Consider the following 54,462-nt stretch of genomic DNA (forward strand, 5'->3'; position numbering starts at 1 on the left):
CGCGCCTGGAGTTCGTGCACGGTGACATCCGCGACGCGGTGCTCGTCGACAAGCTGACGTCCGAGGCCGACCAGGTGGTGCACTTCGCCGCCGAGTCCCACGTGGACCGCTCGATCCACGCCGCGTCCGACTTCGTCCTGACCAATGTCGTCGGCACCCAGAACCTGCTGGACGCGGCCCTGCGCCACGGCGTCGAACCGTTCGTGCACGTCTCGACCGACGAGGTCTACGGCTCCGTGGAGTCCGGCTCGGCGAACGAGGACCACCCGCTGCGGCCGAGTTCGCCGTACTCCGCGTCGAAGGCGTCGGGCGACCTGCTGGCCCTGTCGTACCACCGCACGCACGGCCTCGACGTGCGCGTGACCCGGTGTTCCAACAACTACGGACCGCACCAGTTCCCCGAAAAACTCGTGCCGCTCTTCGTCACCCACCTTCTGGACGGCCGCCGGGTCCCGCTCTACGGGGACGGCCGTCACGTGCGCGACTGGCTGCACGTCGACGACCACTGCCAGGGCGTCGACCTCGTCAGGACCGGGGGCCGGGCGGGCGAGGTCTACAACCTCGGCGGGGGCACGGAACTGAGCAACCGCGACCTCACCGCCCTGCTCCTCGACGCCTGCGGCGCGGGCCCGGAGCGGGTCGTGCACGTCGAGGACCGCAAGGGGCACGACCTGCGCTACTCGGTCGACTGGAGCAAGGCCCGCGAGGAGCTGGGCTACCGGCCCCGGCGCGACTTCGCGGCCGGACTGGCCGAGACCGTCGCCTGGTACCGGGACAACCGGTCCTGGTGGGAGCCGCTCAAGCGGCGCACCGACACGGGCTGACAGTCGCGCCCGGACTGTCGCGCCCGGACCGTCAGCCGTGCGTCTTGGCGAGCAGGTCGAGGATCTCCCGCGTCGTACCGGTCTCGCCCAGCCGCGGGAAGATCCGCTCGACGCTGCCCAGGTGCGCCTCGGCGCTCATGTCGCTCATGGCGTCGGTGGCCAGCGTGACGTGGTAACCGTGCTCGTGGGCGGCGCGGGCGGTGGACTCCACGCCGATGCTGGTGGCGATGCCGGTCAGGACGATCTGCGTGACACCGCGGCGACGCAGCTGGACGTCGAGGCCGGTGCCGTGGAAGGCGCCCCAGTTCCGCTTGGTGACGGTGAGATCCCCGGGGTGCCCGGACAGCTCGTCGACGACGACGTCCCAGCCTTCCGGCCGCGGGCCGGCGGCGCCTCCGGCCTCGGTGCGCCCGGGCACGGCGTCCGCGCCGTCGGCGGCGAAGGAGACCCGGACCAGCACCACGGGCAGGTCGCGGGCCCGGAAGGCCTCGGCCAGTTCGACGCTGCGGGCGACGACCTCAGCGCCGCTGTAGGGCTCGGTGGGCGCGGCCACGATGCCGGCCTGGAGGTCGATCACGACGAGGGCGGTGCGGGGGTCGAGGGCGGTGACGGCCATGGGGGTGGTGCCTCTCAGATGGGTCTCGTACGGAATCACCACGGTAAATTCGACAGGTAAAACTGTCCAGCTGAGACTGCACAGTTTTACCTGTCGATTAAGCTGGAACGCGTGCGACTGCTGATCACGTCCGACACCCATCTGCCCAAGCGGGCGAAGGAACTGCCGGCGCCGCTGCTGGCGGAGCTCCCGCGTGCGGACGTCGTCCTGCACGCGGGGGACTGGGTCGACACGGCCACCCTCGACCTGCTGGAAAGCCGCAGCCGCAGACTCCTCGGGGTGTACGGCAACAACGACGGCCCCGCACTGCGCGCCAGGCTGCCGGAGGTGGCGTACGCGGACCTGGGCGGCCTGCGCTTCGGTGTCGTCCACGAGACCGGCGCCGCCCAGGGCCGCGAGGCACGCTGCGCCGCCCGCTTCCCGGACCTCGACGTCCTCGTCTTCGGGCACAGTCACATTCCCTGGGACACCACGGCCGCCACCGGTCTGCGGCTGCTCAACCCGGGCTCGCCCACGGACCGCCGCCGCCAGCCCCACTGCACCTACCTGACCGCCACGGTCGCCGACGGCCGGCTCGGGGACGTCGAGCTGCACCGGCTGCCACCGCGATGACCGGTACGCCGGCGCATCCGCACCCGCCCCCGGCACCCGTGACGAGGCTCCGGGCTACTCGTCCCAGGCCTGGACGATGGTCTGCTCGACGATCTCGCCGTCCCGCAGCGACAGCATCGACTCGGCGAGCACCCGCACGCCGTCCGGATAGGTGCACTCCTCGCTGAACGCCACCTGGTCGCCCTGGACGACGCAGCGGGCCATCCGGTGGGTCATGTCACGGCTGTAGACGTCGTCGAGCATCTCGGCGATCTCGTCCCGGCCGCGCAGGAGCTTGGGGCGGCTCGGCGGGTCGTACCGGTCGACGACACGGACCTCGGCGTCCCGCGCGTACAGCGACAGCAGCGGTGCCGCCGTCTCTCCTTCGATGCCCCGGCGCAGTGCTTCGGTGTCGAAACCGGGGCCTGCCGTGGTACTCATGACGACCTCCTCCGGACGTCGAAGGCCGCGGCCCGAACCGGAAACGGGCCGTTACGGCCCTCCTCCTTCGAGCTTCCTCCCTTCCGGCCCCCGGGGCAACGCCCGGCCCGGACTGGTCCACACGGGTGACCGGCGTCGCCCGCCCGTGTCCGGCCCCGGCCGGTCGGAGTTGCGCAGCACATGATCTCAACACGACGTATCGTCGCCGTCGTCGGGCTCGCCGCCGGTGTCACCGGTCTCGCCGTCCCGATGGCGAGCGCGGCCGGCGGGGGCCCGCTGGGCACGGAGAAACTCAGCGTGACGAACACCCTCGACTCACTCGCGGTCGGTGACATGCCCGCCGACGACCGCGCCCGCATGCCGCTCCCCTCGCAGCAGCTCCACCGACTGAGCGACCTGCAACAGCTCCAGCAGGTCACCGGCCTGGCGGCGCCCCTCTTCGGCGCCGTCCCGGCCCTGGGCTGACGCCCGCGGCGGCCCGCACCGGCACCCGCCGGCCGCCGGTCGCAGGGCCCCGGGTGACCGCCGCCTCCGCGTACCGCGGACCGCCAGTCACCCGGGTCCCGGTGCGTGCCCACGGACCACCGGCGTGCGGACGGCCTGCCGCCCCCCCCCCGCGAACCGCCCCGTCACCTGCCGCTTCACGATCACTTGCGCGTAGGGTCTGGGGGAACGCTGGACGGCCGAGGAAGGGGTCAGGACCATGGCGCAGGAAGTACGCGGCGTGATCGCACCGGGCAAGGACGAACCGGTGCGGATCGAGACGATCGTCGTGCCGGACCCCGGCCCGGGCGAGGCCGTGGTCAAGATCCAGGCCTGCGGGGTGTGTCACACCGACCTGCACTACAAGCAGGGCGGCATCAGTGACGACTATCCCTTCCTGCTCGGGCACGAGGCCGCGGGCGTCGTGGAATCGGTCGGCGCCGGTGTCACCGACGTCGCCCCCGGCGACTTCGTGATCCTCAACTGGCGTGCCGTGTGCGGCTCGTGCCGGGCCTGTCTGCGCGGCCGCCCCTGGTACTGCTTCGACACCCACAACGCCGAGCAGAAGATGACCCTGGCCTCGACCGGCCAGGAACTCTCCCCGGCCCTCGGCATCGGCGCCTTCGCCGAGAAGACCCTGGTCGCCGCCGGACAGTGCACCAAGGTCGACCCGGCCGTCCCGGCCGAGGTGGCCGGACTGCTGGGCTGCGGCGTGATGGCCGGCATCGGCGCCGCCCTCAACACCGGCAACGTCACCCGCGGCGACACCGTCGCCGTCATCGGCTGCGGCGGCGTCGGAGACGCGGCGATCGCCGGGGCGCACCTGGCGGGCGCGTCGAAGGTCATCGCCGTGGACATCGACGCGCGCAAGCTGGAGACCGCCCGGGGCATGGGCGCCACCCACACCGTCAACTCCCGCGAGACCGACCCCGTCGAGGCGATCCGCGAACTGACCGGCGGTTTCGGCGCCGACGTCGTCATCGAGGCCGTCGGCCGCCCCGAGACCTACCGGCAGGCCTTCTACGCCCGCGACCTGGCCGGCACCGTCGTCCTCGTCGGCGTGCCGACCCCCGAGATGAAGCTGGAGCTGCCGCTCCTGGACGTGTTCGGCCGCGGCGGCTCGCTCAAGTCGTCCTGGTACGGCGACTGCCTGCCCTCCCGGGACTTCCCGATGCTCATCGACCTCCACCTGCAAGGACGCCTGGACCTCGGCAAGTTCGTCACCGAGACCATCCGCCTCGACGAGGTCGAGCAGGCCTTCGACCGGATGCACGCCGGCGACGTGCTGCGTTCGGTGGTGGTGCTCTGATGGCCCCCCGCATCGAACGCCTGGTCACCTCGGGACAGTTCAGCCTCGACGGCGGCACCTGGGACGTCGACAACAACGTCTGGCTCGTCGGCGACGACCACGAGGTCGTCGTCATCGACGCCGCCCACGACGCCGACGCGATCGCCGAGGCGGTGGGCGACCGCCGGCTCACCGCCATCGTGTGCACCCACGCCCACAACGACCACGTCAACGCGGCGCCCGCACTCGCCGAGCGCACCGGCGCCACCATCTGGCTGCACCGCGACGACCTGCCCCTGTGGCAGCAGACCCACCCCGACCGGAACCCCGACGCGTGGCTGACCGACGGCCTCGTCATCGAGGCGGCCGGCGCCGACCTCACCGTCCTGCACACCCCGGGCCACGCACCCGGCGCCGTGTGCCTGCACGACCCCGGTCTCGGCACCGTCTTCACCGGCGACACCCTCTTCCAGGGCGGACCCGGCGCCACCGGCCGCTCCTACTCCCACTTCCCGACCATCATCGACTCGATCCGCGACAAGCTGCTCGTCCTCCCGCCCGAGACGCAGGTGCGCACCGGCCACGGCGATCCCACGACCATCGGCGCCGAGGCCCCGCACCTGGAGGAGTGGATCAGCCGCGGCCACTGACCCGCACGGGACGCACACCGCCGAGAGCGACCCGGACACGCTGTGAAAGGTGACAGAAGATGTCCGGCTTCCCGGGCACCCTCGAACACGACATCGCCCGCGCGGGACCGATCCCGTGCGGGCGCCGAGGAGAGAACGGGAGCCGGGCATGGCAGGGTCACCGAAGGGTCCGCTGACGGGCAGGGTCGCACTGGTCGCAGGGGCGACCCGCGGCGCGGGACGGGGTATCGCCGTCGAACTGGGCGCGGCCGGCGCCACCGTCTACGTCACCGGCCGCAGCACCCGTGCGCGGCGCTCGGAGTACGACCGCCCCGAGACCGTCGAGGACACCGCCGATCTGGTCACCGAGGCCGGCGGCCGCGGCATCGCCGTGCCCACCGACCACCTCGACCCGGCGCAGGTCGCCACCCTCGTCGACCGCATCGCCCGGGAACAGGCCCGCCTCGACGTCCTGGTCAACGACATCTGGGGCGGCGAGCACCTCTTCGAGTGGGACAGCCCGGTGTGGGAGCACGACCTCGACAAGGGCCTGAGGCTGCTGCGGCTCGCCGTCGAGACCCACGCCGTCACCAGCCATCACGCCCTGCCGCTGCTGCTGCGCCGCCCGGGCGGACTGGTCGTCGAGGTCACCGACGGCACCGACGCTTACAACCGCGACCACTACCGCAACAGCTTCTTCTACGACCTGGCCAAGACCTCCGTCCTGCGCATGGCCTTCTCCCTCGGTCACGAACTGGGACCGCGCGGCGCCACGGCGCTCGCGCTGACCCCCGGCTGGATGCGCTCGGAGATGATGCTCGACCACTTCGGCGTACGCGAGGAGAACTGGCGCGACGCCCTCGACCGCGTCCCGCACTTCGCCATCTCCGAGACACCCCGCTACGTGGGCCGCGCGGTCACCGCCCTGGCCGCCGACCCGGCCGTGACACGGTTCAACGGGCAGTCCCTCTCCAGCGGCGCCCTCGCCCAGGAGTACGGCTTCACCGACCTCGACGGCAGCCGCCCGGACGCCTGGCGCTATCTCGTCGAGGTCCAGGACCCCGACAAGCCGGCCGACGTCACGGGGTACCGCTGACGGGGGGCAGCGGCCAGCGGGCGCCGTGCCCCGGCGGGAGCGCCAGGTCCTCGCGCACCGCCGCGTAGTAGCCCTCGCGCGCGGAGCGCTGTTCCTCCAGCAGGGCCCGCCAGGCCACCGGGTCGCGGGTCTCCTCGCGCAGGAAGCGCTCCATGTCCATCACCGCCACCACCCAGACCCGCGCCCGGTCCACCACGTCCTTGCTGCCCAGCAGGAGCAGTGCCTCCCCGGCCGGATCCCGGGCGACGAGGGCCTCGGCCTGGGACGGCGCCGCCTCCAGCGGAGTCAGCGGGTGCGGGTGCGGGTCGTTGCCGAAGTGCGCGGCGACGCGGTACGCCAGGGTGACGGAGGATTTCAGGGTCCGCGCGTAGTCGGCGTACACCGCGAGCCTGCGCTCCTCCCAGCGGGCCGCCGTCTCACGGTCGGACCGGGCACGGTCGCTGCGGACCACGGCGAGGTAGGAACCGAGGGCACCGATCACGACACCTATGAGCGCGGGGAGTTGCTGCAGGAACACGGACATGGCCGCACGCTACCCCCGCGATCACCGCGGCAGTACGGTCGCTCCCATGACGGACACCAGGCGTTTCACCGACCGCACGGCACTCGTGACGGGCGCCGCCCGGGGCATCGGCGCGGCCGTCGCACACCGGCTCGCCACGGAGGGGGCCCGGGTGCTGCTGACCGACGTGGACCTCGACGCGGCACGAGGGGCTGCGGCACGGATGGCGGACCCGGCCGAAGGAGGCCTCGCCGTCGAGGCGTTCGCCTGCGACGTGCGGGACCGCGCGTCCGTGGAAGCGGCCGTGGCCCACGCCGTGGACACCTTCGGCGGTCTGGACGTCCTGGTCAACAACGCCTACGCCTGCGCGCCCGACGCCCCGCTCTTCGAGGACGAACCCGACGAGGTCTGGGCCCGCGACCTCGACGTCACCCTCACCGGCGCCTACCGCTGCTGCCGGGCGGCGCTGCCGCACCTCGCCGCCTCGGGACGCGGCGCGATCGTGAGCATCGGCTCGGTCAACGGCGTCCAGGACTTCGGCAACCACGCCTACAGCGCGGCCAAGGCCGGGCTCGCCTCGCTGACCCGTACGCTCGCCGGACACGCGGCGCCGCGCGGTGTGCGGGTCAACCTCGTGACGCCGGGCACGGTGCGCACCACGGCCTGGGAGGGGCGGGACGAGGACCTGGCGGCGGTCCGGGGGCTGTACCCGCTGGGGCGGGTCGGCGAGCCCGAGGACATCGCGGCGGCCGTCGCCTTCCTCGCCTCGCACGACGCCTCCTGGGTGACCGGTACCACCCTGGTGGTCGACGGGGGTCTGACCGCGGTCAACACCGGCTTCCGGCAGGCCATGAGGAAGCCGGACGGCACGGACTGACGGACTTGAGCGTCCGGTGGCCTTTGTCACTGTTTCGTCGCGGCGGCCGACCGTGCGCAACCATTGCGGCCGGACGGCGGTCTAGCAGGCGGGGATCGCACGAAGGCGACCTTCCGCCCAGCGCACCGCCTCGACGCGAAAGGCATGACCGGCCATGGGGGACACACGCAGACGGGGAGCCGTCGCACTCGCCGTCACCGCACTGGTGGCACCGCTCACACTCGCGCTCACGGCCGCACCGGCCCAGGCCGCGAGCAGCTGCACCGCGAAAGCGGGCCCGTACCAGAAGAAGGTGGAGAAGTTCCTCGGCCGCACGGCCGACGGAAAGCAGTCCACCGCCGACTGCAAGGCCATCCGGGCCTTCCAGACCAAGCACGGCATCCAGCCCAACGCCGGCTACGCGGGCCCCGTCACCTGGGGGGTGATGGATCTCATGACGAAGCAGAAGGCGGTCGGGAAGAACCCGAACAAATCCGGCAAGTGCCCGACGAACAAGGGCCGCATCGCCTGCGTGAACCTCAGCCTCCAGCTGAGCTGGATCCAGGACGGCAAGAAGCTGGTGTACGGGCCGGTCCCGGTGCGCACCGGACGCAACGGCTACGAGACCCGCACCGGTCTGAAGAAGGTCTACTGGCGCCACGTCGACCACGTCTCGACGATCTACCACGTGGCGATGCCCTACAGCCAGTTCTTCGACGGCGGCCAGGCCTTCCACTCCGTCGGCGTCAGCATGTGGAACCCGCCCGGCTCGCACGGCTGCGTCAACATGACGAAGACCGACGCCAAGAAGTACTGGTCGCTGCTGAAGAACGGCGACGACGTCTACGTGTACGGGCGCAAGCCGGGCACCTGACGGACACGGGCGCCCGGCTCACGCCGCGGCGCCCCTACCGCCCGCCCGCGCGTGGCCGTCGGGGGGCGGAGCGCTTGTGAAGGGCCGGCCGTGTGCGGCACGACACATCGGACGGGAACGAACTCGCCCGCAGGTCTTGACAGATGACGAGATCGACGTGATCAGCGACACGGTCCGGTATGTCCGTTTGGCTCGCGATTACTCACATCGTCTTCACGCCGGGGCCCGTATGCTTCACAGCATGTCCACCACTGTTGAACCCTCCTCCGAGCGATCGGCTGCCGAGGTCAACGAGGAGATCCGGGCCCTGTGGCGCCGGTCGGGCGGGACACTGAGCGTCGAGCAGCGTGCGCAGTACCAGCGGCTCGTCATGGAGTGGGCCCACGCGGCCCCGGAGCCCGTGAACGCCGCCTGACCGCGGTCACGCTCCTCGTCCCCGGCCCGCCGCCGCACACCAGGGACCCGGCCTCGTCCCGGCTCCGGTCATCCCCATGTCGCCGAGTAGTGCCGCCGGTAGGCCTTGCGGTCCCGTTCCGTCCGGATCCACCGCGTGGCCACCAGCGCCATCAGGCTGCCCGCCACCACCAGCAGCCCGGGGCCGGCGTTCCTGCGGTCCGTGAGCCGGGCGAGCAGGGACGGACCGGCGACGCCTCCCGTCACCGCTGCCGAGGCACCCGGCGCCGACGCACTCGGCGCCGAGGTCGCCGAGGTGCCCGCGGCGCCTCCCGGCCCGCCGGAGACGACGAGCCGGACCCCGAGCGACTCCATGGCCTCCGGCAGCGGCTGGAAGAACGTCGTACCGCCCTTGGCGCAGTCGCCGCTGCCGCCCGACGTCACGCCCAGCGCGACACCCTCGGAGAACATCGGCCCACCGCTGTCCCCGGGTTCGGCGCACACGTCGGTCTGGATGAGGCCGGTGACCGTGCCCTCCGGGTAGTTGACCGTCGCGTCCAGCGCCGTCACCCGGCCGTCGCGCAGCCCACTGGTGCTTCCGCTGCGGAACACCCGCTGCCCGATCGCCGGTGTACCCACCCCCGTGACGGCCACCCCCTTGCCGCCGCCGACCGCCACCACGCCCGCGCCCTCGCCGGCCTTGCCGTTCGCGTACCGCACCAGGGAGAAGTCGTCCCCGGGGAAGCTCCCCGCGACCGTCGTGCCGACCTGCCGTCCGCTTCCGCCGGCACCGAACCAGACGGAACCCGTCGGCCCGCAGTGTCCCGCGGTCAGGATGAAGTCGCTGGTGCCGTCGGTCACGTTGAAACCGGCCGAGCAGCGGCCCGCCGTGGAGAGGATCGGCTCCGCACCGTTCAGACGGGTGGTGAAGGTGCCCTCGGTGCGCTCCATGCGGACGAACCCGCCGATGTCCTGCGCGACGTCCGTCAGCCGCGACCAGTCGGCGCCGGAGACCGTGCGGTCACCGCGCACCACCACCTCGTTCGCCCGGTAGTCCAGCGCCCATGCCGTACCGGACACCCGGGGCGCCGCACGCAGCGTCGAGGCCGCCGACCTCAACTCCGTCATGCTGCGCGGGACCATCTCCGCCGTGGCGCCCGCCCGCCGCACCGCCTGCGCCGCGGACTCGTCCGTGACCGCCACGACCGGCCGCCCGTCGGCGCCGATCCAGTGACCCGCCGTACGGTCGGTGCCCAGCCGCGCCACCAGGCCCGCACCGGCGCCGGACGCGCTCTGCGCGAGCGTGTGCGGCGCGGGGGAGGCGCCCGGGGGTTCGCTCGCCACCGCCCGGGTGACCATCGTGCCCCCGACCAGCAGCCCACCGACGGCCGCCAGCCGTGCCACTCGCCGGACGATGCGTCGTCGTGCGTGCCTCATGCGTGCGCTCCCGAACCCGGCCGCGCGGCGTCGCCGCCGCGGGGGGCTCCGGACGTCGAGCGCCCTCCTCCCATACGGCGGCGGGCCGCGCGGTGTTCACCCCGTCCGCGAGGGCGTCCTATCTTGGGCCCATGACCAGCATCCCGCGGGACCAGTCCGGAGAACCGAACCCCCTGCACGTGCTCACCCTGGACGAGCTTCGCCGCCGTACGAGCATGAAATGGCACACCTACCCCGCGGACGTACTGCCGCTGTGGGTTGCCGAGATGGACGTCCCGCTCGCCGGAGCCGTCGTGCGCGCCGTCACCGGCGCCATGGAGCGCGGCGACACCGGCTACCCCGTCGGGACCGCCTACGCCGAGGCCCTCGCCGCCTTCGCCGGCAAGCGGTGGGGCTGGGACGACCTGGCCGTGGAACGCACGGCGATCGTGCCCGACGTGATGCTGGGCGTCGTCGAGATGCTCAAGCTGGTCACCGCACCCGGGGACCCGGTGATCGTCAACCCGCCGGTGTACCCGCCGTTCCACCAGTTCGTCGCACACATGGACCGGCGCGTGGTGGAGGCGCCGCTCGGCCCGGACCTGCGGATCGATCCCGGTGTGCTGGAAGAGACGTTCCGGCGTGCCGTCGCGGGCGGCGGCCGGGCGGCCTACCTGCTGTGCAGCCCGCACAACCCGACCGGCACCGTGCACTCCGCCGGCGAACTGGCGGACGTCGCCGCCCTCGCCGAGCGCCACGGCGTCCGGGTCGTCGCCGACGAGATCCACGCGCCCGTCGTCACCGCCCCCGACGCGCGGTTCGTGCCGTACCTGAGCGTGCCCGGCGCCGAGCGCGGCCTCGCGCTGATGTCGGCGTCCAAGGGCTGGAACCTGGCCGGCCTCAAGGCGGCCCTCGCGCTGGCGGGGCCGGGCGCCGCCGCCGACCTGGCGCGGATGCCCGAGGAGGTCGGGCACGGACCGAGCCACGTCGGCGTCCTCGCCCACACCGCCGCGCTGCGCGACGGCACCGCCTGGCTGGACGCGGTGCTCGCCGGGCTTGACGAGAACCGGCGCCTGCTCACCGCCCTGCTCGCCGAGCACCTGCCCGGCGTCGTCCACCGCGCGGGGCAGGCGACCTACCTCGCCTGGCTCGACTGCCGTCCCCTCGGCCTCGGTGACGACCCGGCGGAGGTCTTCCTGGGCCGCGGACGGGTGGCGCTCAGCTCCGGGATCCCGTTCGGCAGCGGTGGCGCGGGGCACGTACGGCTCAACCTGGCGACCTCGCCCGAGGTGCTCACCGAGGCGGTGCGGAGGATGGCGGCGGCCCTGGAGTGACCGCGGACCTCCACGGGACCGGTCCGCCGCGAGCCGGTGCGCCGTGCGAGCCGGTGCGCGCCGCGAGCCCGCCCGGGGGCCGGGTCTAGACTCCCGGAGCATGGACGACGACGCGTCACTGGACCGGCTCGGCGCCGGCAAGTACCTGCTGGTCACGACCTACCGCAAGAACGGAACCCCGGTCGCCACCCCCGTGTGGGTCGTCCGGGACGAGGACGCGCTCGGCGTGTGGACGGTGGCCGACTCCTGGAAGGTCAAACGCGTCCGCAACCGCGCCGACGTCCTGGTGGGCCCCTGCGACGTGCGCGGCAGGCCGACCGGCGGCCAGGTCCCGGGGACGGCGGAGATCTGCGACGCCGCCACCACGGCCCGCTACCGGAAGCTGCTGATCCGCAAGTACGGCGTCATCGGCCTGCTCACCCTCTTCGGCAGCAGGCTGCGCCGGGGGCTCGACGGCACCGTGGGCATCCGCATCACCCTGGCACCCGGGCCGGCGGCGGGAAGCTGACCGGCCCTCAGGTCCAGGCCCGGTACGGCTCGTCGACCAACTGGAAGACGGGCTCGCCCCGCACCGGGTCCTTCGCCGTGGACAGCCGCACCCGGTCGCCGCTGTGGATGCCGATCAGCGGGCCCATGACCCGGCCGCGCACCACGAAACCCTCGGCCATCTCGATGAGGGAGACATTGCGCGCCGCGGGGGTGTTGCGGTGCACCACCGTGGCGTGCCGCACCGTCCCCGTGCCCTCGCTGCGTTCGGTCCGCAGTTCGCTGCCGCGACAGACCGGGCACAGCACCCGGTGGTACATGGCGGTTCCGCACCAGGTGCAGCGCTGGTAGAAGACGGCCTCGGTGTCCGCGGCCCGGTCCTGCGGCTTGGAGTCGAGCAGGCCCGTCGCGGCGCCGGCCGCCTGCTGAGCGACGTTTCCTGAGTGGTACACGCTGGTCAACTCCCTGCACTCGGGCCGGAATTCCGCGTGCACGGTCCCCGGGCACGCGGGTGCGCGGCTCACCGTGCCACCGTGCACGCACGACAGCGTATGGCACTCAGTGTCACTCGTAAAGGCACTCGGTACCCCTTGTCCGAGGCGAGGGTCGAGCGGGGCGGAGCGGAGCCGGCCGTCAGTCGCCCGCGAACGCCGTCTCGACCTCGCGCAGCACCTGCCACAGGGGCGTCCCGCGGCGCGCCGCGACGACCACCACGTCCTCCGGCGACTCGCCGCGGGGCGGTACGGGCACGCCGCCGAACGCGGACTGCGCGTAGGCCAGCGCGTGGTCCACCGCCGCGCCCGCGTCGTCGCGCCCCTCGGAACGCAGCCAGGACCGCAGGGCGTTGTTGTGTGCCGCGACCACCGCGGCCGCGATCACGTCGGCGCGCAGGATGCCGTCCGGACGTCCGCCCAGCCGCCCGCGCAGGTACGCGGCGAGGGCGCGCTCGTAGCGCCACACCACCGACAACTCGTAGGCGCGCAGCCCGGGGACCTTCTTGGTGAGGTGGTAGCGCTGCACGGAGAACGCCGGGTTCTCGGCGTACATGCGCAGGACGAGACGGGCCGCGTCGCAGACCCGCCGCACCGGGTCGGCGTCCTCGGGGGAGCGGGCCAGGAACGCCGTCATGTCGGCCAGGCACCGCTCGTGGTCGGGGAAGACCACGTCCTCCTTGGACGGGAAGTACCGGAAGAAGGACCGCCGTCCGACGCCCGCGAGGGCGACGATGTCGTCCACCGTGGTCTGTTCGTACCCCCGCTCGAGGAACAGCCGGAACGCCGCCGCGACCAGCGCGTCCCGCATCGGCGGCCTGGCCTCCGCCGTGTCCGTCCCGTCCCCGCGGCGGGGCGCCGCACTGCTGGTGCTCATGGAAGGGGAACGTAGCAGCCCATCGAGGTGCGTGGCACTCAGTGCAGTGTTTGGAGGGAACTGAGTGCACTCAGTACGGCGCCGTACCGGTCGCATACGATCACTTCCGGTCAGCCCCGGAGGAGCCCCGCATGCCGTTCGCCCGCCCCCCGCATCCTGTACGTCACCGACCTGGCCTATCAGGCCCGCGGGCGGCGGTACTGCGACGAGGACATCTTCCTCGCCTCCCGGCTGCGCGACGAGTTCGACCTGGCCCTGTGCCATCCCCGGGACGCCGCCGCGCTGCTGGACGCCTTCGATGCCGTGGTCGTCCGCAACAGCGGTCCGGTGCAGCAGTACAAGGCCGCCTACGACGCCTTCCGCGAGCGCGCCGCCGAGCGCGGGACGCGGGTCTACAACCAGCTCACGGGCCGGGCGGACATGCTCGGCAAGCAGTACCTCCTCGATCTGACCGCCGCGGAATTCCCGGTCATCCCCACCGTCGACCGCGCCGAGGACCTCCACCTGCTGCCCGCCGCCGACGAGTACGTGGTCAAGCCCAGGCTCGGCGCGGACTCGGCGGGCCTGCGGACCGTCCCGGCGGCGCGCGTGCCGGAGGCGGTGGGCGGCGCCCGGGACCTGCTCGTCCAGCCGCGCGTCGACTTCGCCTACGAGGTCTCCTTCTACTTCGTCGACCACGACTACCAGTACGCCCTGCACGCGCCGCATCCCGACCGCCGCTGGCAGCTGGAGCCGTACGACGCCACCGTGGCCGACCTCGGCTTCGCACGGCGGTTCATCGAGTGGAACCGCGTCGACCACGGCATCCAGCGCGTCGACGCCTGCCGCGCGCCCGACGGGGAACTGCTGCTGGTCGAACTGGAGGACCTCAACCCGTACCTGTCCCTGGACGCCCTGGACGAGCCGGCCCGCGACGCCTTCGTCGCCGCCCTGCGCACGGCCCTGCGCCGCCTGCTCGCGTCCTGACCCGCCGCCGGCACCTGCCGGGCGGTGCTCAGCGGCCGCCGGTGCGGACGGCGGTGGTCGCCAGGGTCGTGTAGTGCATCGTGAAGCGGCCGCCCAGGGCGTCGACGGCGTCGCCGACCACGTCCAGGATCCGGGCCAGCTGGTCGGGACGCAGGCGGGTGAGGCCTCCGGTGGTGGGGAGCAGGTTCAGCCACTGGTCGCGGGTGTAGGACCGCTGCCAGTCGAAACGCCACTGCTCCGGTTCGTCGAACCGCCCCGTCCCGCGGACCGTGTCGGCGATCCGTTCGTACCCCGCCCGGTACGTCTCCGGCGGACGGCGGGCCGGCTGTCCGGCGAACGGGGAGTCGGGTGCCACCCGCCGGTAGACCTCGGCGAAGGGCTCGGCGACCTCGGCGGGCGGCTCGAACACGTGACCGAAGATGGCCAGGCGCCCGTTCGGGCGCAGCAGCCGCGCCGCCTTCGCGGAGCCGGCCGCCGGGTCCACCCAGTGCCACGACTGGGCTGCGATCACGGTGTCGAACGTACGGCCGGCCGGCTCCCAGGCCTCGAAGGTCGCCATCTCGACCCGAAGGCCGCGGCTCTCGGCGAGGCCGGCCATCCGCGTGTCCGGCTCGACGCCGAGCACGGAGCAGCCTGCGGCCTGGAACTGCCGGGCCGCGATGCCGGTCCCGCACCCGACGTCGAGCACGTCGGGTCCGGGGCTCCCGGCGACGATCCGCGTCACCAGGTCGTCGGGGTAGGCGGGGCGGGCCCGGTCGTAGCGCTGCGCGTCCGTACCGAACGATTCGGCCGTCCGCCGGGCCCGGTACGACGGGGTCGTCTCCGGCCGGCTCTGTGGCTCCTGCGGTAAAGTGGGCATGCGTTCACTTTAGTGGGCAAGCGCCCACTGGGCAACGGATACCCTGACGCCGGACGGACGAGAGGAGCGATGAGTGCCGACCGGGATGCACCTGCGCGACGCGCGGCAGCAGCTGTTCGAAGCCGCCGAGCGCGTGCTGCTGCGCGCCGGCCCGAACGCGCTGACCAGCCGGGCCGTCACCGACGAGGCGGGCTGCGCCAAGGGCGTGCTGCACCGGCACTTCGCCGACTTCGACGCCTTCCTCGCTGAGCTGGTGCTCGACCGGGCCGCACGGCTGGAGAGTCAGGCGGCCGCCCTGCGCGAGTCCGCGGGCACCGGCACGGTCGCCGGCAACCTCAGCAGCGCGCTGACCGCCCTGTTCGGACCCGTCCCGGTGGCGATCGTCCCGCTCGTCACCTTCCGGGAGGAGCTGCGCGCCCGGCTGCGTGCGGCGAGACCCGGGGGTGGCATCGCGATCCTGGCCGACGTCGCGACCGCGGTCTCCGGGTACCTGGCCGACGAGCGCGACCGGGGCCGCGTCGCGGCCGACGCGGACCTGGACTCGCTCACCCTCTCCCTGGTCGGCGGCGGGCACCTCCTGTTCGCGGACCGCGACCCGGACCCGCCGGCCGAGGCCACCGTCCACAGACTCGTGACCACGGTGCTCGCCGGTGCCGTGCCACGAAGGCCGGGCCCGGAGCGGACGGACGGCAGCGGGACCTGACGGGCGGAGGCGGGGGACGGCGGAGGCGGAGCCCGGCGGGCGAGGGAGGGGGCCAGGCGGGCGACGGCCGGGGCGGGCCGGGCGGGACCTAGCATGGCCGCCATGGACGTGTTCCTGGACCGGCTCGATCCTGACATGTGCGTCGTCACGGCAGCCGCGGGCGGAGAACGGGCCGGCTGCCTGGTCGGCTTCTCCTCGCAGTGCTCCATCCGCCCCGTGCGGTACGTCGTCTGGATCTCCGACGTCAACCACACCCTCCGCGTCGCGCGCTCCGCCGAGGTGCTGGCGGTCCACCTGCTCGCGCGCGACCGACGGGAGACGGCCGAGCTGTTCGGCGGTCGCAGCGGCGACGACGTCGACAAGTTCCGGCGGGTGCGCTGGCGCGAGGCGTACGGCGGGGCCGCCGTGCTGGAGGACGCCGAGGCGTGGTTCGTCGGGCGGGTCGTGGAGCGGACCGAGGGGGGCGACCACGTCGGGTTCGTCCTCGAACCGGTCGAGTGGGGCGGGCGCGGGAAGGGGGCCGGCGATCCGGTGCTGCGCCTCTCCGGCGCCCGCACCATCCGGCCGGGACATCCGGTGGACTGACGAGCGCCGGACCGCTCAGCGACCGGCGGCGGCCTGCTCGGCCAGTGCCTCGGTGACCGCCCGCACGCTGCGTGCGATGTGCTGCAACTGGAGGACCTCCGCCGCGTACAGCTTGATGGTGTGCTCGATGGCCGCCTCGTGCAGGCCGAGCCGCGGCAGGTCCGCCCGGGCGGTCTGCAGCGCGGTGCGGGCCACCCGGATCTCGTGCTGCACCTGGATGTGAGCGTGCCGGGCGAGCAGCACCGGGTGCCGGATCAGGGCCGGGTACCCGGCGTAGCGCGCCGGGACCAGCTCGCGCAGCCACCTGGTGGCCGAGCGTTCCCAGTCGTAGCTGCCGGGAGTCTTGACCTGGCAGGGCCAGTCCGGGCTGATGCGCGTGGTCGTCAGGGGCATGATCATCGCTTCCGGAGGTGCGGCGTCGCGGGGTGGGCGACGGGTGGGGGGCGGTCCCGGTCCAGGGGACGACCGGGACCGCCGCGGGCGCTCGCGCAGGCGATGCCCGACCGGAACACCCGGCACACCGGAGCGGGTAGGAGTTCGGCGTCCGGGTGTTCGCGGCAGGTGCGGACGCGCTCCGGGGCGGCCGGGTCGCGATCCGTGAGCAGTATTTATATATGCCATCCGGTTTGCAAGACGTATGAAAACATTCATGCCTGCTTCCGACGTCAGGCGGCGCGGGGCGGGCGCGTCCGCTCAGTCCCGCAGGAAGAACTGGTGCTGCTCGGCGACCTGCTCGTACCCCTCCAGCCGGGCCTGCGTCCGCTCCGGATCGGCGTCCGTCATCGCCTGGAGCAGCGCCGCGCACATCACGCCGGGCGCCGCATAGGAGTCGAAGACCAGCCGGGAGCCCGTGCCGGTGGCGAACGTGACGTCGGCCTCGTCCACCACGGGGCCCAGTGCCAGGTCGGTGATGAGCGCGACCTTCAGCCCGGCGTCGCGTGCCACCCGCACCGCGCCCAGCGTCTCGTGGGCGTGCCGGGGCATCGAGAAGGCCAGCACCCAGGTCCCGCCCGCCTCCCTGGACTGGAGCAGGGCGTCGTAGGCGACGGTGCCGCCCCTGGTCACCAGCCGTACGTCCGGGTGGACGCGACGGGCCGCGTAGGCGAAGTACTCGGCGAGCGAGACGGAGATGCGCAGCCCGAGGACGGTCAGCGGTGCCGAGGCGGCCAGCTTGCGGCCCACGTCGATCACCCGGTCCGCGTCGGCGAAGTCGCGCCGCAGGTTCTCCAGGTTCTCGATCTCGGCGTCCACGGCCGCCTGGAGTTCGTTGCCCCCGTACTCCTCGGCCGCCGAACCGCCCCGGCCGCCCAGTGCGATCGCCTGGAGTTGCTCCCGCAACGCCGGATAGCCGCTGAACCCGACGGCCGAGGCGAACCGCGTCACCGACGGCTGGCTCACGCCCACCCGGTCGGCCAGGTCGGTGATCGACAGGAACGCCGCCTCGGTGAGGTGCTCGATGAGGTACTGGGCGATGCGTCGCTGCCCCGGGGAGAGACGGGGCCGGTCGAACAGCGTCCTGAGCCGTGAGGTGGGGGAGACCTCCGACTGCGGGGCCGCCCGTCCCGAGGTGATCGCCGACGCCTGGGCACGTGCCTGCTGCGGCGACGGCACGGGTGCGCCTCCGGTGTCTCCCATGTCTCCCACGGAGGTCAACATAGCTCACCCCCTGCGACGGCCGGGCCGGCCGCGGCGCGCGGCAACGGCACCGCCCCGGACGGGGATAGCACCGCGCCGCACGGGAACCCGCAGCCACGGAAGGACCCGCAGACACGGACGAGGAGCACCACGTCATGACCGTCCCGGAAGAGAACCGGCCGAAGACCGACACCACCGACGACGTCCTCGACCAGCGCGCGAGCCGGCGCCAGGAGGACGAGCCCCGCCCGCCGGGCGGCACCGGCCGGACCATGCGCGAGGCGCTGGAGGAGGCGCACGTGCGCCCCGACGACTTCGACGAGGAGTGACCGCGTCACCAGGACGGTGAGGGCGCCGCTCCCGGCCCGCCCGGGGGCGGGCCCGTCAGCGCGTCCGCCGGAACCACCAGGTCCGCCCGGTGCCGGGTCGCCGCGACCAGGTCGGCGTTGCGCTGGTCGGGTCCGAGCGCCCACGCGGCCGCGGCCGGGGCGGACTTGCCGAAGCGCGCGTGCCGCGCCACGAGCCGCCGGACGCGCTCCGCCTCGTCCAGGCAGCAGAACCACACCTCGTCGAGCCAGGGGCGCACCCGCGTCCAGGCCCCGCTCTCCAGCAGCAGGTAGTTGCCCTCGGTGACGATCAGCCGGGCGGTGGGCGGCACCGGCACGGCGCCGGCGATCGGCTGCTCCAGTTCCCGCTCGAAGCCCGGCGCGTACACGGTCTCGCCGTCCGCCTCCCGGTGCAGCCGCTCCAGCAGCGCGGCGTACCCGGCCGCGTCGAAGGTGTCCGGCGCGCCCTTGCGGTCCCGGCGGCCGAGCCGGTCCAGCTCGGCGTCGGCCAGATGGAAGCCGTCCATCGGCACGTGCGCCACCCACGGCTCTCCCGCGCCGTTCAGCTCCCGCACCAGCGCCTCGGCGAGCGTCGACTTCCCCGCGCCGGGACTGCCCGCGATACCCAGGATCGCCCGCCGCCCCTGCTTGGGGAGGCGGCGGGCACGGGAGAGCAGGTCGTCGAAGGTCAGCGGCACATCCCACAGTGTGTCACCTGATCGGACCCGCCCCGGCGGGGAACTGTGGGGGTATGACGACGCAGCTCGGACTCCCCGACGACATCCAGGCCTGTCTCTTCGACCTCGACGGGGTCGTCACCAGGACGGCGGTGGTGCACGCCGCCGCCTGGAAGGCGACCTTCGACGCCTTCCTGCGCGAGCGGGACGGCGCGGACTTCCGCCCCTTCACCGACTCCGACTACGACGAGTACGTCGACGGCCGCCCCCGCGCCGACGGCGTCCGCTCCTTCCTCGCCTCCCGCGGCATCGAGCTGCCCGAGGGCACCCCCGACGACCCGGCGGACGCGCGGACCGTCAACGGCGTCGGCAACCGCAAGAACGAACTCCTCCTGGAGAAGATCCGCACCGACGGCGTCGAACCCTACGAGGGCACGCTGCGCTACATCGACGCCGTCCGCGCCGCGGGCCTCGCCACCGCGATCGTCTCCTCCAGCGCCAACACCCGGGACGTCCTGCGCTCCATCGACGCCGAGCGGCTGTTCGACGTACGGATCGACGGCGTGGTGGCCCGGGAGCGGAAACTGCCGGGCAAACCCCACCCCGACACCTTCCTGGCCGCCGCCCGCGACCTCGGCGTCGAGGCGTCCCGGGCCGCCGTCTTCGAGGACGCGCTGGCCGGTATGGACGCGGGCCGCTCCGGACACTTCGGCTTCGTCGTCGGCGTCGACCGGGTCGGCCAGACCGACGCGCTGTACGCCCACGGCGCCGACCGCGTCGTCAAGGACCTCGCCGAGCTGGGAGGCCGCGCGTGATCACCAACCGGACGTACACCGTGGAGCCCTGGCGGGTGCGCGAGACCGCCCTCAACCTCGACCTCCTCGCGCAGAGCGAGTCCGTCTTCGCCCTGTCCAACGGGCACGTCGGCTGGCGCGGCAACCTCGACGAGGGCGAACCGCACGGCCTGCCCGGCAGCTACCTCAACGGCGTCTACGAACTGCACCCGCTGCCCTACGCCGAAGCGGGCTACGGCTACCCGGAGTCGGGCCAGACCGCCATCAACGTCACCAACGGCAAGCTGCTGCGGCTGCTGGTCGACGACGAGCCCTTCGACCTGCGCTACGGGCGGCTCGGCAAGCACGAACGCACCCTGGACCTCAGGCGCGGCGTGCTGGAGCGGTCCTGCGAGTGGACCTCGCCGGCCGGCACGACCATCCGGGTGCGCTCCACCCGCCTGGTCTCCCTCACCCAACGCGCCATCGCCGCCGTGGAGTACGAGGTCGAGCCCGTCGACAGCCGGACCAGGGTGGTCATCCAGTCGGAACTGGTCGCCAACGAGAGCCTGCCCAGCCCGGACGGCGACCCGAGGACGGCCAAGGCCCTCCAGTCCCCGCTGGAACCGGAGGAGGACCTGGCCGCCGGATCGCGGCTGCGCCTGGTCCACTGCACCCGGCGCAGCGGCCTCAGGGTTGCCGTGGCCGCCGACCACGTCGTCGACGCCCCCGGGGAGATCACCACCAGCAGCGAGAGCAACACCGACGTCTCCCGCCTGACCATCACCTCCGTCCTGGACCCGGGACAGCGGCTGCGGGTGCAGAAGACCGTCGCACACGGCTGGTCGGGTGCCCGGTCACGGCCCGCGATGAGCGACCAGGTCGAGGCCGCGCTGGCCGCCGCCGCGCACGGCGGCTGGGAAGGCCTGGTGGCCGAACAGCGGAAGTACCTCGACGACTTCTGGGCCCGCGCGGACGTCGAGGTGCACGGCGACGAGGAGATCCAGCAGGCCGTCCGCTTCGCCCTGTTCCACGTGCTCCAGGCCGGGGCCCGCGCCGAGCAGCGCGCGATTCCGGCCAAGGGACTGACCGGCTCCGGATACGACGGCCACGCGTTCTGGGACACCGAGATGTTCGTGCTGCCCCTGCTGACCTACACCGCCCCCAAGGCCGTCGCCGAGGCGCTGCGCTGGCGGCAGGCCACCCTGCCCGCCGCCCGGGACCGCGCCGCCCAGCTCGGGCTGCGCGGCGCCGCCTTCCCGTGGCGGACCATCGACGGCTCGGAGGGCTCCGCGTACTGGCCGGCCGGCACCGCGGCCTTCCACGTGGCCGCCGACATCGCGCACGCCGCGGTGCGCTACACGGCGGCCACCGGCGACACCGACTTCGAGCGCGAGACCGCCCTGGAACTCCTGGTGGAGACGGCCCGGTTGTGGCGCTCGCTCGGCCACCACGACCACCACGGCGTCTTCCACATCGACGGCGTCACCGGACCGGACGAGTACAGCGCCGTCGTCGACGACAACACGTACACCAACCTCATGGCGCGCTCCAATCTCCTCGCCGCGGCCGACGTGTGCGAACGCCATCCCGAGGAGGCGGCACGGCTCGGCGTGGACGAGGAGGAGAGCGCCGCCTGGCGGGACGCCGCCGAGGCGGTGCACATCCCGTACAACGACGAGATCGGCGTGCACGAACAGCACGCGGGCTTCACCCGCCACCAGCGCTGGGACTTCGCGAACACGGGCGCCGACCAGTACCCGCTGATGCTGCACTTCCCCTACTTCGACATCTACCGCAAGCAGGTGATCAAGCAGTCCGACCTCGTCCTGGCCATGTACACCTGCGGCAGCTGGTTCGAAGAGCACTGCGACGACGACCAGATGGCCGCGAACTTCGCCTACTACGAGCCGCTGACCGTCCGGGACTCCTCCCTGTCCGCGTGCTGCCAGGCCGTCGTCGCCGCCCGGACGGGGCACCTGCGCCTGGCCTACGACTACGCGACCGAAGCCGCCCTGATGGACCTGGCGGACCTGGAGCACAACACCCGCGACGGACTGCACATCGCCTCGCTGGCCGGCACGTGGATGGCGCTGGTCGCCGGCTTCGGCGGCACCCGGCGGGAGGGCGACAGCCTGCACTTCACCCCCCGCCTGCCGGAGAAGTTCAGCCGCCTCGCCTTCCGGCTCCAGTTCCGCGGCCGGTGCCTGCAGGTGGAGATCGGTCCCGACCGGGCGTCGTACTCGCTGCTGGGCGGACCGCCCCTGACGATCCATCACCACGGCACCGAGGTGCACGTGAACGGGGACGGGCCCGTCACCCTCGGTATCACCGCGCCGAAGTGGCGGCCCACGCCCGAACAGCCCCCGCACCGCCGCCCGGGCTTCACCGACCGGTCGGGACCCGGCGACGAGTGAGACCGGGACCCGCCGACGAGCGGGACCGCGCGACTGGCCGAGTTCCGTCCTGCGTCCCGGAGACCCGCGGGTTAGTTTGACCATGGTTTCCGGGTTTACCGGGCTTTTCGGGTTTTCCGGGTTCCGGGGCTCCCGCCACAGGCGGCTGGAGGTGAGGGACGAGCGGCCTCGCGAGGAGCGGGGGTGAGGGGTGCACGATGGCCGACGGCGCGAACGCCGTGCTCGTCGACGGGCGACAGCGCCACGACGCGGGGAAGGCACCCGGCCCCCCTCGCGGGCTGCGCGGCAACGCGCCGGTCGCGGCGGTGGCCGCGGTCTTCGTCCTGGCCCAGCTCGTCCTCGTCCGCCCGTCGATGGGACTCGGCTGGGACGAGATCGTCTACACCAGCCAGGTCACCACCCACCATCCGGCAGCCTTCTTCAGCGCCCCGCGCGCCCGAGGCGTCTCGCTGCTGGTGGCACCCGTCGCCTCCTGGTCGGCCTCCACCGAGCTCCTGCGCGTCTACCTCGCGGTGCTGTCGGGCCTGGGCCTGTACCTCGCGCTGCGCGTCTGGAGGGGCCTCTTCCCGGTCCGGGTCCTCGCCACGGCCGGCGCCTTCTTCGCCGGCCTGTGGGTGACCCTCTTCTACGGTCCGCAGGCCATGCCCAACTACTGGGTCGCGATCGGCGCGCTGATCACCCTGGGCTGCACCCTGCGCGCCGTACGGGACCGAGGAGCCGGACGGGGACGGTACGGCCGGGGCGCGCTGTGGGGGGTGGCCGCCGGGGCGGCCCTGATGGCGCTGATGCGGCCCACCGACGCGGTCTGGGTGTGCCTGCCCCTGCTGGTCCACCTCCTCCTGCGCCGTCACTGGCCGCTGCTGCTCGCCCTCGTGGGCGGGCTGGCGGCCGCCGGAGGGGAGTGGGTGATCGAGGCGTACGCCTGGTACGGCGGCGTCGGGGAGCGACTTCAGCGGGCCTCCGAGATCCAGGGCGGTCTCGGCTGGAACCTCGCGGTCGACGACCAGATGCGCAGCCTGGGCGGGCGGGGCCTGTGCCGCCCGTGCACCGGAGCGATGCCGCACCCGGTGGTCACCCTGTGGTGGGTGCTCCTCCCGGCCGTCGCCGCCCTCGGCGCGGTCGTCGCGGTCCGGGCCCGCCGCGCCACCGCCACGCTGCTCCCGCTCGCCTGCGCCGTCACGGCCGCGGTGCCGTACCTGTTCCTGATCGGTTACGCGGCCCCCCGCTTCCTCCAGCCCGCCTACGCCCTGCTGGCCCTTCCGGTCGCCGACGCGCTGTGGCACCTGGTCAGGACCGGGCGCGACCGGTGGCGGCCGGTGGTCGCGACGCTGGTCGCGCTCGCGGTGGCCGGGCATCTGGCGGTCCAGGTCTCGGTCCTCGCCGGCACCGTGAACGGCAACGTGGCAAGCCGTGCGGACTGGGCCCGGGTCGCCGACGCACTGCACGCGCTCGGGGTCCGCCCGCCCTGTCTGGTCACCGGGCACGAATCCATTCCGATCGGCTACTACACCGGCTGTTCCTCCGGCGACGTCAGCGGCAACAACGAGAACACCACCGCCGCCGAGATCCTGGACACCGCCCGGCGGATGCCGGTCGCCGCCCTCACCGGACCGGGCGGCACCGCGCCCGGCTACGCCCGCGACTGGGCCCCGCACCACGTCACCGACCTGGAGATCCGCGTCGCGCCCCCGGGTTAAAGATCGCGGATCGGGAAACGCGAACCGGACAGCGAGACAGCTGGAGCACGAGCCGACGCGAGCGCGAGAGGAAGGCAGCGATGGGCACGGACCCGATGGCCGACGACGTCTACCAGCCCACCGGTAGCAACGAGGAGCAGGAGGACGCCGCGCCCCTCGACCTCCAGGACGCCCTCGACGAGCGGACCTACGACGACACGCTCGACGAGGGCTACTCCCCGCCGGAGAAGCCCCTGGGCGTGACCAAGCACGGCACCACGGCCGCCGAGCAGCAGGAGGGCGAGACCCTCGACGAGCGGCTGGCCGAGGAGGTGCCGGACGTGCCGGTGCCCGAGGGGGACGGGGTGGGCGACGAGCCCGGGGGCGAGGGCGAGCCGGTCGACCCGGAGGCGGGCACCGACCGTTCGGGCCGCCTGGTCGCCCCCGACGAGGGCGTACGCACGGACACGACCAAGGAGACGATCGCGGAGGACGTCGGCATCGACGGCGGAGCGGCCGGCGCCGAGGAGGCCGCGGTGCACGTGGTGGAGGACGAGACGGAGCTGCCGGAGCGCTGAGGCGGCGCCCCCGGCACCGCGCGACCGACGGCACCGACGCAGAGACGGACGCAGGCACGGGACAGACGGAGCCCCCTGCCGGACGACCAGGTCCGGCAGGGGGCTCCGCGCCGCTGTCAGGGCAGCAGCTTGTCGAGGGCCGAGGGGCCCTCCTCGGCCAGCTTGCGCCTGGCCCACTCCAGATTCTGCGGGGTGACGTCCCGGCCGGCCGCCAGGACGAGGTCCTCCGGGGACACCTCCGTGCCGGTGCGGGCGTGGAGCAGGTGGTCCGGAGTGGCGCGGTCGTCGTCCGCACGGGGTTCGGAGGGTCGGGAGGCGTCGGGCTGTGACATCGACATGATCAGTGCTCCTCGGATCCGGATCGCTGCTTCGGTGCCGTGCTGTTGTCGGTCCCGAATATCCCGATAACACCATTCAATGCCAATGCGGCCGCCGCATCCGGAGCGGTCCGCCGGACCGGCTCCGACGTAGCGGGAGCGGACGGCGGGACCGGCTCCGACGTGCCGCCCGGGACGCCTCGGCGTGTAATGGGAGTGACCGAGCGTATCCGCCCCGGCAGAAGGACCACGGCGATGGCACGCAGGCGCACCGGCGCCGGGGGACAGGGGACGGCGGGAGCGGGGGGACTGCGGCGCTGGGGCGAGTGGTGCGCCCGGCACGGGCTGATCGTGGTGGCCGGCTGGCTGGTCGCCCTGGTGGCGCTGACCCTGGCCGACCGCTCCTTCGGCGGGGACTACTCCGACGACTTCACCCTCCCCTCGTCCCACTCCCAGCAGGGCCTGGACGTCCTGCAACGGCACGATCCGGCGGCCGGCGGCTACAGCAGCCAGATCGTCGTGCACGACGACAAGGCGCTGACCTCGCTGGACTCCCAGATGGCCGACACGGTGGCCGATCTGCAGAAGCTGCCGCACGTCCTGTCCGCACAGAACCCGCTCACCGCCCCGCCGGCCACCGGTTCCTCGGGCGGGCACGACGAGGGCCCGCTGGCCGCGGACGGCCGTACCGGCTACGTCACCGTCCGCTTCGACATCCAGCCCTCCCAGCTGGGCGACGGATACCTGCACGGGGTCGACGACGCGGTCCGGCCGCTGCGCTCGGCGGGCGCCGAGGTCGAGTACGGCGGGGCGCTCGGCGAGCTGGCCCGCCCCGACGCCGACGACCGGGTGAGCGAACTCATCGGCTTCGGCGTCGCGATCGTCGTCCTGCTGATCGGCTTCGGCAGCGTACTGGCCGCCGTCGCCCCGCTGGTGACGGCGCTGATCGGGGTGGTCGGCGGCCTGGCCTGCCTCGGCCTGCTCGCCGCGGCGTTCACCTTCGCCACCGTGTCCCCGACGCTGGCCACCATGATCGGCCTGGGCGTCGGCATCGACTACGCCCTGTTCCTGATCACCCGGCACCGGCAGAACCTCATGGACGGCGCCGACCCGGTGCGGGCGGCCGGTCACGCCACCGGGACCAGCGGCCGGGCGGTGCTGGTCTCCGGCTGCACGGTGATCGTCGCGCTGCTCGGCCTGTACGCGTCCGGGGTGTCCTTCATCGGCAAGCTCGGCATCGCCGCGGCCGTGACGGTCGTCTCGGCCGTCCTGGGCGCCCTGACCCTGGTCCCGGCCCTGCTGGGCCTCCTCGGGCGGCACGTCGACCGCCTGCGGGTACGCCGGCCCGTCGCGGAGACCGACGCGGAGCCGGGCGCCGAGCCGCACGGCACCTGGCACCGCTACGCACGACGCGTGGAGCGGCGGCCCTGGCACTTCCTGGCCTGCGGCGTCGCGGCCCTCGTCGTTCTGGCCGTCCCCGTCTTCTCGATCGAGCTCGGCCACATCGGTGACGGCGCCGACCCCACGTCCTTCACCGACCGGCGGGCGTACGACCTGATGTCCGAGGCATTCGGACCCGGCTCCAACGGCCCGCTGACCGTGGTCGTCGACCAGAGCGGGGTGCCCCAGTCGCAGCGCTCGGACCTCGCCTCGCAGGTCACCAGGAGCCTCGGCGACGTGTCCGGCACGGCCGCGGTGACACCGGTGACCGCGACCCAGGACGGGGACGTGCTGCTCGCCACCGTCTACCCCGAGCACGCCCCGCAGAGCGCCGCCACGACGGACCTCAGCAACCGGCTGGCCGACAGCACCCTGCCGCACGCGGTCGCCGGCACCGACGCCAAGGGGTACGTCACCGGCACCACCGCCTCACAGGTGGACTTCCGCGACATCGTCGCCGAGCGGCTGCCGCTCATCATCGGGGTCGTCGTCGCGCTGGCCTTCCTGATCATCCTCGCCGTCTTCCGCGGCCTCCTGGTCGCCGTCAAGGCCGCCGTCCTCAACGTACTGTCGATCGCCGCCTCCTACGGCGTCGTCGTGGCCGTCTTCCAGTGGGGCTGGGGCGGCCCGGCGCTCGGGGTGTCCGGCACCGTGCCCGTCGAGAGCTACGTCCCGATGATGATGTTCGCGATCATCTTCGGACTGAGCATGGACTACGAGATCTTCCTGCTCTCCCGGGTGCGCGAGGCGTGGCTGCGGACCGGGGACGCCGAGGGGGCGGTGGCGCACGCCCTGGAGATCACCGCACGGGTCATCACCTGCGCGGCGCTGATCATGGTCAGCGTCTTCGCGGCCTTCCTCATCAGCGACAGCATCGTGGTCAAGATGCTCGGACTCGGCCTGGCGGTGAGCGTGCTCATCGACGCCACCGTCGTACGCCTGCTCCTGGTGCCGGCCGTGATGACGCTCCTGGGGCGGCACGCCTGGTGGACACCGCGGTGGCTCGACCGGATCCTGCCGCACATCGACACGGAGGGGACGGGGGAGCGGGCGGTCACCGGCCGGGCGGCGAAGGAGTGAGCACGAGCATCGTCACGTCGTCCTGCACGTCCGGGCAGAAGCGCACGAGGTCCGCCCACACCAGGTCCGGGAGCGCGGCGGCGTCCTCGCCGGCCAGCGCGCTCAGCCGTTCCGCCAGCGGGTAGAACGCGCCGCTGCCGTCCCTCGCCTCGACCACGCCGTCGGAGGCGAGGAACAGCCGGTCGCCGGGACGCAGCGAGACGGTGCACGCCTCGATGGTCCCGGCGTCCGCGAGGCCCAGCCCGAGCGGCGTCCACGGCGCCACCTCCAGCTCCCCGGCGTCGGCACCCCGCAGCAGCAGCGGCGGCGGGTTGCCGCAGACGACGACGCGCACCTGCGCGGCGTCGGCGGAGAACTCCAGCAGCGCGGCGGTCGCGAACAGCTCGGCGTGCCGGGCGTCCGCCGAGTCCACCAGCAGCCTGCGGTCCAGGCGCCCCGCCACCGACGCGAGGTCCGGCTGGTCGAGCACCGCCTCCCGGAACGCCCCCAGCAGCGAGGCGACCGTGGACACCGCCGACAGACCGTGCCCCTGCACGTCCCCCATCACCACCCGGATGCCGAAGGGCCCGTCCCGCACGTCGAAGAAGTCGCCGCCGACCAGCGTCCCGCGCTGCGCCGCCCGGTACAGCCCCGTGCAGCGCACCGCCCCGACCCGCTCGGGCAGCGGGGGAGCCACGGCACGCTGGGCGGCCTCGGCGACCGTGCGTTCCAGACCCAGCTGGGCGTCACGGCGACTGCGCACGAAGGACACGAAGACGCTCAGCACGGCGACGAAGACGATGGTCAACAGGTCGGCGTCGCCCGGCCGGTCGAGCTGGAGCGCCGGGACGTGCAGCAGCACGATCACCACACCGCCCAGCAGGGCGGTCGCCAGCGGGCCGTACGACAGGACGGCCAGCGGCGGGATGGCGCCCAGCAGGAAGCCGATCTCCAGCGGTTCGCGACTGAGCAGGGTCGCCGCGCAGATCGCCGCGACGAGGGCCGGCGGGAGCACCCGCACCCAGCGGGGCGGCGGCGCCCCGCTCAGCCAGCTCCGCCGTTCCTCGCCCCGACGCGGTGGCAGGGCGGACACCTTTCGCACACCACCACGCTCCTATGCCACCGCACCGCGCGCACGCGGAGAGCAGGGCGCGGGCGGTACGGCGGTACGGCGGTACGGCGGTACGGCAGTCCGGCGGTGCGGCAGTCCGGCGGTGCGGGCGGTGCGCAGGCGGCGCTCGGAGGGAAAAGGGGTCGCGGGACTCGTGCGGCGCCCCGTACCGTGTGCCCGACGCCCCGAGACCGACGGAAGGAGGGCCGAGCCGTGCAGTGCATCCCACCCTCGCGCTCCCTCCCCGTAGTCCCGGCGTACCTCGACTGACCGGGAGCGCACCAGGCGTACACCTTCCCGGAGGAACCCGTGACCGATCCGGTCATCCGCGCGCTCGACGCGAGCGACGCCCATCTCTTCGACACGATGCCCGACCCGCTGGGCGCCCGCGAGGCCCACCGGCGCACCGTCCACCGCCCCGACTGGAAGCGCGTCGCCCTGCGCGACGGCACCGTCGTCGCCCGGGCCGCCTGGTGGGGCGGACCCGAGGACAGCGATCCCGTCAACGTCAACTGGTTCGACGTGGCCGAGGGCGAGGAGGAGGCCGGAGCCGAACTCCTGCGCACCGCGCCCTGGCAGGTCGAGCTGGAACTGAACCCGCCCGGCACCTGGCGCGAGGACCCCGTCGTGCGCCTCGCGACCGAAGCCCGCTTCACCGCCGCGCGGGCGGCCGGTTACGAGCTCCTGGTCGAGCGCTTCCTGTACCGGTGGACACCGGAGTGCGGGCTCCCCGAGCGGCCCGGCCGCCTGGACTTCCGCGCCGAGCCCGACGACGCGGTGTTCTTCGACGCGGTGCGCCGCATCCACTCCGTCACCCTGGACGCCCACGCGCTGATGGACATCGCGGAGGGCGGGCTCGACCGGGCCGCGCAGTCGGAGCTCGACTTCTTCCACTGGTGCCCGTCACCGCGGGAGTGGTGGCAGCTGGCGTACACCCCGCAGGGCGAACTCGCCGGCATGCACATCCCCGCGCACAACCCGTCCGGTCCGTGCGTCGGCTTCATCGGCGTCGTGCCGGAACACCGCGGGCGCGGGTACGCCTACGACCTGCTGGCCGAGTGCACCCACTTCCTGGTCGAGCGGGGCGCGGAGTTCGTCACCGCCGGGACGGACCGGGGCAACCACCCCATGGCCGCCAACTTCGCCAAGGCCGGTTACCCGGTCGTGCGGGAGCGGATCAACTTCCGTCCCGCGAACGCCGGGCGCTGACCGCGACCGGCCGCACCGGGGGACGTCCGGCCGTGGGCCGACCGTGGACGTGCCCCGGTGCCTCGCGCAGGTCGTGACGGGAGCGCGAGGGGAGACGCTCCACGACGGGACCGGGTCGCGGGGGTGGCCGGTGCGGCCTCGCGGCCCGGTCGCCGGGTCGAAGCCGCGCTCCGTGGGCGATCGGGCCTGATTCCGGTGGGGCGACCTGCGGCACCTGGCGGGACCCGGGGCGGCGACTCCCTCGACCGGGAGCGGCCGACGGCCGACCGAGGTCAGTCCCGGTGGGTCAGCAGGGCCTCGGCCTCGGCGAGGATCTCGGTGACCCGCAGCCCGAACGCCGCGTCGCACGGATGCGGGCGCCCGCCGCCGGCCGCGGTGAGCAGCGCGTCCGCGGCCCGGCGCAGGGCGGGCACCGGGCCCTCCGCGGTCTCCGGGAGCAGCGTCACACCGGCCCGGCCGCGCAGTTCCACCGTGGCCCCCGCCGCGGCGGGCGGTGCCGTCAGGCTCAGCGTGAGCGTGCTGGACGCACCGCCGGTGTGGTCGAGGACGAGGTGGACGGTGTCCCCGGGGCCCGGCGCGGCCGCCGCCACGCGCCGGGCGTCACCGAGGACCGGCAGCAGCACGGACAGCGCGTGCGGGCCCACGTCCCACAGGGCGCCCTTCTCCCGCCGCCACGGCGAGTCGGCGAACGGGCTGTCACCGTCGCCGAACACGGCGCCGAGCCACTGCGCCCGCGCGGTGAACCAACCGTCCTCGGCCGCCTGTTGTGTGATCCACGCCCCGGTCTCGGGCTGGAACCGGGTGGTGAAGAAGACGACCGAGGCGACCCCCGCCGCCCGCACCGCCTCCGCCACCGCCCGCCCCTGCGCCACCGTCGGCGCGAGCGGCTTGTCGAGCAGCAGATGGCACCCGGCCCGCGCCGCGCGCACCGCCAGAGAGGCCTGTACGGCCGGAGGCAGCGCGACGGCGACGGCCTCCACGTCGGCCAGCAGGGCGTCGACGTCGTCGTAGGCGCGCGTGCTGTGCCGCCGCGCCAGCTCCGCGGCGGCGTCCGGGCGACGCCCCCACACTCCCGCGAAGTCCAGCTCGTCGTGCCCGGCCAGGGCGGGGGCGTGCGCCATGTCCGCCCAGGGGCCGGTACCGAGCAGTCCGATGCGCATGCCGCCGCCTCTCCACGGTGCCGGACCCGGTGCGGGCCCGGCGACGTTCCTCCAGGACGGCCGGCGCCCCACGGCCCGGCCGATGCCGAGCGTGCCACACGGCCCGGGGGCCAGGACAGGGCGGGCGGCGCCGGGGGAGCGGCGGGGCCGTGGGGCGCCGAGCGGGGCGGGGAAACTCCGTGGCCTCTCCCGCCGCCGGGGCCTCGCGGCGTCCGGGCGGCCCGAGACCTCCGCGGCCCGGGTCCCACGGTGTCCGAGAGGCCCGAGATGTCCGGCGCACGGCCTGGTGATGTCCGCGTTCCGCAGTGCTCCCGCCGGGGCGTCCTCCGGCGGCCCGCCGTGCCCGGGCCCGTGCCTCCGGCGCGCCGGAGCGGCTCCACCGCCGGGGTGGCCGTTGCCCTCGGCGCACGAGGCCGGTGATTCTGCCGATCCCGCTGGGCCCCTCGCCCGTCGACAGTGGCACCGCCAGCTCATCGGCGAAGCCCCTCCGGCGGTTGTCCCGGGACGCGACCCCACGTGTTCCGGGGCGTGTGCGATCACCGGCCGGGCCGCTCGCCACGACCGAGAGGACCTCCCTGTGCGCAAGCCCCACACCCACGCCGCCACCGCTGCCCCACGCTCCCCGCGAGGCGCCCGGCGGCGACTCGCCGGCACGACGGCCGCCGTGGCCGCGGTCGTCGCGCTGACCACCCTCACCGGCCCGGGCGCCCAGGCCGCCGACAACCCGTACGAGCGGGGCCCGGCGCCCACCGTGGCGAGCATCGAGGCGCTGCGCGGTCCCTACTCCGTCTCCGACACCAGCGTCTCCTCGCTCTCCGTCACCGGTTTCGGCGGCGGCACCATCTACTACCCGACCAGCACGAGCGACGGCACCTTCGGCGCCGTCGTGATCGCACCCGGGTACACCGCGTACCAGTCCTCCATCGCCTGGCTCGGCCCGCGCCTGGCCTCCCAGGGCTTCGTCGTCTTCACCATCGACACCAACACCACGCTGGACCAGCCCGACTCCCGCGGACGGCAACTGCTGGCCGCCCTGGACTACCTCACCGGGCGCAGCGCCGTCCGCAGCCGGATCGACAGCAGCCGGCTCGGCGTCATGGGCCACTCCATGGGCGGCGGCGGCACCCTGGAGGCCGCCAAGTCCCGGCCGTCGCTCCAGGCCGCGATACCGCTGACGCCCTGGAACCTCGACAAGAGCTGGCCCGAAGTCAGCACCCCGACGCTGATCGTGGGGGCCGACGGCGACACGATCGCCCCGGTGGCCTCCCACGCCGAGCCGTTCTACTCCGGTCTGCCGTCCGCCACCGACCGGGCCTACCTGGAGCTGAACAACGCGACCCACTTCTCGCCCAACACGTCCAACACGACGATCGCGAAGTACAGCGTTTCCTGGCTCAAGCGGTTCATCGACAACGACACCCGCTACGAGCAGTTCCTGTGCCCGCTGCCCCGGCCGAGCCTGACCATCGAGGAGTACCGGGGCAACTGCCCGCACGGCTCCTGACACCCTCTCGGCCCCACGCCCGACGGGCACCCGCCGGCGGCGGTCGCGGACACCTCGCGGCCGTCGCCGGTCCGCTGTGCGGCCGCACCACCCCGGCCGGCCCCGGTTGGGCGGCGGCACAGCACGTGGACCGGGCGCCCGGCACGCTCTCGCAGGTGACAGCGCCGAAGCCACCGCGGGCCCGGGCGGACGGGTGCCTTCCGCCTCGGGTTACGCGCGCGTAACCTCCCGGGGATGACCGGAGAGACGACCGTGTGCACGGCCGTGCGGATCCACGGCCGCGGCGCGCAACGGAAGGCGTTGCGCGCACTGTTGGACGGGCTGCCCAGCCGCGGCGGCCGACTCCTGCTGACCGGCGAACCCGGACTGGGCCGGACCACTCTGCTCCAGTGGGCAGCCCGCTCCTTCCACGCCGGTCCCGTACTCCACCTCGGTACGGGCCCGGACCAGGGTGCGGGCCCCACCGCCGAGCAACTGCTCGCCGCCCTGCGGACGGCGGCGGACGCGGCACCCGCACTCGTGTGCGTGGACGACGCCCACCTGTGGGACACCCCGGCCCGGACCGCGCTCGCCCGCGCGGCGGAGCACCTGAGCGCCGTCGGCCGGGTCGGCCTGCTCCTTTCCGCAGCCTCGGACCGCGCCGTGGCCCCGGAGTTCGCCCACCTGCCCGTCGTCCGCCTGGACCCGCTGGCACCGTCCCGGGCCGCCGCCCTGCTCGACGACATGACCGACGGCGCCGCCGCCCCCGCCGTCCGCGAGCAGCTCCTCGCCGAGGCGGACGGCAACCCGGCCCTCCTCGCCGCCCTGGTGCGGCGGCTGTCACCGGCCGAACTGCGGGGACACCGGCCGCTGCCCGGTCCCCTGGCGGACGCCGCGGCCCTCGCCGAGGCCGCGGGCGGCGCACCGGCCGTCCCGTCCGGCCACGCGCGGGACCTGCTGCTGACGGTGGCGGCCGCCGTACGGGCCTCGGACGGGCCGGACGCCGACGCCGCCCTGGTCCGTGACGCGCTGCTGCGTCTGCGGCCGGCATCGAGGCCCGGCGCCCGTTCGCAACCGCTGCCCGAGCAGCTCGCGCCGGCCGGAGACCGGCTCCGCTTCCACAGCCCGCTGGTCCGCCGTACGGTCTACGCCACCGCCAGCCCGGACGCCCGCCGCGCCGTGCACCGCGCGCTGGCCGAAGCGCTGGGGAACGGCGGCCACCGGCTCCCCGAACTCCTGCACCGGTCCTGGTCGTTGAGCGGTCCGGCGCCCGCCCCGGGGCAGGGGGACGACCTCGCGCGGGCGGCGGCCGACAGCACCGTGACGGCCACCTACCGGCTGCGCGCGACGGCGTACACCCGTGCCGCCGAGCTGACGGCCGACGCCGCGAGGCGGGCGGAGCGGTACACCGCCGCGGCGGAGCAGGCCCTGCTCGGGGGCTGTCCGCACCAGGCCCGCCCGCTGCTTGCCGCGGCCCGGGAGGGTGCCGTTCCCGCCGCCGTGCGGGGCCGGGCCGAGCTGGTGCGCGGCCTCGTCGAGCTCCGGGACGGCCCGGTCGGCGACGCCCACCAGTCGCTGCTGCTCGCCGCGTCCCTGCTCGCCGCGGACGCGCCCGCCGACGCCGCGAGCGCCGCACTGGCCGCCGCCGACGCGGCCTGGGCGGCCGGCGACCTGTCCGCGTGCCTGGCCACGCTCGGTCCCACCGCACCACCGCGCGCCGCGGCCGCGATCCCGGCACACGGGGCGCACGCGCCGGGGGCGGGTGAACAACGGGGGCCGCGCGGAACCCCGGGCCCGCACGGGCGCCCGCACACGCGCCCGGCCGTCCGCCCCGCCGCGTCCCATCCGGCCCACCCGTCCCACACGTCGGCGTCCGTGGCGTCCGCCGTGCGGGACCACCGCATCGGCATGCGGGCACTGCTCGAAGGACGGTTCGACCGGGCGGGCGCACCGCTCGGGCAGGTGGTGCGGCGCGGCCTGACCGAGGACCGGCCCGAGGTGCTGCTGCGGTCGGCGGCGGCCGCGCTGCTGCTCGGTGACGTGGACGCGGCCCGCGGTGCCGGCGCCCGTGCCCTGGCCGCCGCCCGGCAGCTCGGGTCGGACCGGCTGGAGCCGCAGGCGCTGGAGTACCTCGCCTACGCCGAACTGCGCGCCGGCCGGCACCCCCAGGCCCGCGCCCACGCGGAGGAGGGGCTGCGCACCGCACTGCGCGCCGGGCAGCGCAACACGGCGGCGCACCACCGGGCGGTGCTGGCGCTCGCGGCGTCCATCGAGGAGGAGCCGGACGTCGTCGCCCGGCACGTCGCGGCGGCGCTGGCCACGGCCCGGCGGCACGGACTGGCGCAGGCGCTCACCCTCGCCCAGTGGGCGGCGGCCCGCGCGGACCTCGGCCGGGGACGTCCCTTCGACGCCGCGGACCGGCTCGGACTGCTCGTTCTCCCGGGACCGGGGCGGGGCCACTTCGCCGTGTGGCGGCTGGCCGTGCCCTGCTTCGTGGAGGCCGCGGTGCTCGCCGGCCGTCACGAGGACGCCCGCGAGGTCCTCGCGGACTTCGCCGGGTGGGCGGCGTTCGGCGCTGACCCGCAGGCCGCCGCCCAGCTGGCCCGCTGCCACGCCCTGCTCGCCCCGCCGGAGCGGACCGACGACCTCTACCGGCGCGCCCTCGCCCAACACGACGAAGCGGGCGGTGACTTCGAACGGGCCCGCACCGCGCTGCTGTACGGCAAGTGGCTGCGCCGGCGCCGCAGACCGCGCGAGGCCCGCGGCCGTCTCGGCGCCGCACTGGCCGGCTTCGAGGGGTGCGGCGCCGGAGTCTGGGCCGCGCAGGCACGCGACGAACTGCGAGCCCTCGGAGCCGCCCCGCAGCCCGGCGGCGACGGGGCACCGACCCGCCTCGGCCGCCTGACCCCGCAGCAACTGCGCATCGCGCGGCACGTCGCCGAGGGCGCCACCAACCGCGAGGTCGCGCTGACCCTCGCGGTGAGCACCCGCACCGTCGACTACCACCTGCGCAAGGTGTTCGCCGCACTCGGCGTCCGGTCCCGCCTGGAGCTGGCCCGCGTGATCGGGCAGGCGGAACAGGACCAAGAAGCCCGGCGGGCGGCGGCGCACCAGGAAAAGACCGGTGCACAACCCTAGGGACCGACCGGACGGTATGTCATCCTTCGGGGCAGGACGAGTCAGGGGGCAGGCCCGGCGCGGCGCGACGGCCGTCGCCGGGCGGCGCCTCCGCAAGCCCTGCCCTGGGGAGGACCGCGATGCAGCACGCCGTACGGTCACGAGCGATCCGCACCGGGCTGACGCCCGTTCCACGCCCGCGGACACCCGGTGTCACGTCGTTGATCGACGCCGACGCCCTGCGCGTCCTGCACCGGGCCGCGCGCGCCCTGCTCGACGACCTGCCCGACCTGACCGACCGGCTGGTGGCCCTGCTGGAGGAGCAGGAGCCCGCCTACCGGGCGAGCGTCACGAAGGACCCCGCCGCCACCTGGCAGGAGGCCCACCGCTCGCTGCGCCACAGCGTGGCCTCGCTGCTCGACCCGCGCGGCGCCCGGGACGCGGCCCGCCGCTGCTCCTGGCGGATCGGCGCCGCCCGCGCCGAACAGGGGCTTCCGCTGGACGCCCTGCTGCACGCCTTCCGGCTGGGCGGCTCGCTGGTGTGGCAGCGGCTGGTCGAGGAGACGTCCAGGGCCGCCCCCGAAGACGTACGGCTCCTCGTGCACGTGGCCGCCGACGTGTGGAACTTCGTCGACGAGCACTGCACCCTCGTCGCGGACGCCTACCGGCAGACCGAGTGGCAGATCGACCGGCGCCGCGAGAACCGGGCCCGGCTGCTGGCAGCCGGCCTGCTCGACGGCACCGGCCGCATCGCCGACCTGCCGGAGGCCGCCCGGGCCCTGGACCTGCCGGAACAGGGCCGGTACGTCGTCGTCGCCGTGGCCGGCGGACCCCCGGCCCGGTCCGACGTCGCCCGCGCCGCGGCCGTACCGCCGGGCAGCCGCGTCCACTGGCACGCCGGGCCCGAGACGGACTACGGGATCGTCCTCGTCGGTGACCGCGAGGGACTGCCGGAGGACCCGCCCGGGCCGGGGGGCGGACGACACGGCCCAGCCCTCCACCCCGGCCTGCGGATCGGCGTCGGCAGCCCCGTCGTCGGCCTCGCCGCCGTCGGAGACGCCCGCAGGCTCGCGGACACGGCCCTGGGCATCTGCCCCGCGGCCGGCGGCACGGTGCGCCTGGCCGACCAGCTCCCCGCCGCCCTGGTCGTCTCCAGCCCCGATCTGGGCCGGGCGCTGGCCGAGAAGGTGCTCGGGCCCCTGCTCCGCCTGGAGCCCGCCGACCGGGAGGTGCTCCTGGACACCCTCACCACCTGGCTGGACTGCGACGGTTCCGCCCAGCGCGCCGGCGAGCGTCTCTACTGCCACCGCAACACGGTCCTCAACCGCCTCCGCCGCTGCGAACAGCTCACCGGCCGCTCCCTGGCCCGCCCGGCCGACGTCGTCGAGTTCAGCCTGGCCCTGACCGCCCACCGCGTGCTGCGCGACTGAGGCACGTGGCGGGGCCGAGCCCGTGATGGCCGTCCCCGGAATCTCCGCCGCGCCGACCCATGCGTGGCCGTCCCCCCTGGGTGGCCTCTGCCCGTTGGGTGGCCTCCGCCCTCGGCGGCCCCCCCCCTTTCCGGTGCCTTCTGCCCTTTCGGGCGCCCCTGCCCCTCTCTTCTGCCCCTCCGGGGTGGCCCCCGCCCCTTCGCCAGCCCTCGCCTGGTAGGCGGCCCTGGCCCTTGGCGTAAGCGGTCCGGCCCTCCGCAAGCCCGGCCCACCTCTGCGCGAGCGCGGCCCGCCTCTGCGTAAGGCCGGCCCACCTCTGCACGAGCGGGGGCCGCTCCTCCGCAAGCCCGGCCCGCCCCTCCGCAAGCCCCGGTCCGCCGCCCCGCGGGCCGGGGCTCGTGCCGCGCGGCCGGTTCACCCGCCGGGTTGCCCGGGACGTGCCGGGCGGCGTTCCGGCCCCGCCCGCATGGGCATCCGCACAGACTCGGCCGCCCCGGACTGGGACCCCGCAGCGACCCTGCCCGAGGCCCCTGTACGGCCCCCGGCGCCCGTGCTGTCGTGAGCTCCCCCCCATTCACCGTCACCGTGCCTCCCCGGCGCGGTCCCAAGGAGCCGCGATGCCCGCAGCACCACCGGACGGCGCGCCCGCGCTGCACGTCGAGAGCCTCGATGTGACGTACGGACGCGCCCTGTCCGCCCTCCGCTCCGTGTCCCTGACCGTCCCGCACGGCGCCGTCGTCGCCCTGCTCGGTGCCAACGGCGCCGGCAAGACGACGCTGCTGCGGGCCGTCTCGGGCACCCTGCGCCTGCACCGCGGAGCCGTCACGGCCGGCCGCGTCCGCTACGGCGACACGGTCCTCGACGGCCGGGACCCGGTCGCCGCCGTACGCGCCGGGGTCGTCCAGGTGCCCGAGGGCAGGCGGGTGTTCGCCGGACTCACGGTCGACGAGAACCTGCGGGCCGGCGGACTCGGCCTGAACCGGCGGGCACCCGCCCAGGTCCACGAGGCCCGCGACCGCGTCTTCAGCCTGTTCCCGAGGCTCGCCGAACGCACCCGCCAGGCCGCCGGTCTGCTGTCCGGCGGCGAACAGCAGATGCTCGCCATCGGCCGCGCCCTGATGGCCGCGCCCCGCCTCCTCCTCCTCGACGAGCCCTCGCTCGGCCTCGCCCCGATGATGGTCGACCGCATCGCGGAGGTCGTCCGGGAGATCAACGCCCAGGGCACCGCCGTACTCCTCGTCGAACAGAACGCCGGCATGGCGCTGTCGCTCGCCGAACACGCCTACGTCCTGGAGGTCGGCGAGATCCGGCTCTCCGGCGAGGCGGCCGAACTCGCGCGGACGGACGCCGTGCGCCGCCTCTACCTGGGCGACACCACCGACGACACCGAAGACAAGGGGGCCGCGTGACCACCCCCGCCGCGCCCCGCGCGCTCGAGGTGCGGGGCGTGACCGTGCGCTTCGCCGGTCTGCTCGCCCTCGACGACGTCTCCTTCACCGTCACCCCCGGCAGCGTCCACGCCGTCATCGGGCCCAACGGCGCCGGCAAGTCCACCTGTTTCAACGTCCTGTCCGGCCTGTACCGACCCGCCGCCGGCACCGTACGGCTCGGCGCCGCCGAGCTGACCCGGCTCGCCCCGCACCGGATCGCCGCCCTGGGCGTCGCCCGCACCTTCCAGAACATCGTCACCACCCAGGGCACCGTCGCCGACAACCTGATGCTCGGCCGGCACGCCCTGTCCCGCGCCGGATTCGCCGCCAGCGCCCTGCGGCTGCCCCGCGCCGTGCGCGAACAGCGCGCCCACCTCGCCAGGGCCCGTGAGATCGCCGAACTCACCGGCCTCGGCGCCCACTTCGACTCACCCGTCGCGCTGCTGTCGTACGGCGACCGCAAACGGGTGGAACTCGCCCGCGCCCTGTGTCTGGAGCCCCGTGTCCTGCTGCTCGACGAACCCGTGGCCGGCATGAACGCCGCCGAACGCGTCCGCATGACCGAGGTCGTCCGGGAGGTCCGCGCCGAACTCGGCCTCTCCGTCGTGCTGGTCGAGCACGACATGGGCCTGGTCATGCGGCTCGCCGACGAGGTCACCGTCCTCGACTTCGGCCGGGCCATCGCCCACGGCACACCCGACGAGGTCCGGCGCGACCCCGAGGTGCTGCGCGCCTACCTCGGCACCGCCACGGGGGAGGACGCGGCATGACCGGCTTCCTCGACAGCCTCCTGAACGGCCTCGCCCTGGGCTCCGTCTACGCCCTGATCGCCCTCGGGTTCGTCACCATCTTCAAGGCCTCCGGCGTCCTGAGCTTCGCCCACGGTTCACTGCTGCTGCTCGGCGGCTACCTCGTCGCCGTCCTCCACGACGACCTCGGCTTCGCCGGGGCGCTCGCCCTCGCGGTCCTCGTGACGGCGGCCGTAGCCGGGCTGCTGGACCGGGTGCTGCTGCAACGTGTCGGCGGGGGCGACCCGCACGCCGCCCACGTCCAGACCATCGTCACGATCGGCATCGACATCGTGCTGGTCACCGACCTCGCCCGGCGCATCGGCGGCGACCTGCTGCCGCTCGGCGACCCCTGGGGCTCCGCCGTCACCGACCTCGGCCCGGTGACCGTGGCCGACAGCCGCATCGCCGCGATCGTGGTGTCCGCCGTCGCCATCGGCGCGGCCTTCGCCCTCTTCCGGTTCACACCCTGGGGCCTGTCGCTGCGCGCCGCCGCCGAGGACCGCGAAGCCGCCGCCCTCATGGGCGTACGGCTCACCCGCGTCCGGGCCCTCGCCTGGTGCCTGGCCGGCGGACTGGCCGCGCTCGCCGCCGTCTTCCTCGTCGCCTTCCCGGCGCCCGGACTGGAGCGCACCACCGGGCAGATCGCGCTGAAGGCCTTCCCGGCCGCCATCCTCGGCGGCATGACCTCCCCGGTCGGCGCCCTGGTCGGCAGCATGCTGATCGGTCTCACCGAGGCCTTCGCCGCCGGATACCAGTCCGACCTGCACGTGCTCGGCGAGGGCTTCGGCGACGTGGCGCCGTACGCCGTGATGGTGCTCGTCCTGCTGGTGCGCCCCGCCGGACTCTTCGCCGCGAAGGGAGCGGCCCGTGTCTGACCTCGGCCCCGTCCTGCGCAAGCGCGGTCCGCTCCTGGTGACCGCCCTCCTCCTGTGCGCCCTGCCCTTCTACCTGGACGCCTTCTGGCTGCGCATCGGCCTGTTCTCCATGGCCGCGGCCATCGGCGCCGTCGGCCTCGGCCTGCTCAGCGGCACCGCCGGACAACTCTCCCTCGGACACGCCTTCTTCCTCGCCGTCGGCGCGTACGGGTACGTCTGGCTTGCGGGCGAACCCGGCCCCGGGCTGCCGCCCGCCGTGGCCCTCGTCCTCGCGGTGCTCCTCGCCGGGGCGGCGGGCGGCCTGTTCAGCCCCGTCGCCGGGCGGGTGAAGGGCGTCTACCTCGGCGTGGCCACCCTCGCCCTGGTCTTCCTCGGCCACCACGTCCTGCTCACCGCGGACTCCGTCACCGGCGGCTTCAACGGCCGCTCGGTGCCGCCCCTGGAGCTCGGCGGCTTCGCCTTCGCCGAGGCCGACCCGGAACTCACCGTCCTCGGCGTCCCGTTCGGCGCCGAGGAACGGCTCTGGTACCTGGGGCTCGTCCTGTTCGCCGTCACCTGGTTCAGCGCACGCGGACTGCTGCGCGGACGCCCCGGGCGGGCCCTGGTGGCACTGCGCGACAGCGAGACGGCGGCCTCGGTCATGGGCGTCCACGTGGCCCGGTACCGCTCCGCCGCGTTCGTCGTCTCGTCGATGTACGCGGGCCTGGCCGGCGTCCTGCTCGCGCTCTCCTTCCGCCGCGTCGTGCCCGACTACTTCTCCCTCGCCCTCTCCGTCGACTACCTCGCCATGATCGTCATCGGCGGTCTCGGCTCGGTGGCCGGAGCCACCGCAGGTGCCGTCTTCGTCACCGCGCTGCCCCTGCTGATGACCCGCTACGCCGACCAGTTGCCGCTGGTGGCCGCCCCGGGGTCCGGCGACGGCTCGATCGGCCCCACCGAGGCCTCCCGCTACCTCTACGGCGCGGCGATCGTCGTCATCCTCCTCTACGCCCCCGACGGCCTGCACGGACTGGCCCGCCGCACCCGGGCCCGCCTGCGCCGCCGCCCGTCCGTCACCGGCCCGCCCGGCAACCGCCCCTCGTCCGGGACCACCGTCCCCGCCACCACCACCGACACCACCGCACGAGCCAAGGAGCACACCCCGTGAACGCCACGCACCCCAGGCCCCGCACCGCCCGCACCGCCCGGACCGCCACCCTGGCCGCGGCACTGGCCGCCGTGCTGCTCGCGGGCACCGCCTGCAGCTCCAAGGCGGACGGCGGGGGCAGCGACGACGGCGCCGACGGCGTCAAGGCCGGACCCGGAGTCAGCGACAAGACCGTCAGACTCGGCGCCCTGACCGACCTCACCGGCCCCTACGCCACCCTCGGCAAGAGCATCGTGCAGGCCCAGCAGATGTGGGCGGACGAGACCAACGCCGCGGGCGGCATCTGCGGACGCAAGGTCGAGATCGTCGTCAAGGACCACGGCTACGACGTGCAGAAGGCGGTCACCGCCTACGCCGACATCGCACCGGACGTCGTCGCCCTGCCCCAGGTCATCGGCTCCCCGGTGGTCGCCGCCCTGCTCGACGACATCGAGCGCGACCACATGCTGACCTTCCCGCAGGCCTGGGCCGCCTCCCTGCTCGGCCGCGACTCCGTCCAGGTCCTCGGCACCACCTATGACCTCGACATGATCGCCGCCGTCGACTTCCTCACCCGCACCCAGAAGCTCGCCAAGGGCGACACGATCGGTCACGTCTACTTCGAGGGCGACTACGGCGCCAACGCGCTGGAGGGCTCCGAGTGGGCCGCCGAACAGGCGGAGATGAAGATCGCCGGACAGAAGATCAAGGCCACGGACACCGATCTGACCGCACAGGTGTCGGCCCTGAGCAAGGCCGGGGTGAAGGCGATCCTGATCAGCGCGGGGCCCGCCCAGACCGCCTCGCTCGCCGGGGTGGCGGCGGCGCGCGGCCTGAAGGTGCCGATCGTCACCAGCGCGCCCGGCTACGCGCCCCAGCTGCTGAAGACACCGGCGGCCCCCGCGCTGGAGGCCATGGTGCACGTGGTCAGCGCCGCTCCGGCGGTCAGCTCCGACCTGCCGGGCGTCAAGAAGATGGTCGCCTCCTACCAGAAGGCGTACCCGGGCGAGCCCGTCGACTCCGGTGTGCTCTCCGGGTACAACGCCGCCCAGCTGACGGGCATCGACCTGAAGAAGGCCTGCGAGGGCGGCAGCCTCACCCGGCAGGACGTGGTCAAGGCGCACCGCTCGCAGAAGAACGCGGACACCGGGCTCGGCACCCCGCAGAACTTCACCTACGTGACCGCGCCGGCCAGCCGGTCCACGTACGTGCTGAAGCCCGACGCCAAGGCGGTCGGCGGCCTGGTCGGAGCGGAGGGCGCCCACAAGGCCCCCGGCGTGGACGCCTACCTGGCCGGGCGCGGCTGAGTCGGCCGAGCGGCCGTCAACTCCCTGGCCTCATGGTCGGATTGACGGCCGCTCGGTCCGCCCCCTGGTTCGGCTGACCACGCGGTCAGTAGGATGTACTGTCTGTCATGCCAGTCCAGTTGGCACCGGTACGGAGCTGGGGGAACGATGCAAGCCGACAAGCAGCTGTCCACGGAGATCGATGCCAACGTGCCGACAGCGGCACGTATGTACGACTTCTACCTGGGCGGCAAGGACAACTACGCGGCCGACCGGGCGGCCGTCGGTGAACTCGACAAGGTCGTCCCCAGCACCCGCCGGCTGGCCCTGAACAACCGGCGTTTCCTCGCGCGCGTGGTCCGCGTCCTCGCCGAGGACTACGGCATACGCCAGTTCCTGGACCACGGCTCCGGCCTGCCCACCCAGGACAACGTGCACCAGGTCGCCCAGCGCATCGCCCCGGACTCCCGGGTCGTCTACGTCGACAACGATCCGATGGTGCTGGTCCACGGCCGGGCGCTGCTCGACCAGAACGACCAGACGGCGGTCATCCACGCCGACATGCGTTCGACGGAGGAGATCTTCTCCCATCCGGACACCCAGCGTCTGATCGACTTCTCGCAGCCGGTCGCCGTGCTGTTCAACTCGGTCTTCCACTGCATCCCGGACAGCGAGACTGACGGGCCCAAGGCGGTGGTCCGCCGGGTGACCGAGCGGCTCGTGCCCGGCAGCTTCGCAGTGATGTGCCAGCTGGTCAGCGAGGACGCCGAAGTGCGCAAGTTCGTCACGGACTTCATGGACCAGGCGACCCAGGGCCACTGGGGCCGGGTGCGTGAGCCGAAGGACGTCGAAAGCTTCTTCGAGGGCATGGACATCCTGGAGCCCGGGCTCGTGGAGGTCTCCACCTGGCGTCCCGACACCGAGGTGGCGCCGCGTCAGCTCACCGACGAGTGGATCGAGTTCGGCGGCCTGGGCCGCCTGCGCTGAGCGTCGTCGCCGTCCTGGCGCACCGATCACCCGCAGGAGACACGAGGGGGCCATGCGCATCGCGCATGGCCCCCTCGTGTCGTTCTGCCTGCTACGTGGTGGCGGCGTAGCGCGTCGCCATCGTCTCCCGCAGGCGGTCCAGCGACTCGCGCGGGGTCAGCGCCTCGTCGGCCAGCCGGTCCAGCGCCACCCGGTACTCCTCGGTCTCGTCCCGGTCCTCGAGGAAGTTGGCGCTCTTGATGTGCTCCAGGTAGACCACGTCGGGCAGATCGGCGCCGCCGAAGCGGAGATAGGTGACGGGGATCGCGGGCGCCGACGCGTGCGTCACGTCCAGCGGTACGATCTGCAGCGTCACATGGGGCTTCTCCGCCATTTCGACCAGGTGCCCGAGCTGCTCGCGCATGACCTCGCGGCTGCCCAGCACGCGCAGCAGCACGGACTCGTCGATGATCGCCCACAGCTGCGGCGCGTCCCTGCGGTGCAGCAGCTCCGCCCGGCGCTTGCGCAACTCGACCCGGCGCCGGACCTCGGCCGCGGGAGCGTTCGGCAGGCCGCGCTCCACCACGGCCGCCGTGTAGGCCTCGGTCTGGAGCAGACCGGGGACGTACTGGATCTCGAAGGTACGGATGGTCGCCGCGGCCTCCTGGAGGCCGACCAGGCGGTCGAACCACTCGGGCATCAGGCGCTTGTCGTACCGCTGCCACCAGCCCGGTTCACCGGCCCGCTGCAACAGCTTGACCAGGACCGAGGTCTCGTAGGCGTCGGTGCCGTACTGCTCGAGGAGGGCGCGGACGTCGCTCTCCGTGGGAGGCTTGCGGCCCTTGCCCGACTCGATGCGCGAGAGCTTCGCGCCGCTGAACCCCACGGCGCGGGCGGCCTGGTCCTGGGAGAGGCCGGCGTCCTCGCGGAAACCCGCCAGCTGTACGCCGACGAGCATCTTCAGCAGGGTCGGAGCCGGCTCGACCCGGTCCAGATAGGGTTCGAGTCGGGAGATGCGATGCGACGCGGCGGACATCCTGACTCCCAGCAGACCGGCAGACTTGTAGAAAAGACTATCTCATCCCGAACCAGCCCGCCGCATCCGCCTGTAGAAATCGGGTAGTTGGACTCCGCTTCCGTCCGGGCCGCCCGGCTGTCCCGTCGCCCCGTCGTCGCATCGCCCCGTCGCCGCGTCGCCCGTCATCCGCGGCCGTCGCACCGCCCCGCGCTACACCAGGTGGTCGAACTCGCCTTCCTTCGCGCCGGCCAGGAAGGCGGCCACCTCCGCCGGGGTGTAGACGAGTGCGGGGCCGTCGGGATAGCGGGAGTTGCGCATCGCTATGCCCCCGTCCACGAGAGCGACCTCGACGCAGTTGCCCTCGGCGTTGCTGTGCCGACTCTTCTTCCAGCAGGCGTCCAACTGGCTTGCCTGCACTCCGTTGCGCACTGGTGGCACCGCGGTCTCCTTGCCGTTCGGGGGGAGCGGACCGAGTCGTGCCGGTCCCCGAGCGCCCCCATCCGATTTTTTTCGCGCAATTTCCCGTGCAATTGCACGGGAGCGCTCTAAGCGTGGATAATAGCTGCGGCGTCAACCCCCCGGTTGGTGCCTCGTCCTGACGTCGCATCAGGGAGATGCTGTGCCGTCACCTGCGCATCCAACGCTCCGGTCGCCCGGCGAAGTCGTGTCGGAGGCGGGTGCGTCGAGCCGGTCCGCAGGGCTCCCGTACCCGGTGCCAGGGTCCGCCCGCCGGACCGACGGGGTGATGCCCGCTCCGTACGCGAGGGCCCTCGCCCCGGCCGGCCGGGCGGCCACCGCCGCGTTGCGCGTGGCGTGCAGCGGTGAGGGGTTCGCCCGGGCCCGGGCCTTCACGCGGGACACACTGCGCGGGTGGTCGCTCGAGCACTGCGGTGACGACGCGGTCCTCGTGATCACCGAGCTCGTCTCCAACGCCGTGACGCACGCGGTGCCGTCCGCGGCGGCCGGTGCGCCGGAAGTAGGGCTCGGGCTGGTCCTGGACGCGGCCCGGCTGACGCTGACCGTCTCCGACTCCGGGGACAACGCGCCCGTGTTCCATCCGTCCGACGGCTCCGCACTCCAGGAGCACGGACGCGGCCTGTGCATCGTCGACGCGCTCGCGGAGGAGTGGGGCTGGGCCCCGCGTCCCCCGGCGGGCAAGACGGTCTGGGCCACGCTGTCGACCCGTCCCCTCTCCTGACCCGACTGCCGCGGAAGGGCCCCACACCATGCGCAGCGCTCCGACACCCAAGCCGAGCATCCAGCGCACCGACCACCAGACGCAGCCGCCCGGCTCACCCCGCGCCGCGGCCCCGCTGGCGGGCCTCGACGGCGTGCCCTGGAGCGACATCCAGGACTCCACCGGCTCGGCGGCGGCCATTCCCCGCCTGCTGCGCAAGGTCGCCCGGGGTGACGCCGAAACCGCCCGCGCCGCACTCGGGGACCTGCGCAAGCGCATCTGCCAGTACGGCTTCGTCGTCGAGCAGGCGACCGCCGCGACCGTTCCCTTCCTGTGGGAGCTGGCGCAGCGGCCGCAGGTGAGCTGCCGGGCGCAGATCATCCAGCTGCTCAAGAACATCGCCGACGCCCGGCAGTGGGAGACCACCGCCACCGCCTACCCCAAGCTGCTCAACCACCGTGAGAACCCGGTGGTGTGGGAGCGCGCTGCGCGGCAGGCCGTCCGTGCCCGGCGGGACGGACTGGAGCGACTGCTGGCCGAGGACGACACCGAGATCACGCGCGCCACCACCGAACTCGCCCGCACCCTCGGGGACTGAGCCCCCGGGGGGCCGAGACCCGGGCCCGCGGAGGACCGAGCGCCGGGACCCGCGCCCTCCACGGGGGAGGAGGCGCGGGTCCCTTCCAGTACGCGGGACACTGTGGCGCACTTCTGGCCGACGGGGTAGGAAAGCGCGGGAAGCAAGCGCTTGCCCCATTCGGTCACCAGGAGGACCACGCCGATGGCGTCGTCGTTGGAAAAACCGCTCGATCACCGCTACCGGGGCGAACACCCGATACGCACCCTCGTCTACCTGCTCCGCGCGGACCGCCGCCGACTTGCCGGTGCGGTCGCCGTCTTCACCGTCAAGCACAGCCCCGTCTGGCTGCTGCCGCTCATCACCGCCGCCATCATCGACACCGTCGTCCAGCACGGGCCGATCGCGGACCTGTGGACCAGCACCGGGATCATCATGTTCATCCTGGTGGTCAACTACCCGCTGCACCTGCTCTACGTCCGTCTTCTCCACGGCAGCGTGCGCCGCATGGGCACCGCCCTGCGCTCCGCCCTGTGCACGCGGATGCAGCAGCTCTCCATCGGCTACCACTCGCGGGTCAGCGCCGGCGTCCTGCAGGCCAAGGTGGTCCGGGACGTGGAGACGGTGGAACAGATGGTGCAGCAGACCGCCGAGACCGGTCTCGGCGCGTTCACCGTGCTCACCGGCGGACTCGTGATCATCGCCGTGCGCACCCCGGAGTTCCTGCCCGTCTTCCTCGTCGTCGTCCCCGCCGCCTCCTTGCTGGTGGCCCGGCTCCGGGCCCGGCTGCGCACCCACAACGAGCACTTCCGCCACGAGGTCGAGACACTGTCCTCGCGGGTGACGGAGATGACCCGGCTCATCCCGGTCACCCGCGCCCACGGCCTGGAGGGCAAGGCGCTGCGCCGCATGGACGGCACCCTGGACCGGCTGCTCACCTCCGGGATGCGCCTCGACCTGGTCAACGGCCGCTTCGGCTCGCTGTCCTGGGTGGTGCTCAACGTGGTCGGCGTCCTGGTGCTCGCGGGCGCCGCGCTGATCTCGTACTACGACGTCTGGGGGGTCAGCGCCGGCGACGTCGTCATGCTCAGCGCCTTCCTGACCACGCTCACCGGCTCCACGACGACACTGGCGGGCCTGGCACCGGTCATCACCAAGGGCCTGGAGTCGGTCCGTTCGGTCGGCGAGGTGCTCCAGGCCCCGGAACTGGAGGACAACGAGGGCAAGACGGAGCTGACCTCGCTGCGCGGAGCCGTCACCTTCGACGGCGTCGGGCACCTCTACGAGAGCGACGGGCGCCCCGCGGTCAGCGACTTCACCCTCTCCGTCGAACCCGGCGAGACCGTCGCACTGGTGGGCGCCTCCGGCGCCGGCAAGTCCACCGTGCTCAACCTGGTGATCGGCTTCCTGCGGCCGACCTCGGGCCGGCTGCTGCTGGACGGCACCGACATGAGCACCCTCGACCTGCGCACGTACCGGCGCTTCGTCTCGGTGGTGCCGCAGGAGTCGATCCTGTTCGACGGCACGATCCGGGAGAACGTCGCCTACGGCATGGACGACGCCGACGAGGAGACGGTGCGCGCCGCCCTGCGCGACGCCAACGCCCTGGAGTTCGTCGACCGGCTGCCGCGCGGCCTCGACACCCTGGTCGGGGAACACGGTGCTCGGCTGTCCGGCGGGCAGCGCCAACGCCTCGCCATCGCCCGCGCCCTGATCCGGGACCCCCGGGTGCTGATCCTGGACGAGGCCACCTCGGCGCTGGACACCCGCTCGGAGGCGCTCGTCCAGCAGGCGCTGTCCCGGCTGCTGCGCGGACGCACCACGTTCGTCGTGGCGCACCGGCTGTCCACCGTGCGCGGCGCCGACCGGATCGTGGTGATGGGGGAGGGCCGGATCCAGGAAACCGGCACCCACGAGGAACTCCTCGCCCGGGGAGGGGCCTACACGGCCCTGCACAGCGGCCAGGTGGCCTGACCGCTCCGCTGCGGCCGGTCCGTTTCCCCCGAGTCGTCGACCACCCATCGCGACGCTCGGACAGGTATGGGCAGGATCTGGTCAATTACGGGCATGGGGGCGCGTGCTGCGATTGGTTTGACCGGGTTCGGGCATACGCAGCGAAAATCGAGAGAGGGGCGCTTCGTGCTCGAACCGGACCCGAAGGCCGTCAGGAAGTTGCTCACGCGGTACGCGTCGCTGCGCATCGCACAGGCGGAGAGGGAGTCGACGACGACGGCGCGGGAGCTGGCGGACGTCAGTTACACCCTGTGCGTGATGATGGCGACGACCAGCATCCACGACGCGGTGGCGAAGGCGGACACCCTGCTGCTCGCCAAGGGGCGGACGGTACCGGAGGCGCGCACGGTGGATCCCGAAGGGGAGAGCGGCCTGTCACTGGCCGTCTGAACACCGCAGCACCTCGCGGCCCGGGCCGTGGAGCGCCCCGCCGAGCCGGGGCCGCTCCACGGCCCGGGCTCACGGGAGGCGCGACGGCGCGGGGGACTTCGCCCGGAAGGCCGCGCGGTAGCTGTACGGGGTGGTGCCGACCACCCGGCGGAACCGCTCCCGGAAGGCCGTGGGCGAACCGAACCCAGCCTGCCGGGCGATCCTCTCGACCGAATCGTCCCCGTTCTCCAGCAGGTACTGGGCGCGTCGCACCCGGGCCCGCAGCAGCCACTGCAGCGGAGTGGTGCCCGTCTGTTCGCGGAACCGGCGGCTGAAAGTGCGCTCGCTCATCCCCGAGCGGGCCGCCATCGCCCCGAGCGTCAGCTCCCCGGCCAGGTTGTCTTCGATCCACCCGAGCAGCGGCTCCAGGTCCGAGCCCCGCGGCACGGGCGGGTGCTCGTGCACCACGAACTGGGCCTGCCCGCCCTCCCGTTCCAGTGGCATGACACACATCCGGGCGGAGTGCGCGGCCACGGCCGAACCCAGATCCCGGCGGATCATGTGCAGGCACATGTCCAGACCGGCGGCCGCGCCGGCCGAGGTGAGGATCTGCCCGTTGTCCACGTAGAGCACGTCCGGCAACACCTCCACCAGCGGGTACCGGCGGGCCAGTTCCGCGGCGGCGATCCAGTGGGTGGTGGCCCGCAGCCCGTCCAGCACCCCGGCTTCCCCGAGGACGAAGGCACCGACGCACACCGACGCGATCCTGGTCCCGGCGCGGGCCGCCCGGCGCAGCGCGTCGAGGACGCGACCTGAGGGCGGGCCGGACCCCTCCGAGCGGCCCGGCACGATGACGGTGTCCGCCGTCTCCAGCGCCTCCAGACCCCGCTCGATCCGCAGGGCGAGACCCTCGGTGCGCACCTCGGGCGACTCGGCGCACAGCGACACCCGGTAGGGGCGGCGCCCGTCGGGCAGCCGCGTCCAGTCGAACGCCTGCATGGGCGCCGCCATGTCGAAGGGCACCACGTCGTCGAGGACCAGGATCACCACCGAGTGCATGGGCGCCACCCTAGGCGGATTCCCGCCACGCACAGAAGGCCGGGTCAGGGCCGGTCCGGTCGGGCAGACACGGGTGGGAGGAGCTGGCGGGATCCCGTGGGAAACTGTCGTTCCCGCCACTGTGCGGGCCGGCTTCGTCTTTCTACCTTGGTCATCGATCACCGCGCCGTCCGCCTCAGCTCCCGGAGCCCTCCCGATGACCAAGTTGCTGCTGTCCCTCCACGTCCTCGCGGCCGTCATCGCCGTGGGCCCCGTCACCGTCGCGGCCAGCATGTTCCCCGCGGCCGTCCGCCGGGTGCCGGTGGCGGCGGCCGTCGGGGCAGGGCAGGCGGCGGCGGACGCCGGTGACCTGGGCACCGTCCGGCTCCTGCACCGCATCTGCCGGGTCTACGCCGGTCTGGGCATCGCCGTGCCGGTCCTCGGCTTCGCCACCGCCGCCTCGATGGGCGTCCTGGGCGACGCCTGGCTCATCGCGTCCGTCACCCTCACCGCGGCGGCCGCGGGCCTCCTGGCCGCCTTTGTCCTGCCGCGTCAGGAGGAGCTCCTCGGGCAACTGGCCGACCGGCAGCCCGTCGAGCGGGCCGGTACGGCCCGGCTCGCCATGTTCACCGGCGTGTTCAACCTGCTGTGGGCCACGGTGACCGTTCTCATGATCGTGCGGCCCGGCTCCACGACCGGAGGCTGAGCAGCTGTTCACATCCTGGCGGAATGCGCACCGGCGGGTGAACGGGCGCCTAGACTGCTCAGTCGCGCCTCCGTACGGGGGCGGACGACACGAAAGGCACGTTGACGGGTGTTCCAGGATTCCCCCATCTACGACCGACTCGTCGCCGAACGCGGTGACGTCCCCGAGCAGGTGCGGCGGGACGCCGAGCGTGTGAGCAGGGAACTGGAGGTGGTCATGCGGCCGTTGCGCACCCCCGGATACCTGCCGGGTCCCGAACGTCAGCCGTCCCCCGGCGCCGGCTGGCAGCGCACCGCCCTGCTGCCCGGCCCCCGCCCGCACTGACGGGCGGCCCGCGGGCAGGCGTGCCGAGGGACACTCATCCGACCGCCGCCGTGCCCGGACCGCCCGCGCCCACCGGGTCGGGGTCCTCCGGCCGGGCCAGCCACTCGGCGATGGTGCGGGCGATCGGCTGGCCGGTCTCCACCTCGACGAAGCCGAACTGCCCCGACTGGTTGCACTCGAGGAACCACCAGGTGCCGTCGCCGTCCTCGGCGAAGTCGAACGCGCCGTAGGCCAGCCCGGCCTCCCGGAGATAGTCCCGGACGCCCCCGGCGACGCGCGGCGGCACCCGGGCCGGTCGCCACGGCTCGTCCGACGCCGTGAACCGCACGTCCACCTCCGCGGGGTCCAGGCTCGCCGGCGTCGTCTTGCGCGCCGCCAGCAACACGTCGCCGACGACCGTCAGCCGGATGTCGGCACGCTTGGCGACCCTGCGCTGCAGCAGCGTCGGGCCGTGGGCGACGGCCGAGAAGTCGGCCTCGGGCGAAACCCTGCTGGTCGGCACGGCCAGCGGCGGATCCTGCGGATGGGCGCCCGAGACGGGCTTGACCACCAGATCCGGGTAGCGCTCGGCGAACTCGCGGGCCGCCCGCGGGAACGTCGTGATCAGTGTCGCCGGCACGGGCAGCCCGCACCGCTGGGCGAGGCGCAGCTGCCAGGGCTTGTACCTGGCCCGGTGTGCGGCGTCGGGCTGGTTCATCCAGCGCGCCGGTGAGCCGCGGAGCATGCCGTAGAGCGCCTGACCGGCCTCCTCGGTCAGCCACGCGGACGGTTCGGCGGCCCGGGTGGCCGCCCCGCCCGGCCTGCGAACCCAGACGGACCGCAGCCCCCCGATGCTCACCAGCCGGCCCCCCGCGGACAGATGGCCCCGGAAGGAGCCGTGCACGAACTCGCCGGAGAGTGCGACGGAGTCGGTGAGGTCGGCGGGGTCCAGGCGGACCACCGGCACTCCCGACGCGTTCAGGTGCACCACCACCATGTCGGCGGTGACGTCCTCTTCACAGGTCAGGATCAGCACGGTCATCGTCGACGACCCGTGTTCAGTCGTCGAAGTGAGTCTTCGACCCCGCGGTGGAGGTCGTGGTCCCCAGCTCTCTGAGCAGCGCGTGGTCGCAGGCGGCCACCCGCCCGTCGAGGAGCACGTTCAACTGCAGCCCGGAGTCGTAGACGTACTCGGTGGTGGCTTCCAACTCCACAGCCGGCCGTGCGTAGTTGAGCGCGAACGGTTGCATCGTCTCTCCCCTAGTCGGTGCTGCGCCGATCAGGCGACGAAATCTTCTGTGCCGTCACCTGGTCCGCCGACTTCCTTCGGCTTCCAGAGACTTATACGAGTCGAACGGGTGAATGGTTTCCTCACGCTGCGTAGTCGCCGGGCGAATCCGGGGAACGCCGCCGGTCCGGGGCGGCGGGCCGGGCGCCGATCGAGCCGCGCACGGAGCGCAGGGCGAGCAGCAGCACGCCTACGTCGTCCAGGTAGACCGGATCGGGCAACAGGTCCGCCGGGAGGACCAGATAGAGGACGGCACCCCAGAACACCCAGCGCGGACCGGTGGGAAGGCCGGCCCGCCTGAGGTCCCGTCGGGTGCGGACCAGGCGCACCAGCACGGCGACCGCCGCCGCGAGGACGACCGCCGCGAGCAGCACCGCCACGACGATCACTGTGGTCGTATCCACCAGCGCCTCCTCCGGCGCGCGGCACGCGCCTCCCTACCCGGATGCCCGCTCGCGGCGGCGGCAAGGCCGCGGGCCGGACTCTCTCATCCCTGTGGCCCACCGGAGTGGCACGGCGCGACGGACGTGCCTAGTAATGGCAGCACACAAGCGCGAGTCGCATGTCGGGGACGCAGGGCGGCCGCACCCCCACCACACGGAGAGATCATGAACACCGGCTCTTCATCACCTCGCTCGCCCGAGTACGCCATATCCGCTCTGGACCTTCCCACCGGGGAGACGACGACCACCACCGGCACGGTGCGACCGCCGGGCGCGGATCCAGGTGCCCGGACCGCCGCCGACCGTCCCTCGCCCGAGCGGGACAGCGATCTGTGGGACGACCTGGACGACGCCGACCTCCCCGAACCGGAGCCCGACCCCGACTTTCCGGTCCACGATCCCGGCGGCCCCGGCCGCGAAGGCCCCGGCTTCCGGCAGCCCGGCGCCCGTGCGCGCCACGCCGACGCCGACGCCCAGGCCCGCGACGGAGAGGGGCAGACGTACGGCGATCCCGTCGGCGACCTGGTGCGCGCCGCCGTCGCCGACCGGCCGCTCGAGGAGGTCGTCGACCTCATCACGATGCTGGAGCAGTCGCCGCAGTACGCACAGGCCACGGTCGACGCGCTCCGTGCGGTCGGCGTGAACCGGTCCGTCGAGGACGTCACCCGGCTGGTGAGCCTGCTGACCCGGCCGCCGCGCCACTCGGCCAGCGCGGACGAGGCGATCCGGGCCGCGGCGGAGTGCCGCTCCGTGGAGGACGTGACCCGGCTGATGGCGCTGCTGCACCGCACGCCCCTGGAGCCGCACTGCGGTCAGGAGGCCGTCCGCGCCGCCGCCACCGGCCGGCCCGTCGAGGAACTGGTCGAACTCATAGGGCGGCTCGCCGAGGACGGCCACGTTCGAGCGGAGAGCCCCGACGCCCGGCAACTGCGGGCGGCCCAGGACGCGGCCGACGAGGACGGAGAACCGGGGACCACCGCCCGCCCGGCCCGGCGCAGCGGCGCCTTCGGCGGCGCCGACCGCCGCGGCCGCGCCGGCCGTCGGCCGTTCGGCCGGGGACGCGAGCGCGACGGGAGCCGTGACGGGCGGGACCGTGACGCGGCCCGCGCCGCGCGCGAGCGCGACCAGGGCCGTGCGGGCCGTGACCGGGCGGGGCGTGACCGCGACCGCGCGGCGCGCCGCACCGCCCGGGGCCCGGCCTGGCCCGCCCGGCTGGCCGTCGCGGTCCTGGCCGGATGCGGCGTGGCCTTCTTCCCGCTGCACCGCGCCGGCGCCTCCGCGCAGGCCTACGGGGTCGCCGTGGGCCTGTCGGCGGCCTGCCTGCTGCTCGCCCTGCTGCTGACCGTCCGGCCCGCCGTGCCGCTGCTCGCCGTGGCGGTGGTGGGACCGGCGGCGCTCGCCGCGGCCAAGCTCTACGGCAGCGCCACCCCGTCGGTGCAGGTCTCCCCGGTCACCGACCTCACGCTGGCACCCACCTGGATCGCGGTCGCGGTGGCCGTGGCTGCCTCGCTCGTCGCCCTGCTGGCGCTGTGCGTGCGGGTGGCCGCGCCGGCCGCCGCGCGGCGCCGACCGGCCCGCCGCGTGGCCGTGGCGAGCCGTACGGCGCCCTAGGCCGTCCGGATCAGGCCGGCTCCGGGCGACGGTGCCCTGCTGCCGACCCGGCCCTCGGCAAGATCCAGACGACGCCCTCTGGGCCCGCCCACCGAGCGTGGGGGGGGGGGGGGGGGGGGGGGGGGGGGGGGGGGGGGGGGGGGGGGGGGGGGGCGGGGCCGCGGGGGGCGGGGGGCCCCGCCCGCCGCCCCCCGCCCCCCCCCCCCCCCCCCCCCCCCCCCCCCCCCCCCCCCCCCCGCCCCCCCCCCCGGCGCCCCCCCCCCCCCCCCCCCCCCCCCCCCCCCCCCCCCACGCTCGCGTTCTCAGGCCCCCAGCGTGCCCGGGGGGTGTTCGTGTGCGAGCAGGGCGGTGAGCACCCGGTCCGGGGTGAGCGGCAGTTCCCGGAACCGGATGCCGGTGGCGTGGTGGACGGCGTTGCCGACGGCCGCCGCCGAGCCCACGATCCCGATCTCGCCGATCCCCTTGCTGCCCATGGGGTTGAGGTGGGCGTCCTCCTCGTCGACCCAGTACGCCTCCAGGTCGGCGACGTCGGCGTGCGCCGGCACGTGGTAGGAGGCCAGGTCGCGCTCGACGAAGTCGCCGAACACCGGGTCCATCGTGCTGTCCTCGGTCAGTGCCATGCCCAGGCCCATCGTCATGCCTCCGATGAACTGGGACCGGGCCGTACGGGCGTTGAGGATGCGCCCGGCGGCGAAGACCCCGAGGAGCCGGGTCACCCGTACCTCAC

Annotated in this window: 57 protein-coding genes (2 of these 57 running past the window's edge); 37 read left to right on the forward strand and 20 right to left on the reverse strand. The window is 73.9% G+C overall.

The window, feature by feature from the left end; genetic code table 11:
- Nucleotides 1-824, forward strand: partial view of a dTDP-glucose 4,6-dehydratase gene (gene rfbB, locus ACIBCJ_RS02180; RefSeq protein WP_365978749.1) — the 3' portion only. The gene continues 151 nt to the left of window position 1, outside the view; the window shows 824 of its 975 coding nt (coding positions 152-975); the start codon falls outside the window, past its left edge; it ends in the stop codon at nucleotides 822-824.
- A gap of 31 nt (nucleotides 825-855) precedes the next feature.
- On the opposite strand, the gene ACIBCJ_RS02185 is transcribed toward rfbB, so the two are convergent.
- A complete protein-coding gene (locus ACIBCJ_RS02185) occupies nucleotides 856-1,440 on the reverse strand; it encodes a hydrolase (RefSeq protein ID WP_365978748.1) in 585 nt (194 codons plus the stop codon).
- A 111-nt stretch (nucleotides 1,441-1,551) separates the two neighbouring features.
- Between ACIBCJ_RS02185 and ACIBCJ_RS02190 the strand changes: the two genes are divergently transcribed.
- Nucleotides 1,552-2,052, forward strand: coding sequence for a metallophosphoesterase (locus tag ACIBCJ_RS02190; protein WP_133884913.1), 501 nt, complete (start codon nucleotides 1,552-1,554; stop codon nucleotides 2,050-2,052).
- Nucleotides 2,053-2,106: 54 nt separating this feature from the next.
- Here ACIBCJ_RS02190 and ACIBCJ_RS02195 read toward each other — a convergent pair whose 3' ends face one another.
- Complete coding sequence (locus ACIBCJ_RS02195; RefSeq protein ID WP_362092218.1) at nucleotides 2,107-2,472, reverse strand: nuclear transport factor 2 family protein; 366 nt, start codon at nucleotides 2,470-2,472, stop codon at nucleotides 2,107-2,109.
- A gap of 180 nt (nucleotides 2,473-2,652) precedes the next feature.
- Here ACIBCJ_RS02195 and ACIBCJ_RS02200 point away from each other — a divergent pair, with 180 nt between their 5' ends.
- The 4 genes from ACIBCJ_RS02200 to ACIBCJ_RS02215 all read left to right on the forward strand — a co-directional run bounded on the left by ACIBCJ_RS02200 (nucleotide 2,653) and on the right by ACIBCJ_RS02215 (nucleotide 5,968).
- Complete coding sequence (locus ACIBCJ_RS02200) at nucleotides 2,653-2,937, forward strand: hypothetical protein (protein ID WP_362092221.1); 285 nt, start codon at nucleotides 2,653-2,655, stop codon at nucleotides 2,935-2,937.
- 238 nt (nucleotides 2,938-3,175) lie between these two features.
- A complete protein-coding gene (locus tag ACIBCJ_RS02205) occupies nucleotides 3,176-4,264 on the forward strand; it encodes an S-(hydroxymethyl)mycothiol dehydrogenase (RefSeq protein ID WP_362092223.1) in 1,089 nt (362 codons plus the stop codon).
- On the forward strand, nucleotides 4,264-4,893 hold the full coding sequence (locus ACIBCJ_RS02210) for an MBL fold metallo-hydrolase (protein WP_362092226.1): 630 nt from the start codon (nucleotides 4,264-4,266) through the stop codon (nucleotides 4,891-4,893). Before ACIBCJ_RS02205 ends, ACIBCJ_RS02210 begins: the two co-directional genes overlap by 1 nt.
- 148 nt (nucleotides 4,894-5,041) lie before the next feature.
- Nucleotides 5,042-5,968: an SDR family oxidoreductase gene (locus ACIBCJ_RS02215; RefSeq protein WP_362092229.1), complete on the forward strand. Its 927-nt coding sequence runs from the start codon at nucleotides 5,042-5,044 to the stop codon at nucleotides 5,966-5,968.
- Here ACIBCJ_RS02215 and ACIBCJ_RS02220 read toward each other — a convergent pair.
- Nucleotides 5,952-6,491 carry a hypothetical protein gene (locus ACIBCJ_RS02220; RefSeq protein ID WP_362092232.1) on the reverse strand — a complete coding sequence of 180 codons (540 nt, stop codon included), beginning with the start codon at nucleotides 6,489-6,491 and terminating at the stop codon, nucleotides 5,952-5,954. The genes ACIBCJ_RS02215 and ACIBCJ_RS02220 overlap by 17 nt on opposite strands.
- 46 nt (nucleotides 6,492-6,537) lie before the next feature.
- On the opposite strand from ACIBCJ_RS02220, the gene ACIBCJ_RS02225 reads away from it, so the two are divergent.
- From ACIBCJ_RS02225 to ACIBCJ_RS02235, 3 genes are all read left to right on the forward strand, one after another.
- Complete coding sequence (locus ACIBCJ_RS02225; protein ID WP_362092235.1) at nucleotides 6,538-7,347, forward strand: SDR family NAD(P)-dependent oxidoreductase; 810 nt, start codon at nucleotides 6,538-6,540, stop codon at nucleotides 7,345-7,347.
- A gap of 154 nt (nucleotides 7,348-7,501) precedes the next feature.
- On the forward strand, nucleotides 7,502-8,200 hold the full coding sequence (locus ACIBCJ_RS02230) for a L,D-transpeptidase family protein (RefSeq protein WP_362092238.1): 699 nt from the start codon (nucleotides 7,502-7,504) through the stop codon (nucleotides 8,198-8,200).
- Nucleotides 8,201-8,429: 229 nt separating this feature from the next.
- Nucleotides 8,430-8,615 carry a hypothetical protein gene (locus ACIBCJ_RS02235; RefSeq protein ID WP_362503628.1) on the forward strand — a complete coding sequence of 62 codons (186 nt, stop codon included), beginning with the start codon at nucleotides 8,430-8,432 and terminating at the stop codon, nucleotides 8,613-8,615.
- Nucleotides 8,616-8,683: 68 nt separating this feature from the next.
- Here the strand turns inward: ACIBCJ_RS02235 and ACIBCJ_RS02240 are convergent, their stop codons facing one another.
- Nucleotides 8,684-10,030, reverse strand: coding sequence for a S1 family peptidase (locus ACIBCJ_RS02240; protein ID WP_365978747.1), 1,347 nt, complete (start codon nucleotides 10,028-10,030; stop codon nucleotides 8,684-8,686).
- Between the two features lie 131 nt (nucleotides 10,031-10,161).
- Here ACIBCJ_RS02240 and ACIBCJ_RS02245 point away from each other — a divergent pair, with 131 nt between their 5' ends.
- Both ACIBCJ_RS02245 and ACIBCJ_RS02250 read left to right on the forward strand, forming a co-directional pair.
- The gene (locus tag ACIBCJ_RS02245) at nucleotides 10,162-11,343 is read left to right on the forward strand and encodes an aminotransferase class I/II-fold pyridoxal phosphate-dependent enzyme (RefSeq protein ID WP_365978746.1); all 1,182 of its coding nucleotides are present in this window, start codon (nucleotides 10,162-10,164) and stop codon (nucleotides 11,341-11,343) included.
- A gap of 100 nt (nucleotides 11,344-11,443) precedes the next feature.
- Nucleotides 11,444-11,851: a PPOX class F420-dependent oxidoreductase gene (locus tag ACIBCJ_RS02250; RefSeq protein WP_362092249.1), complete on the forward strand. Its 408-nt coding sequence runs from the start codon at nucleotides 11,444-11,446 to the stop codon at nucleotides 11,849-11,851.
- A gap of 7 nt (nucleotides 11,852-11,858) precedes the next feature.
- Here ACIBCJ_RS02250 and ACIBCJ_RS02255 read toward each other — a convergent pair whose 3' ends face one another.
- Both ACIBCJ_RS02255 and ACIBCJ_RS02260 read right to left on the reverse strand, forming a co-directional pair.
- On the reverse strand, nucleotides 11,859-12,281 hold the full coding sequence (locus ACIBCJ_RS02255) for a zinc ribbon domain-containing protein (protein ID WP_362092252.1): 423 nt from the start codon (nucleotides 12,279-12,281) through the stop codon (nucleotides 11,859-11,861).
- Between the two features lie 181 nt (nucleotides 12,282-12,462).
- Entirely contained in the window at nucleotides 12,463-13,197 is a 735-nt protein-coding gene (locus ACIBCJ_RS02260) for a TetR family transcriptional regulator (RefSeq protein WP_362092255.1), read from the reverse strand.
- 99 nt (nucleotides 13,198-13,296) lie between these two features.
- On the opposite strand from ACIBCJ_RS02260, the gene ACIBCJ_RS02265 reads away from it, so the two are divergent.
- Complete coding sequence (locus ACIBCJ_RS02265) at nucleotides 13,297-14,163, forward strand: hypothetical protein (RefSeq protein WP_365978923.1); 867 nt, start codon at nucleotides 13,297-13,299, stop codon at nucleotides 14,161-14,163.
- 28 nt (nucleotides 14,164-14,191) lie between these two features.
- On the opposite strand, the gene ACIBCJ_RS02270 is transcribed toward ACIBCJ_RS02265, so the two are convergent.
- On the reverse strand, nucleotides 14,192-15,022 hold the full coding sequence (locus ACIBCJ_RS02270; RefSeq protein WP_365978745.1) for a class I SAM-dependent methyltransferase: 831 nt from the start codon (nucleotides 15,020-15,022) through the stop codon (nucleotides 14,192-14,194).
- Nucleotides 15,023-15,095: 73 nt separating this feature from the next.
- Between ACIBCJ_RS02270 and ACIBCJ_RS02275 the strand changes: the two genes are divergently transcribed.
- On the forward strand, nucleotides 15,096-15,725 hold the full coding sequence (locus ACIBCJ_RS02275; protein ID WP_365978744.1) for a TetR/AcrR family transcriptional regulator: 630 nt from the start codon (nucleotides 15,096-15,098) through the stop codon (nucleotides 15,723-15,725).
- Between the two features lie 93 nt (nucleotides 15,726-15,818).
- Nucleotides 15,819-16,310 (forward strand): flavin reductase family protein, encoded by a 492-nt coding sequence (locus ACIBCJ_RS02280; protein ID WP_362092266.1) that lies wholly within the window; start codon nucleotides 15,819-15,821, stop codon nucleotides 16,308-16,310.
- A gap of 15 nt (nucleotides 16,311-16,325) precedes the next feature.
- Here ACIBCJ_RS02280 and ACIBCJ_RS02285 read toward each other — a convergent pair whose 3' ends face one another.
- Complete coding sequence (locus tag ACIBCJ_RS02285) at nucleotides 16,326-16,709, reverse strand: hypothetical protein (RefSeq protein ID WP_362092269.1); 384 nt, start codon at nucleotides 16,707-16,709, stop codon at nucleotides 16,326-16,328.
- A 294-nt stretch (nucleotides 16,710-17,003) separates the two neighbouring features.
- Nucleotides 17,004-17,921 carry a MurR/RpiR family transcriptional regulator gene (locus ACIBCJ_RS02290; RefSeq protein ID WP_166661566.1) on the reverse strand — a complete coding sequence of 306 codons (918 nt, stop codon included), beginning with the start codon at nucleotides 17,919-17,921 and terminating at the stop codon, nucleotides 17,004-17,006.
- Nucleotides 17,922-18,100: 179 nt separating this feature from the next.
- On the opposite strand from ACIBCJ_RS02290, the gene ACIBCJ_RS02295 reads away from it, so the two are divergent.
- A complete protein-coding gene (locus ACIBCJ_RS02295; RefSeq protein ID WP_362503613.1) occupies nucleotides 18,101-18,274 on the forward strand; it encodes a hypothetical protein in 174 nt (57 codons plus the stop codon).
- A gap of 5 nt (nucleotides 18,275-18,279) precedes the next feature.
- On the opposite strand, the gene ACIBCJ_RS02300 is transcribed toward ACIBCJ_RS02295, so the two are convergent.
- Complete coding sequence (locus tag ACIBCJ_RS02300; protein ID WP_365978743.1) at nucleotides 18,280-18,969, reverse strand: nucleoside/nucleotide kinase family protein; 690 nt, start codon at nucleotides 18,967-18,969, stop codon at nucleotides 18,280-18,282.
- A 53-nt stretch (nucleotides 18,970-19,022) separates the two neighbouring features.
- On the opposite strand from ACIBCJ_RS02300, the gene ACIBCJ_RS02305 reads away from it, so the two are divergent.
- The 4 genes from ACIBCJ_RS02305 to ACIBCJ_RS02320 all read left to right on the forward strand — a co-directional run bounded on the left by ACIBCJ_RS02305 (nucleotide 19,023) and on the right by ACIBCJ_RS02320 (nucleotide 24,392).
- A complete protein-coding gene (locus tag ACIBCJ_RS02305) occupies nucleotides 19,023-19,763 on the forward strand; it encodes a beta-phosphoglucomutase family hydrolase (RefSeq protein ID WP_362092277.1) in 741 nt (246 codons plus the stop codon).
- Nucleotides 19,760-22,138, forward strand: coding sequence for a glycosyl hydrolase family 65 protein (locus ACIBCJ_RS02310; RefSeq protein ID WP_362092280.1), 2,379 nt, complete (start codon nucleotides 19,760-19,762; stop codon nucleotides 22,136-22,138). Before ACIBCJ_RS02305 ends, ACIBCJ_RS02310 begins: the two co-directional genes overlap by 4 nt.
- A gap of 197 nt (nucleotides 22,139-22,335) precedes the next feature.
- Nucleotides 22,336-23,835, forward strand: a complete 1,500-nt coding sequence (locus ACIBCJ_RS02315; RefSeq protein WP_365978742.1) for a hypothetical protein — start codon at nucleotides 22,336-22,338, stop codon at nucleotides 23,833-23,835.
- A gap of 80 nt (nucleotides 23,836-23,915) precedes the next feature.
- A complete protein-coding gene (locus tag ACIBCJ_RS02320; protein WP_133885354.1) occupies nucleotides 23,916-24,392 on the forward strand; it encodes a DUF5709 domain-containing protein in 477 nt (158 codons plus the stop codon).
- Between the two features lie 116 nt (nucleotides 24,393-24,508).
- Here ACIBCJ_RS02320 and ACIBCJ_RS02325 read toward each other — a convergent pair whose 3' ends face one another.
- On the reverse strand, nucleotides 24,509-24,730 hold the full coding sequence (locus tag ACIBCJ_RS02325; protein WP_362092289.1) for a hypothetical protein: 222 nt from the start codon (nucleotides 24,728-24,730) through the stop codon (nucleotides 24,509-24,511).
- Nucleotides 24,731-24,964: 234 nt separating this feature from the next.
- Between ACIBCJ_RS02325 and ACIBCJ_RS02330 the strand changes: the two genes are divergently transcribed.
- The gene (locus ACIBCJ_RS02330; RefSeq protein WP_365978741.1) at nucleotides 24,965-27,229 is read left to right on the forward strand and encodes an MMPL family transporter; all 2,265 of its coding nucleotides are present in this window, start codon (nucleotides 24,965-24,967) and stop codon (nucleotides 27,227-27,229) included.
- Here the strand turns inward: ACIBCJ_RS02330 and ACIBCJ_RS02335 are convergent.
- A complete protein-coding gene (locus ACIBCJ_RS02335) occupies nucleotides 27,204-28,310 on the reverse strand; it encodes a PP2C family protein-serine/threonine phosphatase (RefSeq protein ID WP_365978740.1) in 1,107 nt (368 codons plus the stop codon). The genes ACIBCJ_RS02330 and ACIBCJ_RS02335 overlap by 26 nt on opposite strands.
- Before the next feature lie 318 nt (nucleotides 28,311-28,628).
- On the opposite strand from ACIBCJ_RS02335, the gene ACIBCJ_RS02340 reads away from it, so the two are divergent.
- A complete protein-coding gene (locus ACIBCJ_RS02340) occupies nucleotides 28,629-29,528 on the forward strand; it encodes a GNAT family N-acetyltransferase (protein WP_365978739.1) in 900 nt (299 codons plus the stop codon).
- A 272-nt stretch (nucleotides 29,529-29,800) separates the two neighbouring features.
- Here ACIBCJ_RS02340 and ACIBCJ_RS02345 read toward each other — a convergent pair whose 3' ends face one another.
- Complete coding sequence (locus ACIBCJ_RS02345) at nucleotides 29,801-30,688, reverse strand: Gfo/Idh/MocA family oxidoreductase (RefSeq protein WP_365978738.1); 888 nt, start codon at nucleotides 30,686-30,688, stop codon at nucleotides 29,801-29,803.
- Between the two features lie 577 nt (nucleotides 30,689-31,265).
- Here ACIBCJ_RS02345 and ACIBCJ_RS02350 point away from each other — a divergent pair.
- The 9 genes from ACIBCJ_RS02350 to ACIBCJ_RS02390 all read left to right on the forward strand — a co-directional run bounded on the left by ACIBCJ_RS02350 (nucleotide 31,266) and on the right by ACIBCJ_RS02390 (nucleotide 43,213).
- The gene (locus ACIBCJ_RS02350) at nucleotides 31,266-32,192 is read left to right on the forward strand and encodes a dienelactone hydrolase family protein (RefSeq protein ID WP_362092304.1); all 927 of its coding nucleotides are present in this window, start codon (nucleotides 31,266-31,268) and stop codon (nucleotides 32,190-32,192) included.
- Between the two features lie 234 nt (nucleotides 32,193-32,426).
- Complete coding sequence (locus tag ACIBCJ_RS02355; protein ID WP_365978737.1) at nucleotides 32,427-35,309, forward strand: LuxR C-terminal-related transcriptional regulator; 2,883 nt, start codon at nucleotides 32,427-32,429, stop codon at nucleotides 35,307-35,309.
- Nucleotides 35,310-35,428: 119 nt separating this feature from the next.
- Complete coding sequence (locus tag ACIBCJ_RS02360) at nucleotides 35,429-36,718, forward strand: helix-turn-helix domain-containing protein (RefSeq protein ID WP_362092310.1); 1,290 nt, start codon at nucleotides 35,429-35,431, stop codon at nucleotides 36,716-36,718.
- A 617-nt stretch (nucleotides 36,719-37,335) separates the two neighbouring features.
- Entirely contained in the window at nucleotides 37,336-38,127 is a 792-nt protein-coding gene (locus ACIBCJ_RS02365) for an ABC transporter ATP-binding protein (protein ID WP_362092312.1), read from the forward strand.
- On the forward strand, nucleotides 38,124-38,918 hold the full coding sequence (locus tag ACIBCJ_RS02370) for an ABC transporter ATP-binding protein (protein WP_365978736.1): 795 nt from the start codon (nucleotides 38,124-38,126) through the stop codon (nucleotides 38,916-38,918). The genes ACIBCJ_RS02365 and ACIBCJ_RS02370 overlap by 4 nt, the downstream gene beginning before the upstream one ends.
- The gene (locus ACIBCJ_RS02375; RefSeq protein ID WP_362092316.1) at nucleotides 38,915-39,814 is read left to right on the forward strand and encodes a branched-chain amino acid ABC transporter permease; all 900 of its coding nucleotides are present in this window, start codon (nucleotides 38,915-38,917) and stop codon (nucleotides 39,812-39,814) included. Before ACIBCJ_RS02370 ends, ACIBCJ_RS02375 begins: the two co-directional genes overlap by 4 nt.
- Entirely contained in the window at nucleotides 39,807-40,961 is a 1,155-nt protein-coding gene (locus ACIBCJ_RS02380; RefSeq protein WP_365978735.1) for a branched-chain amino acid ABC transporter permease, read from the forward strand. Before ACIBCJ_RS02375 ends, ACIBCJ_RS02380 begins: the two co-directional genes overlap by 8 nt.
- Nucleotides 40,958-42,247, forward strand: a complete 1,290-nt coding sequence (locus ACIBCJ_RS02385) for an ABC transporter substrate-binding protein (RefSeq protein ID WP_365978734.1) — start codon at nucleotides 40,958-40,960, stop codon at nucleotides 42,245-42,247. Before ACIBCJ_RS02380 ends, ACIBCJ_RS02385 begins: the two co-directional genes overlap by 4 nt.
- A 147-nt stretch (nucleotides 42,248-42,394) precedes the next feature.
- Complete coding sequence (locus ACIBCJ_RS02390; RefSeq protein WP_362092326.1) at nucleotides 42,395-43,213, forward strand: SAM-dependent methyltransferase; 819 nt, start codon at nucleotides 42,395-42,397, stop codon at nucleotides 43,211-43,213.
- A 91-nt stretch (nucleotides 43,214-43,304) separates the two neighbouring features.
- Here ACIBCJ_RS02390 and ACIBCJ_RS02395 read toward each other — a convergent pair whose 3' ends face one another.
- Both ACIBCJ_RS02395 and ACIBCJ_RS02400 read right to left on the reverse strand, forming a co-directional pair.
- Nucleotides 43,305-44,228 (reverse strand): helix-turn-helix transcriptional regulator, encoded by a 924-nt coding sequence (locus tag ACIBCJ_RS02395; RefSeq protein ID WP_362503585.1) that lies wholly within the window; start codon nucleotides 44,226-44,228, stop codon nucleotides 43,305-43,307.
- A 192-nt stretch (nucleotides 44,229-44,420) separates the two neighbouring features.
- Nucleotides 44,421-44,648, reverse strand: coding sequence for a DUF397 domain-containing protein (locus tag ACIBCJ_RS02400; RefSeq protein WP_362092332.1), 228 nt, complete (start codon nucleotides 44,646-44,648; stop codon nucleotides 44,421-44,423).
- Between the two features lie 307 nt (nucleotides 44,649-44,955).
- Here ACIBCJ_RS02400 and ACIBCJ_RS02405 point away from each other — a divergent pair, with 307 nt between their 5' ends.
- The 4 genes from ACIBCJ_RS02405 (at nucleotide 44,956) to ACIBCJ_RS02420 (ending at nucleotide 48,367) form a co-directional block, all read left to right on the forward strand.
- Nucleotides 44,956-45,408 carry an ATP-binding protein gene (locus ACIBCJ_RS02405; protein WP_399281634.1) on the forward strand — a complete coding sequence of 151 codons (453 nt, stop codon included), beginning with the start codon at nucleotides 44,956-44,958 and terminating at the stop codon, nucleotides 45,406-45,408.
- Nucleotides 45,409-45,436: 28 nt separating this feature from the next.
- Nucleotides 45,437-45,985, forward strand: coding sequence for a hypothetical protein (locus tag ACIBCJ_RS02410; protein ID WP_362092338.1), 549 nt, complete (start codon nucleotides 45,437-45,439; stop codon nucleotides 45,983-45,985).
- A gap of 183 nt (nucleotides 45,986-46,168) precedes the next feature.
- A complete protein-coding gene (locus ACIBCJ_RS02415) occupies nucleotides 46,169-47,938 on the forward strand; it encodes an ABC transporter ATP-binding protein (protein ID WP_362503576.1) in 1,770 nt (589 codons plus the stop codon).
- A gap of 165 nt (nucleotides 47,939-48,103) precedes the next feature.
- Nucleotides 48,104-48,367 (forward strand): DUF5133 domain-containing protein, encoded by a 264-nt coding sequence (locus ACIBCJ_RS02420; RefSeq protein ID WP_362092344.1) that lies wholly within the window; start codon nucleotides 48,104-48,106, stop codon nucleotides 48,365-48,367.
- A 69-nt stretch (nucleotides 48,368-48,436) separates the two neighbouring features.
- On the opposite strand, the gene ACIBCJ_RS02425 is transcribed toward ACIBCJ_RS02420, so the two are convergent.
- Nucleotides 48,437-49,405, reverse strand: coding sequence for a helix-turn-helix domain-containing protein (locus ACIBCJ_RS02425; RefSeq protein WP_362503573.1), 969 nt, complete (start codon nucleotides 49,403-49,405; stop codon nucleotides 48,437-48,439).
- A gap of 196 nt (nucleotides 49,406-49,601) precedes the next feature.
- On the opposite strand from ACIBCJ_RS02425, the gene ACIBCJ_RS02430 reads away from it, so the two are divergent.
- Complete coding sequence (locus ACIBCJ_RS02430; protein ID WP_365978732.1) at nucleotides 49,602-50,090, forward strand: hypothetical protein; 489 nt, start codon at nucleotides 49,602-49,604, stop codon at nucleotides 50,088-50,090.
- 108 nt (nucleotides 50,091-50,198) lie between these two features.
- On the forward strand, nucleotides 50,199-50,414 hold the full coding sequence (locus ACIBCJ_RS02435; protein WP_133884870.1) for a hypothetical protein: 216 nt from the start codon (nucleotides 50,199-50,201) through the stop codon (nucleotides 50,412-50,414).
- Between the two features lie 34 nt (nucleotides 50,415-50,448).
- Here ACIBCJ_RS02435 and tgmB read toward each other — a convergent pair whose 3' ends face one another.
- From tgmB to ACIBCJ_RS02450, 3 genes are all read right to left on the reverse strand, one after another.
- Complete coding sequence (gene tgmB / locus ACIBCJ_RS02440; protein WP_365978731.1) at nucleotides 50,449-51,435, reverse strand: ATP-grasp ribosomal peptide maturase; 987 nt, start codon at nucleotides 51,433-51,435, stop codon at nucleotides 50,449-50,451.
- A gap of 16 nt (nucleotides 51,436-51,451) precedes the next feature.
- On the reverse strand, nucleotides 51,452-51,643 hold the full coding sequence (gene tgmA / locus ACIBCJ_RS02445; RefSeq protein WP_133884868.1) for a putative ATP-grasp-modified RiPP: 192 nt from the start codon (nucleotides 51,641-51,643) through the stop codon (nucleotides 51,452-51,454).
- Nucleotides 51,644-51,764: 121 nt separating this feature from the next.
- Complete coding sequence (locus ACIBCJ_RS02450) at nucleotides 51,765-52,085, reverse strand: YkvA family protein (RefSeq protein WP_362092359.1); 321 nt, start codon at nucleotides 52,083-52,085, stop codon at nucleotides 51,765-51,767.
- A gap of 204 nt (nucleotides 52,086-52,289) precedes the next feature.
- On the opposite strand from ACIBCJ_RS02450, the gene ACIBCJ_RS02455 reads away from it, so the two are divergent.
- On the forward strand, nucleotides 52,290-53,735 hold the full coding sequence (locus ACIBCJ_RS02455) for a hypothetical protein (protein ID WP_365978730.1): 1,446 nt from the start codon (nucleotides 52,290-52,292) through the stop codon (nucleotides 53,733-53,735).
- Nucleotides 53,736-54,037: 302 nt separating this feature from the next.
- On the opposite strand, the gene ACIBCJ_RS02460 is transcribed toward ACIBCJ_RS02455, so the two are convergent.
- On the reverse strand, nucleotides 54,038-54,462 hold the end of the coding sequence (locus tag ACIBCJ_RS02460; RefSeq protein WP_365978729.1) for a xanthine dehydrogenase family protein molybdopterin-binding subunit. 1,705 nt of this gene lie beyond the right edge of the window; only the last 425 of its 2,130 coding nucleotides appear in the window; its start codon lies off the right edge, out of view; the stop codon is at nucleotides 54,038-54,040.

It is taken from the genome of Streptomyces sp. NPDC051136 (assembly GCF_044455745.1).
Classification (GTDB): Bacteria; Actinomycetota; Actinomycetes; order Streptomycetales; family Streptomycetaceae; genus Streptomyces.

Bases quoted from the DNA above. Each gene is read 5' to 3' on its own strand.
- ACIBCJ_RS02355 (WP_365978737.1), top strand. From the start codon at position 32,427: ATGACCGGAGAGACGACCGTGTGCACGGCCGTGCGGATCCACGGCCGC.
- ACIBCJ_RS02390 (WP_362092326.1), top strand. From the start codon at position 42,395: ATGCAAGCCGACAAGCAGCTGTCCACGGAGATCGATGCCAACGTGCCG.
- ACIBCJ_RS02375 (WP_362092316.1), top strand. From the start codon at position 38,915: ATGACCGGCTTCCTCGACAGCCTCCTGAACGGCCTCGCCCTGGGCTCC.
- ACIBCJ_RS02225 (WP_362092235.1), top strand. From the start codon at position 6,538: ATGACGGACACCAGGCGTTTCACCGACCGCACGGCACTCGTGACGGGC.
- ACIBCJ_RS02285 (WP_362092269.1), bottom strand. From the start codon at position 16,709: ATGATCATGCCCCTGACGACCACGCGCATCAGCCCGGACTGGCCCTGC.
- ACIBCJ_RS02260 (WP_362092255.1), bottom strand. From the start codon at position 13,197: ATGAGCACCAGCAGTGCGGCGCCCCGCCGCGGGGACGGGACGGACACG.
- ACIBCJ_RS02205 (WP_362092223.1), top strand. From the start codon at position 3,176: ATGGCGCAGGAAGTACGCGGCGTGATCGCACCGGGCAAGGACGAACCG.
- ACIBCJ_RS02320 (WP_133885354.1), top strand. From the start codon at position 23,916: ATGGGCACGGACCCGATGGCCGACGACGTCTACCAGCCCACCGGTAGC.
- ACIBCJ_RS02455 (WP_365978730.1), top strand. From the start codon at position 52,290: ATGAACACCGGCTCTTCATCACCTCGCTCGCCCGAGTACGCCATATCC.
- ACIBCJ_RS02230 (WP_362092238.1), top strand. From the start codon at position 7,502: ATGGGGGACACACGCAGACGGGGAGCCGTCGCACTCGCCGTCACCGCA.
- ACIBCJ_RS02295 (WP_362503613.1), top strand. From the start codon at position 18,101: ATGACCGTCCCGGAAGAGAACCGGCCGAAGACCGACACCACCGACGAC.
- ACIBCJ_RS02395 (WP_362503585.1), bottom strand. From the start codon at position 44,228: ATGTCCGCCGCGTCGCATCGCATCTCCCGACTCGAACCCTATCTGGAC.
- ACIBCJ_RS02280 (WP_362092266.1), top strand. From the start codon at position 15,819: ATGGCCGCCATGGACGTGTTCCTGGACCGGCTCGATCCTGACATGTGC.
- ACIBCJ_RS02430 (WP_365978732.1), top strand. From the start codon at position 49,602: ATGACCAAGTTGCTGCTGTCCCTCCACGTCCTCGCGGCCGTCATCGCC.
- ACIBCJ_RS02270 (WP_365978745.1), bottom strand. From the start codon at position 15,022: ATGCCCACTTTACCGCAGGAGCCACAGAGCCGGCCGGAGACGACCCCG.
- ACIBCJ_RS02185 (WP_365978748.1), bottom strand. From the start codon at position 1,440: ATGGCCGTCACCGCCCTCGACCCCCGCACCGCCCTCGTCGTGATCGAC.
- ACIBCJ_RS02365 (WP_362092312.1), top strand. From the start codon at position 37,336: ATGCCCGCAGCACCACCGGACGGCGCGCCCGCGCTGCACGTCGAGAGC.
- ACIBCJ_RS02210 (WP_362092226.1), top strand. From the start codon at position 4,264: ATGGCCCCCCGCATCGAACGCCTGGTCACCTCGGGACAGTTCAGCCTC.
- ACIBCJ_RS02220 (WP_362092232.1), bottom strand. From the start codon at position 6,491: ATGTCCGTGTTCCTGCAGCAACTCCCCGCGCTCATAGGTGTCGTGATC.
- ACIBCJ_RS02345 (WP_365978738.1), bottom strand. From the start codon at position 30,688: ATGCGCATCGGACTGCTCGGTACCGGCCCCTGGGCGGACATGGCGCAC.
- tgmB (WP_365978731.1), bottom strand. From the start codon at position 51,435: ATGACCGTGCTGATCCTGACCTGTGAAGAGGACGTCACCGCCGACATG.
- ACIBCJ_RS02245 (WP_365978746.1), top strand. From the start codon at position 10,162: ATGACCAGCATCCCGCGGGACCAGTCCGGAGAACCGAACCCCCTGCAC.
- ACIBCJ_RS02235 (WP_362503628.1), top strand. From the start codon at position 8,430: ATGCTTCACAGCATGTCCACCACTGTTGAACCCTCCTCCGAGCGATCG.
- ACIBCJ_RS02410 (WP_362092338.1), top strand. From the start codon at position 45,437: ATGCGCAGCGCTCCGACACCCAAGCCGAGCATCCAGCGCACCGACCAC.
- ACIBCJ_RS02330 (WP_365978741.1), top strand. From the start codon at position 24,965: ATGGCACGCAGGCGCACCGGCGCCGGGGGACAGGGGACGGCGGGAGCG.
- ACIBCJ_RS02250 (WP_362092249.1), top strand. From the start codon at position 11,444: ATGGACGACGACGCGTCACTGGACCGGCTCGGCGCCGGCAAGTACCTG.
- ACIBCJ_RS02240 (WP_365978747.1), bottom strand. From the start codon at position 10,030: ATGAGGCACGCACGACGACGCATCGTCCGGCGAGTGGCACGGCTGGCG.
- ACIBCJ_RS02200 (WP_362092221.1), top strand. From the start codon at position 2,653: ATGATCTCAACACGACGTATCGTCGCCGTCGTCGGGCTCGCCGCCGGT.
- ACIBCJ_RS02415 (WP_362503576.1), top strand. From the start codon at position 46,169: ATGGCGTCGTCGTTGGAAAAACCGCTCGATCACCGCTACCGGGGCGAA.
- ACIBCJ_RS02325 (WP_362092289.1), bottom strand. From the start codon at position 24,730: ATGTCGATGTCACAGCCCGACGCCTCCCGACCCTCCGAACCCCGTGCG.
- ACIBCJ_RS02405 (WP_399281634.1), top strand. From the start codon at position 44,956: ATGCCCGCTCCGTACGCGAGGGCCCTCGCCCCGGCCGGCCGGGCGGCC.
- ACIBCJ_RS02195 (WP_362092218.1), bottom strand. From the start codon at position 2,472: ATGAGTACCACGGCAGGCCCCGGTTTCGACACCGAAGCACTGCGCCGG.
- ACIBCJ_RS02305 (WP_362092277.1), top strand. From the start codon at position 19,023: ATGACGACGCAGCTCGGACTCCCCGACGACATCCAGGCCTGTCTCTTC.
- ACIBCJ_RS02360 (WP_362092310.1), top strand. From the start codon at position 35,429: ATGCAGCACGCCGTACGGTCACGAGCGATCCGCACCGGGCTGACGCCC.
- ACIBCJ_RS02215 (WP_362092229.1), top strand. From the start codon at position 5,042: ATGGCAGGGTCACCGAAGGGTCCGCTGACGGGCAGGGTCGCACTGGTC.
- ACIBCJ_RS02315 (WP_365978742.1), top strand. From the start codon at position 22,336: ATGGCCGACGGCGCGAACGCCGTGCTCGTCGACGGGCGACAGCGCCAC.
- ACIBCJ_RS02425 (WP_362503573.1), bottom strand. From the start codon at position 49,405: ATGCACTCGGTGGTGATCCTGGTCCTCGACGACGTGGTGCCCTTCGAC.
- tgmA (WP_133884868.1), bottom strand. From the start codon at position 51,643: ATGCAACCGTTCGCGCTCAACTACGCACGGCCGGCTGTGGAGTTGGAA.